The organism is Helicobacter sp. 11S02629-2, assembly GCF_002272875.1.
Lineage (GTDB): Bacteria > Campylobacterota > Campylobacteria > Campylobacterales > Helicobacteraceae > Helicobacter_I.
Map to the genome: position 1 here is coordinate 1 of NZ_MLAN01000006.1, position 57,671 is coordinate 57,671.

The window sequence follows — 57,671 nt, forward strand, 5'->3', positions numbered from 1 at the left end:
TTTTTTTTTTTTTGTATTAAAGGAAGCTTAAAGTGAAAACTTTTATAAAAAATATTTATTAGTTAATACTAAAAATGAAATAAGATTTTACTTTTAGCTATTTTTAGCTCTTTTTCACTTTAAATATTAAAATGATCTTTTACTAAAATAGAAGAAAGAAAGAGAAGGCTTAACTTTTACATAGTGAGAGAAGCTTAGCTTTTAGTATTAGTAAGTTTAGGTTGGTGGTTTGTGGAGTTGGATGGAAATTAGTAAAGATCTAGCTTTTAAAAAGGTGTGCTTAGCGATTAAGTTATATTAAGTAAGGGTAAGCAAGCAACTTCAAGAGGGTGAAAACAAGCGATAGCGCAAGTTTCTTTGAAAAAGACTAACTAAAAACTAGGCTTGCTAAAAGGCTTTTTGAGAAGTGCCTTTCTAGTTTTTAGCTTTTATTCTTAGTAGACTTTAGTACAGGTTAATAAAATAACTAGTATAATGAAAACTAAGATTTTGGGAATCTTTTTCATTAGGCATCACCTCCTTCCTTTTTTGGAACGAGATATACACCTAAGAGGCACCACCCTCTTAGGGCAACCTCTACTTCAATTATAACAAATCAATATTTTTACTTTTATGGATTCTTTTTATGAGTTTTTATACTTGCTTAATCGCGCCTGCTGTGCTTTTAGCGTAAAGATAACTATATTATTTTATATAAAACTGCCACAATTTACTTAAGCAAGACTTGTAATAATGGAGTTTCTATACTTAATAAAATGGTTGATTATTTGATATTTAACTACAAATTTGATAAAGCTGAAAGTAGATTCAACACAAGATTAAAATCTTATGTTGAAAACGAAGTATTAGCGATGTTGTAAAAGCTATAAGCAGTTAGCTCTGCGATGAAGAAGAGGCCTCATTACGTGGATAGCGATAAACTATCCTACCTTTATCAAGACTATAAGGTGTAAGTTCAATCTTTACCTTATCACCTTGCAAGATATTAATCTTATTCATCCTCATCTTACCTGCTATATGACATAAAACTACATGCCCATTAGCAAGCTCTACTCTAAAAGTAGTACTAGGCAAAGCCTCTATAACCCTTCCATCTGTTTCTATAACATCATCTTTAGCCAAACGTAATCCTTTTATAACTTATATTTGCGTTAGTATTTTAGCTTTGCCATCAACTATGGCGACTGTGTGCTCATGGTGAGAAGTATTTAGCCCATCTTCACTTACAACAGACCACTTATCTCCTAAAATCTTAGGCTTACCACTTTTTTGACAAACCATAGGTTCAAGACAAAATATCATCCCTTCTTTGACTTTTGGGCCACTATTTAAAGGACCAGTAGCATAGTTTGGAATCTCAGGTGCATCGTGAGGCTTTCTACCTATACCATGGCCACAGTAGCCTTCAAGTGGCACAAAGCCAGACTGGCGGATATTTTGTTCTAGCATGCTGCTAATCTCTTTAAAACGCATACCAGCTCTTATATTATCTATTACATTATTTAAAGTATTAAAAGAAGAAGCAAGAAGTTTTTCATCACTACTAGAAATCTTACCTACGCCTACAGTAACAGCACCATCTCCAAACCAGCCATCCAAGTTACTACCTGTATCAAAGCCTACTATATCGCCTTCTTTTAGCTTATAGTCAGTTGGTATACCGTGTATTACGACTTCATTTAAAGAGATACAAACTGCATTAGGAAAGCCATAAAGACCTTTGAAGGCTGGCTTTACATTTCTAGACTTCATAAAGTCTTCAACTGCCCTATCTATCTCTAGTAAGCTAACTCCGGGCTTTGCCATAGAGCTAGCAAGCTCTAAAGCTAAGGCTACTTCAAGGGAGGCTAGTCTTAGAGATTCTATTTCTTTTTTGTTTCTTACCGGTATCATAGTTAAATACCAACAGCACTCAAGGTCTGATACTTACTCATATATATCTGAGCTTCAATCTTACGCATAGTGTCTATGGCAACTTGCACAACGATTAGCACTGAAGTTCCACCAAAGAGGAAAGGTACTCCCATAAAGTGGAGTAGTAACCATGGAACAGTTGAAATGATAGCTAGATATAAAGCACCCCAAAATGTCAGATGCCCCGCTACTTTGTTTAGATAGTGGGCTGTGCTTTCACCTGGTCTAAGACCCGGTATGTAGCCATTTTGTCTTTTTAAGTTATCTGCTATATCTTTAGAGTTAAAGACTATAGAAGAGTAAAAGAAAGAGAAAAAGATGATGAATATAAACATTAAGATGTTATATCCATACCCTGCTGGATTTAAAAAGTCAGCTATAGCTAACAAGACCTTATTAGAGCTTGCGTGCAGTATAGTTGAAGGAAAGACCAAAAGTGCTGAGGCAAAGATAGGTGGTATAACCCCACTTAGGTTTAACTTAACTGGTATGTAGTTCATGATACGCTTGTTTTGGTTTTGCATAATCACTTTTCTAGCATAAGAAACTGGGATCCTTCTTTCACCTAGTTCTATATAAATGATGATAAAAACTGTCACAAGGACTACTACTATGATGCCTATTAGAGAAAGGATACTCTTATCATTAACACTTACTGCATTAAACTCTGCACCTATAGCACTTGGGATTCCAGAAACAATACCTGCAAAGATTATAAGAGAGATACCATTACCTATACCTTTTTGAGTTATCTGCTCACCTATCCACACAAGAAGCATAGTCCCAGCTAGCATAGAAAATATAGACACTACGACAAAAAGCGACATATTAATCAAGATAGCATTACCACCATGTCCACCTATACTATTTAGCCCATAGCTTACGCTTCCTGCTTGTATAATGGTTATAAAGATAGTTAGATAACGTATGATTTGCATATATTTTTGCATACCGTCACGTTCTTTTTTCATCTTTCCTATATTGGTAAAAGTTGCAGATAGTAGTTCCATTACAATGGATGCTGTAATGTAGGGCATGATGCCTAAGGAGATAATGCTTAGTCTTTCAACTGCGTGACCACTAAATGTATTAAATAACCCCAAAGCCCCACCAGCGTTAGCATCAAAAAACTGTTTTAGTGCACTAGGGTCAACTCCGGGAATTGGAACATAAGATAATAATCTATAGGCGAAGAGAAATGCCAATGTGATTAATATCTTATTTAAGATCGCTCTATTCATTATAGACTTCCGCTAGTAACGATTCTTTCATCTTTAATTTTAGATACTAGAGACTTAGCTTTTGTTCCTATCAACTTCACTTTTACAACATAAAGTGGAATCTTATAAACTGTTTTTATAGATTCTAAAGTTATCTCGCTTAAGTTTTCTAGTCCTACTTGCTTATCTACATTTATAACGTAAGGTTTAACTACTCTAGAAGTAAAGCCAACTTTAGGAAGTCTTCTTTGAAGTGGTTGTTGTCCACCTTCAAAACCTCTTTTTGCCTTATAACCAGTTCTAGCAGTTTGACCCTTACCACCACGAGTAGCAGTCTTACCCATACCAGAGCCTTGACCACGTCCTACTCTTTTTATATCTTTTGTACTACCTTTGGCAGGTTGTATTTTTTCTAGCATGACTTTTTCTCCCTTAAGCTTTTATTCTTGCTAATGCACCAATAGTAGCACGCACAACGTTGTAAGGGTTGCTAGAACCAAGTGACTTTGTAAGGATATCTCTAATACCTGCTAGTTCAACTACTGGTCTAGCAGATCCACCTGCTATAACACCTGTACCTTCACTTGCTGGTTTTAGCATGATCTTGCTTGCATTGTATTTGTGCTCTATATCGTGGGCTATAGTCGTCCCTTTGATGTTTACATAGATGATATTCTTAAATGCATCATCAACTGCTTTTTTGATAGCATCTGGAACTTCTTTTGCCTTCCCAAGTCCAAAACCTACAAGACCATTCTTGTTTCCAACAACCACTAAAGCATTAAATCTAAATCTACGTCCGCCTTTTACAACTTTAGTAACGCGACCTATATTTACAACTACTTCGCTAAATTCCTCTTTGTTGATTTCCATTTCTTCTCCTTAAAGAACTATGCCATTATCTCTTAGTGTTTGTGCAAAAGTCGCAACTACACCATGATACAAATATCCGTTTCTATCAAACACTACTTCAGCTATACCTTTTTCTTTAAGGATGTTGGCAAACTCTGTTGCTAACTTTGCAACATCTTCTTTATTGTTCCCAACTTTTAACTTACATCCATCTATTGACGCAACAGTTGTGCCTAATGCGTCATTTATAGCCTGTGCATAAAAGTGTTTATTAGATCTAAAGACACTAACTCTAGGTTTTGTCTCACAACCTACACATTTAGCCCTACCGCGCAATTTCCTTTTTAGTCGTAATTGCTTTTTTCTTTCTAAAATCTTAGCTATCATTTTTCGCCTTACTTATAAATTATGGTTATTTTTTAGATGTTTTACCAGCTTTTCTGATAATAGTTTCATCACTGTATTTAACACCCTTACCTTTATATGGCTCTGGTGGTCTGAAATCTCTTATCTCAGCGGCTATTTGCCCAACTTGTTGCTTATCTATACCTTTTATAGTAATAAGGTTTTTTTCAACACTTATTTCTATATTTTCAGGGATTGGATATTTAATAGGGTGGGAAAAACCTAAAAGTAGCTCTAAAGTTTTACCATTAACACTAGCTCTATAACCAACTCCGTTGATTTCTAGTGTCTTAACAAAACCACTACTTAAACCAATAACTATATTGTTAGCTAGTGCTCTATAAGTACCCCAAAATGCACGTGATTGTGGTGCAGAATCTATAGCAGCAAAAACTAGCTCGTTGTTGCTATACTCAATCTTCACACGGTTAAATGTTTCTAAGTTTCTAACTAATTTTGAATTTTTAAAAGCAATGTTGCTCCCATTAATACTCACTTCGATTCCACTTGGAATATTAATTGGCTTCTTACCTACTCTTGACATATATCTCTCCTACCAAATACTGCAAAGCGCTTCACCGCCGACATTTAACTTATAGGCTTCATCATTTGCTATAACACCTTTTGAAGTGCTAACAACTATGATTCCATAACCATTTTTAAATCTTTTTAGCTCATCTTTTGATCTATAGATTCTTCTTCCTGGCTTACTTATCCTCTTTAATTCACTAATGACACTATTACCTCTATCATCGTAAGCTAACTGGACAAATATGCTTTGTTTGTTGTCTTTATCATCTACGCGGTAGTCTTTTATAAAGTTTCTTTGTTTGAAAACTTCTAAGATGCTAACTACTATCTTTCCATAATACAGTTGTGTATTATCAAGTTTTCTCATAGAAGCATTTCTAATGCGTGTTATAGAATCTGCGATTATATCATTTACCATGCTTTCACCTTACCAACTAGCTTTTCTAAGGCCGGGTATCAGGCCTTCATTACCCATCTTACGTAAACAAACGCGACATATTCCAAAGTCTCTATAAACAGAGTGAGGTCTCCCACATATCTGACATCTTGTGTAACCTCTAACTTTAAACTTAGGCTTTCTTTTTGCCTTAGCTATCATAGACTTCTTTGCCATTATCTTCCTTTCGCAAATGGAATACCGAATAATTCCAATAATTTATATGCCGACTTATCATCATTTGCAGTAGTTGCTATAGTTATATTCATACCATGAGTTACCATAATATCATCATAAACTACTTCAGGGAACATCAACTGCTCTTTTAAACCAAAACTGTAATTTCCTCTGCCATCAAAGCCATTTTGAGGAACACCTCTAAAGTCTTTAACACGAGGAAGGGCTACAACGATTAACTTTTCTAAGAAGTTATACATCAACTTCCCTCTCAAAGTTACTTTAACACCCATAGGCATACCTTCTCTCATCTTAAAACCAGCAACAGACTTTTTAGCCTTAGTTATTAAGGCTTTTTGACCTGCTATTAAAGAAATAGTATCTGCTATGTTTTGCATAATCTTTGCTTCTTTAGCATATTCACCTGCACCAACACTTATAACTATTTTTTCAATTTTTGGTACCAACATAGGGTTGGTTATATTAAGCTCAGATTTTAACTTTTCTTTTATCTCAGTTTTATAGAGTTCTCTTAACGCAAACATTATTTCTCCTCTATCTTTTTAACATTTGATATATCAAGAGGCATCTCTTTTGCGATAAATCCACCTTTTTTATTTTCATCATCAGGCTTGATAGCTTTTTTCGCAAGGTTGCAGCCTTTTACTACTACCTTCCTTTCCTTTGGGAAAACAAAAAGCACTTCACCACTTTTGCCCTTATCATCACCAGTGATAACTTTAACATTATCACCTTTTTTTATCTTACATTTAACCACTTATAATACCTCCGGAGCTAACGACACTATTTTCATAAAATTTGCATATCGCACTTCTCTACTAACAGGACCAAATATACGAGTGCCTAAAGGCTCTCTTTTGTTATCCAATATAACAACCGCGTTATCATCAAATCTAACTAAAGATCCATTATCTCTATGGATTTCTTTTTTAGTTCTAACAACAACTGCTTTTAAAACTTGACCTTTTTTTACCTTGCCATTAGGTATAGCACGTTTTACAGACACAACTATAACATCGCCTACGCTTGCATACATTCTGTGACTTCCGCCTAAAACCTTAATGCACATTACCTCTTTTGCGCCACTATTATCAGCAACACTTAGTCTTGTAAAACTCTGTATCATTCACCTACTCCTACAACAACTATATCTTTTAGTTTAAAAGACTTATTTTTAGAAATAGGTCTGCACTCAATAGCAGTTACAACATCGCCCACTCTAGACTTGTTTTCTTCATCGTGAATGGTGTATCTTTTAAATCTTTTAACGATTTTTCTATACTTTGGATGCACAACCCTTCTTTCAACAAGTACCACCGCACTTTTATCGCCAGCGATACTAACTACTCTGCCTTGTATAACCCTCTTGTGGGCTTGATTTTCACTCACTAGCTATCCTTTTTCTCTGTATCAGACACAGTTTCTTTTAATAAATTCAGCGCTGTATAAATTTTAGCTATATCTTTTTTTACTATAGAAATCTCATGTGACTTTGTTAATTGCATAGTCTTAAGTTTGATTCTAAGAGTAAAAAGCTCTCCTTTTTTTTCCTTCAAAAGCTCATTTAATTCATTCAAGCTCTTATTTTTTAGATCAATAAATTTCATTTTCATTCTCGCTAGTAACAATCTTAGTTTTAAAAGGCAATTTGCTTTGTGCTAAAGCAAGGGCTTCTCTTGCAGTAGCTTCATCTATGCCCAACATTTCATATATGATTCTGCCCGGCTGAATGTTCATCACCCACTTATCAACACTACCTTTACCTTTACCCATACGAGTTTCTAAAGGTTTTGCAGTCAAAGGTTTATCTGGAAAAACTCTTATCCAAACTTTTCCAGCCCTTTTTGTGTGTCTAGTCATAGCAACCCTAGCAGATTCTATCTGTCTTGAATCTATTCTTCCATGCTCTAGTGCTTTTATACCAATATTTCCAAACGCAAGGCTAAAACCGCGGTAAGTAAGACCACGGTTTCTACCCTTCATTTGCTTTCTGAATTTGCTTCGTTTTGGCATCAACATAGTTATTGTCTCCCTTTCCTAGCTCTTGCTCTTCCATCTTGTTCTTCAGCTTCTTTTTCTACATGCAAGCCTTTTTGAAGAACCTCACCTTTAAATATCCATACCTTTACACCTATGATCCCATAAGTAGTAGCAGCTTCAGCAAAACCATAATCTATCTTTGCTCTCAAAGTGTGTAATGGAACTCTTCCTTCCATATACCACTCAGTTCTCGCCATCTCAGCTCCTGCTAATCTTCCAGAAACTTTAACTTTGATACCTTTAGCACCATTTTTCATAGCAGCTTGCATAACTTTTTTCATAGCACGTCTAAAAGCCACACGCTTTTCAAGCTGAGTTGCTATATTTTCTGCTGCAAGCTGTGAGTTAGCTTGTGCTCTTTTAACTTCTTTAATGTTAATAGCAACATCTTTATCAACTAACTTTTTTAGAGTTTCTTTTACTTCTTCTATAGCAGCACCTTTCTTACCTATGATAAGGCCGGGTTTTGCTGCTACAACAGTAACTCTAAGTTTTGAAGCTGCTCTTTCTATAATGATCTCACTAATACCAGCATAGTAAAGTTCTTTTTTTAGGAATTTTCTAATAGCGTGGTCTTCTCCTATATTTGTAGGAGTCTTTCTACTGTTTGGAAACCATCTAGAGGCCCAATTTCTATTTATACCTAATCTTAGCCCTATTGGATTGACTTTTTGACCCATCTACTTAACCTCGCCTTTACTTTTTTTGCTAGATTTTTTCTCTTTGACTTCATCCACTTCGACAAAAATATGTGCCATAGGTTTTCTAATAGGAGTAGCCCTCCCTCTAGCGCGTGGCATAAAACGACGTAAAACTGGACCAGCATCAACTCTACAAGAAATGATATGTACGCTACTTGCTTCAAATCCACCGTTTGCAACAGCTGATGCTATAGTTTTATAAATTAATCTTGCGGCTTTATTAGGAGTAAACTCTAAGCTAGCAAGTGCTAACTCTGCGTTCATACCTTGTACTTGTCTAGCTATAAGTCTAGCTTTAGTAGGTGATAATCTAGTGTATTTTAATATTGCAGTACTCATTCTTACCTACCTACTTTCCGATTTTCTTTTGGACACTACCCTTGTGTCCTTTGAAAGTTCTTGTAGGAGCAAACTCGCCAAGTTTATATCCTACATGATTTTCTGTGACATAAACGGGGATAAATGCCCTTCCGTTATGAACGCTAAATGTTAATCCTATCATCTCAGGCAAGATAGTACTTCTTCTTGACCATGTTTTAATAGGTTTATTATCTTTTGTCTCTTTTGCTTTCAACGCCTTCTTCTCTAAGTGGGAATCTACAAAAGGACCTTTTTTAATTGACCTTGCCATTTACTATCCTTACTTTTTCTTTCTTGAAATAATTAGCTTATCGCTAGCTTTTTTACGTCTTGTCTTAAATCCTTTTGCAGGAGTTCCCCAAGGAGAAACTGGGTGACCACTAGAACCAGTCTTACCTTCACCACCACCGTGAGGGTGATCTACTGGGTTCATCGCACTACCTCTAGTTTGCGGTCTTACGCCTAAGTGCCTGTTTCTTCCAGCTTTACCTATAGAGATGTTTGCGAAGTCTTCATTACCAACAACACCAATAGTAGCCATACACTCTTCTAAAATGTATCTCATCTCACCACTTGGCATTCTTAGAATGATATATTTGCCTTCACGACCCATTATCTGTGCACTTGCGCCTGCACTTCTAGCTATGCTTCCACCAGCTTTTGGATGAAGCTCTATATTGTGAACTATAGTTCCTATAGGTATATTTTTAAGTTTCATAGCAAAACCGCTTTTTATATCAAGTCCGCTTTCAGCTGAGATAATAGTATCTCCTAGTTTATTACCACTTGGCATGATGATATAACGCTTATCACCATCTTTATAGCTAACTAGTGCTATGCGGCAGTTTCTGTATGGGTCATACTCTATAGCTACTATCTTTCCTTCGATGTTAAACTTATCTCTTTTGAAGTCTATGATTCTATAAAGTTTTTTTGCTCCACCTTCTTTGTGACGGCTAGTGATTCTTCCATTATTGTTTCTTCCAGCAGTAACTGGTAGTTTTATAAGTAAGCTTCTAACGCTTGGTTTTGCAGTTATATCATTTGAGCTAAGGTTGCTCATAAACCTTCTGCTAGGTGTATATGGTTTATATGTTTTTACAGCCATACTTCTCTCTCCTTACACTGAAAGCGAATCAATGTTCGCGCCTTCTGGAATCTTCACATAGAACTTTTTGAAGTTTGCTCTAGTTCCCATTGCCTGCTTGCCGTCTTTTGATTTAACTCTTTTTGATTTACCATCTTGTCTTAGAGAGTTTATCCTTAAAGGTGTAAAACCAAAATAGTCTTTAAAAATTTCTTTTAACTTATTCTTTGTCACACGAGTAGAAGTCTGAACTACTATCACTCCACTTTCTTGTAAGTTTAATGATTTCTCAGTGTATAAAATAGTTTTTATATCAGTAATATCTGCCATACATTAATCCTTTTTCACTATCTCGTCAAATGCTGCTTGTTCAAATACAACAGATCTAAAATACGCAATGAGATAAGCATTAAGCGAATTAAGCTCTACAGGATAACATTGACTAATGTTTCTGTAAGCTAAAAATGTAGATTCACTCATATCTTTTAACACAAGTAAAGTAGTTCTCTCATTTAGTCCCTTAACTATCTTATAAGCATCTTTTGTCTTACCGCTACTTACGCTAAGGCTAGGTTTTACATATAATTTGCCTTCGTTTGCTTTCTGGTTTAAAGCATACTCAAGTGCTAGTTTTTTTTGTTTTCTATTGATTTTTATATCATAGTTTTTATTATTACTTGGTCCATGGCTCACACCCCCACCTACAAATATAGGAGAAGTTATACTTCCAGCTCTCGCACGACCACCGCCTTTTTGTGCCCATGGCTTTTTACCACCACCGCTTACATTGCCTCTAGTCTTAGCTGATGCATTATTGCTTCTGCAGCTGGCCAAATACGACTTTATATACAAATACAAATTGTGTTCATTTATATCTGTATAATGGGCTGGCAACTCTACTTCACTAACTCTTGCTAGTCCATCATCTAATATAATTGCTTTACTCATCTCTTACCTTTGCCTATAAAATACTTATTTTTCCATATGCGCTGTTGAAGCCCGGAACTGAACCTTTTAACACCAAGATACTGCTATCTTTATCAAAAGAGATAATCTGACTTTTTACGCTTACTAACTCGTCTCCATATTGACCAGCCATTTTTTTACCTTTTTGAACACGACCTGGCCACTCTCTATTACCAATTGACCCTGGACGTCTGTGGAATCTACTTCCGTGTCCGCCCGGACCACCTTGGAAGTTCCATCTTTTCATAACACCACTAAAGCCTCTTCCTTTTGTATTAAAAGAAACTTTTAGTGTTTTTCCATTTTGAAGTGCTTCTAAATCTAGACTAGTAGCCTCGCTGCTAGCAACTTTTAAAGTAGCAAAAGTATTAAACTCTTTGCTTAGGTTATACTTTTTTTGTTGACCTTCTATGGCTTTATTCATATTTTTGCCCTTAGAGTAAGCAACAAGCGCTTTGTTATCTTTTACGCTGCAAACTTTAGCATTTAGAACTTTTAGTAAAGTCACTGCCTCGCTAGGAGTGCTTATCGTTCTACTCATCCCAATTTTTTGTACTATAAATTCCATCGCTTGCAACCTCTACTTTAAAGTCATAACTTCTACGTCTACTTCAGGCGCTAAGTCAAGCTTCATTAGGCTTTCGACTGTATTTGGAGTAGCAGACATAATGTCTATTATACGACTGTGTTTTCTTATCTCAAATTGCTCTCTAGAATCTTTATTAACGTGAGGAGAACGTATAACTGTATAGCGTCTTTTGCGTGTAGGCAAAGGCACTGGTCCTATGATCTCAGAACCTGTACGTTTAACAGCATTAACTATAGAAGATACTGATCTATCCAGCACTCTATGGTCATAGGCTCTAAGCTTAAGTCTAATCTTTTCCATATATGTCCTTATGAATTTATGCAAAATTTTGCGTTTTGTAAAGACGTTATTCTACTTGAAAGCCCTATACATAGTCAAGCAACACAGTAAAATATTTCCTTTTAATAAGGACAATATTTACCATTTTTAAATTTCTAAAGTTCCAAACAAATCTCTTACAAACTAGCCCTTAGTTAACACAGTAGAATGTTGAAAAATAAGTTCTAAAAGATTATAATCACACCCACTTTATGACTTACTATTTTTAAACCACACACAGTTTTTAAAAACTCTAAAAACTATACATACTTCAAAAGGTTATTTATAAATTGGAAAAAGACGAAAGAGTAAAACTAGCAGACGTTGTCTCAGAGATAGATGATCAAAAGGTATTTCTAGAGTTCATAACAAAACTTGGCACGATAAAAGAAGCTTGGCAGATAGAAGAGATTTTCGATAAAGAAAAGCTTAAATTCCTAAACTTTTTAGATTCTAAAAATGCCGAGCTAGAAAGCAAAGAAGAAGAATTAAAGCTTGTAACGCAAGACTTACTAGAGGCTAATACCTTGCTAAAAGATGCACATAGTGAACTAAACTTACTACGTATAGAGCTTGCAGACTTACAAAGCAAAGCTAAGCTTTATAAAACAAAACTTGAAAAAGAAACCCTAGAAGATAATGATGTGGAATCTAACACACAAAGCAAAGACTTCTTAGATATAGAGTATTTTTTCAAAGAGTTTGCTCCCTTAGATATAGTTAACGTACATGTAAAAAATGGCAATATAGCAAGGGCTAGGATAGCCCAAAAAGTCTATGGAGAAGAGCTTTATAGCTACTATAAAAAAGGCATAGTTAAGCTTATAAATCTAAAAGATAAAGTACTAGAGCTAGAGCTAACTAACTCAAAACTTGAAGTTGAGCTTAAAAACTTATACATGGAAGATACATATAAAGAAAATATTTTAAATAAGCTAAGTAAAGACTGTCCTAAAGAGGAGGTCTTTAATGCAAATGAGGCTAGTTTTAAAAATGTCGAGTTTATAGAAGAAAGCAAGATTAGTGAGGATATAAATCTAAGCGATATAGATTCCAACATAGAAGCTTTGCGAGATATAAGCATAGTAGCAGCAGAAGAAAATATAGAGATACTAAAGAAAAAAGAAGCTTTAGAAAAGATTTTCACTGAGCTAAATCAAAAAGCTTAAATATCCTCAGTGCCTTGATAGCCTATCTTTTATCTAGTTTAAACTAAACAAAGAATCTAGCTTTGGTAAAGTTTTAGTTAGTTTCTATACATTTCATTATTAGCTTATATATAATCAATACCACATTAATCATTTTATTTTATTTTATATCTAACTAAAAGATAAACTTTATTTAACAAAGGTCATCGTCATGAATATAAGATCACTTTATCAACGGATGAGATTTATACACATAGTTGGAATCATAGTGTTAGTTCTTAATGCCTACTTTTTTACTGACAACCTAGTAGGTGAGATCGTACAGTATGTCTGTGCTGTCTTTTTGCTTATCCACGACCTAGATGAAAACAAGTGGGGCACTAAGATGTCAAAGACTATAGCTTCAGAGCTTGGAAACTTAAAACTTGATCAAAAGATTAACGCAGATACTAGATGGAGTAATGAAGTAAGTACAGTTTTACATCATATAGAAAGCTTTAAAACTAGTCTTAATGGAACCATAACACTAGTAAAAACTAGTATCAATAATGGCACATCTTTATCTAATAGCTTAAAAAACATAGCCATATCTTCTAATGAGCTAACTAAGAAAGAAGAAAACATCATGCAAAAGATATCTACTAGTACTGAGATCTCACAAAAAAGTCTAGAAAAGTTTGTAGGTGGTATAAATGAAAACAAAGCTAGAAATGAAGGCATGATACAAGACTTTAAAGACCTAGATGATGCCATGTCTAATCTAAGGACGCACACAAAAGAAACATATGACCTTGATGAAGAAGTTATACGCAATCTAAGTAGCCTAAACAAAAAAGCAGATGGCATAAAAGAGATACTAACCATCATCCATCAAATAGTAAAGCAAACTAACCTCTTAGCATTAAATGCTGCTATAGAAGCAGCGAGGGCTGGTGAGCATGGGCGTGGCTTTGCAGTAGTTGCTGATGAGATAGGAAAGCTTGCTCAAACCACACAAAGCAACCTTGGGGCAATTGATGGCAACATACAAGAGATGATAGAAGGGGTCACTTCAAACTATCAAGCTATGGAGGCTAATAGAAAAAGTCTAGGCGAAGTCTTAGAAAAAGCAAACGTCGTAGGGGATAATATAGCAAAACTAGATTCTAAGTTTCATGAAAATCTAAAAACTATCTTTGTAGTCTTAAACGCAGCTAATAATATACAAAGCACTATAGAAGATATAAACAAAGAAGTAGTAGAGATAAAAAATGTCATTAATCACAATGTAAACAACTCTCAAAGCATACAAGATATAAGCCAGATGATTCAGTCTAACTTCTTAGATCTTAAAAGAGATATAAAAAAGTTTGTATAAGTTAGCTTAAGTCTTACTAAAAGATTCCAAATCTTTACAAGTAAGCTTAAGAAAAAGACCTGTGGCAAGCAAAACTTAAAGCAAGACTTAAAGATAGCGGGGTTTAGGATGGATTTAAAAGATTCTATCTCTAGCCCAAATCTTTGCTTTAATGTCTCTTACTTTAAAAATTCTTTGCTTAGGGCTTCTTGACTTAAAACTTCTTGACTTAAGATTTGCCAGCCTTAGAATCTAGTACTTAGTTTAAAGTTTTACTTATCTGCTTGCCTTAAGATTTAAAAGCGTTATCTCTCTTCTTGCAAAAAGCCTCATGGGTGCTCCCCACTGACCAGTCCCAACACTTACATATATAAACTTACCTTTTTCATACTCATGAAGCCCCCTAACATAAGGCTGCTGCAAAGGCACTAAAAAGTTAAAAGGAAAGATCTGCCCGCCATGAGTGTGCCCAGAGACTACTAAGTCTACTTTCTTATCCCCTACTAGCTGTATCACCTTTGGCTGATGGGCAAGCAGTACTGTTGGATATGAAGGGTTAGCAAACTCTAAGGCTTTTGTAAGATTTGGCGCTAGGTTACTACTAGGCTCTATTTTATATCTAGCACTAGACATATCTGAGATACCAGCTATGTTTAGTCCGACTTCATCAAGGCTTACTTCAGAGTTCATAAGTACTTTAAAATTCATAGTCTGAAAGGCTTTTATTATATTATCTATATCATAGTGATACTCATGATTCCCTAAAACGTAATAGATTCCAAGAGGAGCATTTAGTGCTTTTAACTCGCTAGCTGAGTTTCTAGCACTCACATAGTAAGTATCTATGATATCACCTACTAAAAAGACTAGATCTGGCTTTAGGCTATTAACCTCAGCCACTATATTTTTTACTTCTTTTGGTTTTACTAGCTTAGTTATGTGTAAGTCTGCTATGACTGCTACTTTTAGGTTTTGCTTAAGGCCACTAAGCTCTATAGTCTGCGTTCTTATAGCAGGAAGTCTATAGCCTTCATAAAAGCTAGCGATAATGGCAATTATGGCTATGATTATTAGCACAGCTGCTATATAAGGGCTTAATGAGTGATAGTAGTAGTAGCTAAAAGCCCTTATTATAAGCACAACTATTAGACAAACTATGCTTGCTACTAAAAATATCCACATGATGCCTATGCTTGAAGCAAAGACTGTGTTTAGCCAAGAGCTTAGTTTTACATTAGACCCTACAAAGTTGGCTATTAAAAATATAGCATTTAGCGTTACTAGTATCTTAAAGATATGTCTAAGTGGAGAGTAAACTCCAGCGTATCGAAACAAAGCATAGTAGATAAAGATGTGTAAGACCACAGCTACACATACAAAGATTATTTTAAAAAACAAGTTTTACCTTTTCTCATAACTTTTTTTACAAAATCCTAGCTAGTTGATAAGCCTACTTAAAAAACCATGTTGATATCACAGATCCTTTTTACTTCCCCTTTAAAGCCTATCTTTTGCCCTACTTTAAAAACGCTAAGTTTTTCTTTGCTAGGTGGGATTAAGATTTTAGATTCTGCTATGTTTAGCAAAGAGTAAACTGCACATGCCCCAGTGCCACAAGCTAGAGTTATACCTTCTATGCCTCTTTCAAAAGTAGCATAGCTTAGTGCTCCACTAGATTCTATAAAGGCGATATTAACATTAGCATCATACTTATCTCTTAGGGCTTTTAAAAAGCTAAGATTATGCGTTAGTCTTAAAAACTCTTCTTTAGTTTTTGCAAAGTGCACTAAGTGAGGGATGTTCATAAGCACTAAAGAAAACTCTAAGCCTTCTTCTTTATGAGTGCTTAAAAGCTTTGCTTCACCTAGAGTAGAACTAACTTCTAAGATACTTTCTGCCTGCAAGTTTGTGTGCGGAAAGACTTCAACTTCTATAGGCCCAGCCTCAGTTAAAAAGCTATGTTTTAAGCTAGCAAGGCCATTAAGTGCGGCATAAAAGGCCACGCATCTTGAAGCATTACCACACATAGCAGCCCTACTTCCATCATCGTTATAAAACTCCCACTTATAAGATTCCTTAAAGTCTCCTTTTAAAGGTAGCAAAACTACTAAGCCATCAGCTCCAACACCAAAGTGTCTATTACAGATACTTTTTGCTAAGGCACTTCTATCTTGTGATATAAAACTATGAAATATTAAAAAGTCATTCCCACTAGCACTATACTTGCTAAGTTGCAAAACCATCTCCTATTAAAAAAGCCGATTTAAAAACGTTAGATGTTATTATAATACCTTAACTAAAAAGTGAGATTTTATGCGTAACCTTATAAAAATAATCCCCCTACTTACCCTAGTTTTATTTACCAGCCTTGAAGCAGATAACTTTATGAGTAAAAACCTTCCAGCAAGCCCTAATAAAAGCGGGCAAAAAGAAGTCTACTTTGTAGTTTCTAACATCATCCCTTTATCTAATAACTATCTGATAAATACCGGGCAAGGAAAGGTGCTATTTTTATCAAAAAACCTTTTAAACACACTAGAAAACTACCCAAGTGCTAAAACTCAAAAGATGTATGACATGAATGGTAGGCTAACTTCAGTGGAATCTAGCAACCAAGAGATAAAGATCTATAGAAACACGCAAAAACCCTCAAACCTCTACTCTAGGATCTCTCCTAACATCTCTGCGGTTTCAAGGCTAAGTGATGAGCTTTACACTATAACCCCCATGCCAAAAAGCCTAACTAACTGCAATCTTTTGCTAACTAGAACCTTTCAAGGAAAAAGACAAGAAAAACATGCCCTACTTTTAGACCTAGATAGCCTGCCTAACAACATAGGACCTGCAAGGCTAGAAGTAGAGTGCCCAAGATAAAATGGCATAAAAGTGACATATAAAAAAACTAAGTCACTATAAAAAGATAAAATATGCAAGCAAACTACTACAAACTACATAAAGGAGAACCATGTGTGGAATCATAGGCTACATAGGTGATAATGAAAAAAAGACCATAGTGATGGATGGCTTAAAAGACCTTGAGTATAGAGGCTATGACAGTGCTGGGCTTTCAGTGCTTAAAGATAATGAGTTAGTAGTTTATAAAGCAGTTGGAAAACTTAGTAACTTAGAATCTAAAACTAAAGACTTTAACTCTTCTGGCTTTGGCGTAGCTATAGGTCATACAAGATGGGCGACACACGGCAAACCTACAGAGCTAAACGCCCACCCTCACACTGCAAGCTTTAGCAATGTCGTCCATAATGGGATAATAGAAAACTACGCTGAGTTAAAAGAAGACTTAACCAAAAAAGGACATAGTTTTGTAAGTCAAACTGACACTGAAGTTATAGTCCACCTTTTTGAAGAAAACCTAAAAAAGCATAAGCCTTTAGCTGCTTTTCAAAAAACTATAGGCGAGTTAAAAGGGGCTTATGCCATATTACTTATAACTAAGGTAAGTCCAGATTCCATCTTTTATGCAAAAAATGCAAGTCCACTAGTTATAGGAGAAGGCAGGGAAGATGATATCTACTTTGCAAGTTCTGACTCACCTCTTATAGGTAAGGTTGATAAGGTGTCTTACTTGCAAGATGGAGATATAGGTGAGATGAAACTTGGCGGCTTTAGCAGTTTAAGGGATATAAGACCACTAAGTGGCAGTAAAGAAAGCTCAAAAAAAGAAGGCTTTAGATTCTACATGGAAAAAGAGATCTATGAGCAAGAAAGAGTGCTGCTAGAGTGTATGCTTGGGCGAGTTGGTGAAGAAGACATAAGACTAGAAGAGTTAGATGATAAGCTTTTAGAAGGCATAGATTCTATAAGGATATGTGCTTGTGGTACTAGCTATCATGCAGGGCTTGTAGGTCAGTACTTAATAGAACGCAAAGCTAGGATTAAAGCAAGCACTGAGATAGCTAGTGAGTTTAGATACGCCAAACCCATCATCTCTAAAAATGAGCTTTTTGTGGCAATTAGCCAAAGTGGTGAGACTGCTGATACTTTAGAGGCTTTAAAGCTAGCTAAAAGAAGTGGCTTAAAAACCCTAAGCATATGTAATGTTGATAATAGCTCTATAGTTAGGCTAAGTGATGCAAGCTTGCTTACGCGTGCTGGCATAGAAAAAGGTGTAGCTAGCACTAAGGCTTTTGCAACGCAAGTCATGGTACTTTGGATACTAAGCGTTTATCTAGGCTTAAGAAATGGCAACATCGATAAAAAAGGACTAAAAAGCGAGATAAAAGCCATGCTTGGGTGTATAAAAGCAGCCCATATAGAATCTAAAATGCACGAAAGACTAAAACGCTTAAGTAAGCGCTATTTGCACGGACATGGCTTTTTCTTTATAGGGCGAGATGTATTCTACCCACTAGCTTTAGAGGGAGCTTTAAAACTAAAAGAGATAAGCTATCTTCACGCCCAAGGCTACCCAAGTGGCGAGATGAAACATGGTCCTATAGCACTAGCTGATGCAAGGCTTTTTACCCTAGCTTTAATCCCTAAAAACCTACTTTATGAAAAAGTAAAAAGCAACGTAGAAGAGTTAGCTGCTAGAGATTCTACAATCTGTGCTTTAAGTCCACTAGACTTTGAGTTAGCTGATGACTTAGTGCTTATACCAAAGTATGAAAGCTATATGGAAGAGTTTTTCTCCATGATGACTTGCTTGCAACTTCTTGCCTTAGAGATAGCAGTAAGACTCGGTAATGACGTAGACATGCCACGTAACTTAGCAAAAAGCGTAACAGTAGAGTAGGTTAAAAAAGCTAAAAGATGGAAGGCTACATCCTAGCTATCATAAAATCTACTAGAGAAGACTTGATAGTTAGAATCCTAACTAGAGGTAAGATGCAAACCCTTTATAGATTCTATGGAGCAAGGCATAGTATCTTGCACGTTGGGCGAAAGATAGACTATGAAGTTGAAGCTAACTCACTTCATATGCCAAAACTTAGAAATATCATGCATCTAAACCGCAACTTTGAGCTTGATATAGATAAGATGTATATCTGGCAGCGTTACTTAGGACTACTAAATCGCCACTTAGAAGATGTTAGTGAGTGCCCAAACTTTTATTATGACTTATTAGAATCTAGTAGCCACATGCTTGCAAGACAAGAGCCAAAAAGTCTCATACTTCAGATGCACTCTAAGCTTTTAAACTATGAAGGGCGAGACTTTAGTGCTAGTTACTGCACACTTTGTGAAGAGCCCCTTGGCGAGATAGTAGCCTTAACTAAAGGCTTTAATCTAGCCTGTACTAAGTGCTTACCTAAGTCTTTTACCCTGAAAAAAACTAGCTTTTTTAACTACATAAGCTCTCAGTCTTGCTTGCATCTAAGTGATACTGAGATAAATGGTCTTTATAAAACCTTACTTTTTGGAATCTAATAAAAAGTGCATTTTAGCTAAGTGATAGCTAAGCTAGTTTATCGCCTACTTTAAGCCCACAAGACTGCAGATAGCTACTAGCTTGCATCTTACTTTTAGAATCTGGAGTAACCTGCCCTATAAGAAGGCTTCCTTTTTTGCAGCCCACTACTATGCCTTTATCTTTTAGGGCTAGTATCAAACCGGGCTCATTAATGGAAGTTGTCTCATGCAAAGATATATCATGAAGTTTAAGATTAGATTCTAAAAACACGCCCGGCCAAGCTATAAAAGCAAGGTAGCGTTTATAGATATCTAAGGCATCATTAAAGTCTACTAAGCCATCACTTTTAGCTATCTTTTTACAGTAAGTTGCCTTACTTGCATCTTGCTTTATAGGGGTTATAGAATCTATATTATCTATCACTTCATCTAGCATCCTAGCGCCTTCTTTAGCAAAAAGCTCTAAAAGTGATATTAGATTAAGCCCATCTACTAGCTTTCTATCTATAGACCAAGTAGATAAGATATCGCCACTATCAAGCCCAGCATCCATATCTATGATACTTAGTCCAAAAGTCTCATCATCACTTAGTATCATCTGCTGGATAGGAGAAGCCCCCCTATAGCTTGGAAGCAGTGATCCATGTAAGTTAATGCATCTATACATATCTAAGAAGAGTTGTGGAAGTATCTGACCATAAGCCACAACCACTACTAGATTAATCTCTAGCCTACTTAAAGATTCCATTAAAGGCTCTATGATTCCTTCTTTTAGATTTTCTGGCTGAAAAACTGGGACATTAATACTCAAAGCATAGTCTTTAACTGGAGGAGGAGTAAGCTGCTTTTTTCGCCCCTTTGGTCTATCTGGCTGAGTTAACACGCCAACGATGTTGTGCTTTTGGCTTAAAAAGTATAAAACATCTCTTGCAAACTCTGGTGTCCCACAAAATAAAATATTACGCATGCCTTGCCTTTATAGTATTAGTTATAAAAACCTCTGTATGGTTATTATAAACTATCCTAATAGCACGAGTTTTAATTTTTCATCATATTATTAAGCTTAGGGGCACTTATAAGCATGATAACTGCGATGACTGCAGTAACTATGCCTATTTGTAAAAATACATGCCCATATACTTTTAAAGACACAAGGGCATTATTAACATTACTTGGCACAGCCATCATATTAGCAACATAGCCACCTACTATATTAGCCCCAGCAGACGTTAAAAAGTAAGCCCCCATGATAAAGCCCATAAGACGTGCTGGCACAAGCTGGGCTACCATAGCAAGCCCAAGCCCTGAGATCATAAGCTCTCCTACACTTTGGAAAAGATAGCTAACTATAAGCCAGTTTACAGACACTATCCCTAAGTCATTGGCAAACTTTGTGCCTAGTGGCAAGATTAAAAAAGCAAGTGAGCAAAGCACCATGCCTATGGCAAACTTCATAGTTATAGGCAAAGTATCGCCAAGTTTGTTATAAAGGATGGCTAGTATGGGACTGGCTATGATTATCCAAAAAGGATTTAGTGCTTGATACTGTTCAGGTTGAAAAGAGATTCCAAAGATAGAGTGAGAAACATTATGTATAGCAAAAAAGTTTAGCGAAGTTGGCATCTGTGCGTAGAGTACAAAAAAGATTAAAGATTCTATCATCAAGATAAAAGCTAATATCATCTTCCTTCTAGGTGCCCCATGCAAGGAAAAAGTCTCTTTAGCAAAAAGTATGATAACAACTATGGCAATTAACCCTAACACAGCACGCGCTATATGCTGATAGTGTAAAAGCCAAGTTGCAACTCCTATTAAGATAAGGATGCCAAGTATGGTAAGGCTTAGATTTCTTAAGTTTAAAGGCTTAAAATCTAGTCTTGAGCCATAGTCTTTTATCCAGCGTTTACAAAAAGCAAAGTTTATAATGGCTATAAGCATACCAACTACACTTAAAGAAAAAGCAACACTAAAGCCATAGTGCTTTGCTAAAAAGGGAGTTATAAGCATGGAGAAAAAAGAGCCTATGTTTATAGACATGTAATACATCGTAAAAGCACCATCAAGACGCGGGTCATCTTTCTTATAGCAAGTTGATAGTAAAGAAGAAGGGTTGGCTTTAAAAAGGCCATTACCCACAGCTATGGTTGCCATACCTATATAAATCATACCTGCACTATGATTGGAGTAAGCTACTAGCACGTAGCCTATAGCTAAGACTATAGCCCCTAAAAGTATAACTCGCTTAGTGCCAAGCACCCTATCTCCTAGCCACCCTCCAATAGCAACTAGTCCATAGACAAGTGCTGCAAACGAAGAAAACAAAGTTATGGAATCTGACTCTCCTAACCCTATCTCCCTTGCTAAGTAAACTGCTAATATAGCCTGCAAGCCATAATAGCCAAAACGCTCCCATAACTCTATGGAAAATATAAGATAAAAAGCCTTAGGCTGCTTGAAGACATTTAAGTGCGAAGGTGGTTTTTTACTCTTTTGGCTTTTCAATCTTCTCTCCTTTTGCATAACCTATCTTTTAGCATTTCTTACAATAGGCAGTATAGTGATACAGTATAGCAACTTTTGGAGGAAGGAGGATAAAAAATATTGCACTAAAAAGATCTTAAGTTGATAAGAAGAATAGATAGAACACCATATAGGGCTTATAAGACTTTTATGTATGACCCTAAGTCTAGTTTTTGATAGAGTTTTACTTCTTAGTGCTCTGCATGCTTATTTTGACTAAAGTCAAAGATAACTTGATGCTAGTTTGTTAGATTTTGAAAAGATTGCTTATTTTTAATATCTAATTGCCAAATTCAAAGGTTGTGCCTTCTTTTTGTGATGGCTTTCTCCTCACAATTGATGTTTAATAAAAATAGATTCCATAAATTTATAGAATCTATCTTTTAGTCATTACAAAGAAGTGCTTGCATCGATTTAGCAATTTTATATTTTTTAGATTTTCATATCTATAGAATCTAAAACTAAAGAAAACTAGATTCTATAAAACTTAGTCTAAGTTTTCATCCTCTGGCTCATCTGGCAAAGGCAGTATCTCTTCACTCATGCCAATTTGCTCTTTTATCTTATCTTCTATCTCTTTGGCTACGTCTGGATTATCTTTTAAGAAAAGCTTAGCGTTTTCTTTGCCTTGCCCTATCTTCCTATCGCCATAGCTTAGCCAAGCACCACTTTTATCTATGATGTCAAGCTTTACGCCATAGTCTATGATCTCACCTTGTCTGCTTATACCTTGACCAAACATGATGTCAAACTCTGCTTCTCTAAAAGGAGGGGCGACTTTATTTTTTACGATTTTTACTTTTACTCTGTTTCCTATGACTTGCTCTGCTTGCTTAAGGCTAGCTATACGTCTTATATCAATCCTAACACTTGCGTAAAACTTCAAAGCATTACCACCAGTTGTAGTTTCTGGACTTCCATAGCCCATCATGCCTATTTTCATTCTTATTTGGTTGATGAAGATTAGAGTAGTGTTCATCTTAGAAAGTGCTCCTGCTATCTTTCTTAAAGCATGACTCATAAGTCTAGCTTGAAGACCTACATGCTGATCACCCATATCACCATCAATCTCAGCCTTTGGAGTAAGTGCAGCAACACTATCTACTACTATTAGATCAATAGCCCCACTTCTAGTTAAAGTCTCTAGTATCTCTAAGGCTTGCTCGCCATTATCTGGCTGAGTGATGTAGAGGTTTTCTATATCTACTCCTAGATTTTTAGCATAGTAAACATCAAGGGCGTGCTCAGCATCTATAAAAGCACATATCCCTCCTTCTTTTTGACACTGAGCTATTATCTGCAGGCTTAATGTCGTCTTACCACTACTTTCAGGACCATAAACTTCTATAATCCTTCCTTTTGGTATCCCGCCTATACCAAGGGCTAAGTCAACTCCTAAAGACCCAGTAGAGATAGCATCTATCTTTTCTACTTGCTTATCTCCTAGCCTTATAAGCATGCCCTTCCCAAAGGCCTTATCAACTTGTTTGATAGCTAAGTCTAATGCTTTTTGTTTACTAGGATCTATGTCCATTTATACTCCTTTAATATTTATAAGATTTAAAATCTTCTCTGCCAAAGACATACTATCAAGTCCAAGAGACTTTTCAACTAAACTAGTAGCGCCATGTTTTACAAAGATATCATCAACTTCTAAACTTACTATCTTAGCTTTTATAGCCCTGCCTTCTAGTAAAAAACTTCCTTGAAGCTCACTTACCGCACTACCCACACCTCCAAGCTTATAGCTATCACTTAGCACAACTATATATTCATAGCGTTCAAAGGCTTTTAGTAAGCCTTCTTTATCAAGTGGTTTTAGATAGACTAAGTCACTAACATCCACTTCTACTTCTTTTGTCTTTAGCTCTTTTTGTGTTTTTAGTGCCCTTCCCACGCCATTACCATAACCAAGTAATAAGACTTTGGAATCTTTACTCTCTACTAAAACTTGCATCTTTTTAGACTCTAAAGCCTCTTTATAGCCTTTCACATACAAGTCTTTATCTAAGATAAAACTACCTCTTGGGTATCTAAAAGCAAAAGGTGCATTATTGACAGTAGTTGAAAAAGCTAGCACTTCTTTTAAAGATTCTAAGCTTCTTGGTGCAACTAGTATCATATTAGGAAGGCTTCTTAGATAGGATACATCTAGTAAGCCTTGGTGCGTTTCACCATCTTCTCCAACTATACCTGCTCTATCTATGCAAAATCTTACCGGCAAGCTCATGATGCACACATCATGCACTATCTGATCATAAGCTCTTTGTAAAAAAGTAGAATAGATTGCAACATAGGGCTTAAAGCCTTCTTTTGCAAAAGAAGCCATAGAAGTCACTGCGTGCTGTTCAGCTATAGCTACATCAAAAAAGCGACTTGGAAACTCTTCTATAAGGTTGGCAATGCCTGTGCCATTAGGCATAGCAGCACTTACACCTACTATCTTTTCATCTTTTCTAGCAAGCTCCATTAAAGTCGCTCCAAAAACATCAGTTGGAGAAAGGGTCTTTTTAACGCTTAAACTTTTACCTGTGCTTAAGTCAAAAGGCCCAACTCCATGCCACTTTTCATATCTTCCTTCAGCTATCTTGTAGCCTTTGCCTTTTATAGTTTGGGCGTGGATTATAACTGGCTTATTAAGAGTGCTTGCTACTTTTAAAGTAGAGATTATCTCTTTTATATTGTGTCCATCTATTGGACCTATATAGTTTAATCCTAGCTCTTCAAACAGTACACCCGGTGTTATAAGCTTAAAACCATCTTCAAATCTATTAGCAAGATAGGCAGCACTTTGAGGAACCTTTGTAAGTATCTTTTTAACTTTTTCTCTAAAAGACTGATAAAACGGGCTAGCTATACTAGTAGATAAGATTCTAGATATCGCCCCTATGGGCTTAGCTATACTCATCTCATTATCATTTAAGATTATTATCATGGGGTATTTTCTATCACCAAGCTCATTTATAGCTTCATAGATTAGCCCTGCACTCATAGCACCATCACCAACTAGTACTACTGGCTTGTTAGGATTATCTTCTAGTGCCCTAGCCTTTGCAACACCAACTCCTAAAGATATGGATGTAGAACTATGCCCTGCTATAAAGTAGTCTTTAGGGCTCTCAAAAGGGCTAGTAAAGCCACTTATGCCTCCAAATGTACGTAGGGTTTCAAACTCTTTATAGCGCCCAGTTATAAGCTTATGTGCATAAGTTTGATGGCTGACATCATAGATAAAAGGGCTTTTAGCACAGTCAAACACAGCATGCATACCAACTATTAGATCAACTGCGCCAAGAGTAGAGCTTAGGTGCCCTCCATTTTTACTAACCACTTCTAAGATTCTATGTCTTATAGCTTCACTTAGGCTTTCAAGACTTGTGATATCTGCATCTTTTAACTTATCTGATATATCTACATTTTTAAGCATGTCAACTATTAGCCTATTAGTCTTTAAGTCTTTAGACACTACTTCATTAGGACTGATAGCTGGTGTTGTAGAGGTCTGTGGTGGTGTTATATTTTTTTCCTCCATGCTAACTAGCCTTAGGCTTTTAGATTATCCAAGACTGACTGCTTAAGCATCTTATAGCGAGACATGATATTGCCATCAAGATTGCCAAGATTAGAAGATATAACTACTCCTCCTCTTGAGATAGCATTATCTGCTTCAAGCTGAACTTTTTCTAAATTTTTTAAGTGCTCTTTTAAGTAGACATAATCAGTTGGGTTGACTTTGATTTGCACATGGGTTGCATCCATAATGCTACCAAGTAAGTACTTAGCTAGCTCTAAGGCTACTTTTTGAGAACTCTCATCTATCTCTTTTATAATGACTTCTTTTGCCATATCTATAGCTATAGAACTTAGTTCTTTTTCTAACTCTACTATATGAGTTTGAGAAGCTTTTAGTGTATCTTCTAGGGCAACTATTGAGTTCACTATCTTTTCTTTTTCTATATTAATAGTGTGTTCTAACTCTAGTCTCGCTATATTTTTTCCTTCTTCTATACCTCTTTTATAGCTTTCTTGACTAGCTTTTTCATAGTTTTCTTCAGCCTTTTGTGCTTGTATCTCCATACTAGCAAGCCTTGTGCTTAGTTCATCACTTTTTTGTAAAAGCCTATCTATTAGCTCTTTTTCTAAAGAGGAGGTAAAAACTGGTTTTTCTGTCTTTGCTTCTTTGGTGTTTAGATCTTGCTCTTTTGGCTCACTTACTATGATGGCACTAGGTTCATCACTAAAAGAAGGACTAGCTTGTGCTATAGACTTAAACTCATACCTTTCAACTCTGTGGTCTTGCATATCCTCTTTTTGTATGAGATTTTGCTTAGTTGACAACATCTTCTTCTTCTCCTATCTGTATAAGGCCTTGTTCTGAGAGGTTTTGTACTGCTTCTATTATCTTTCTTTGTGCAGCTTCTATATCTCTTACCTTCACTGCTCCTAAGAACTGTATCTCTTCTGCAAACTGTTCACTTGCACGCGAACTCATATTATCCATAAACTTTTGTTTTAGGCTGTCTGGTGAGGTTTTTAAAGCTAGGGCTAACTCTTTTTTGTCTACTACTTTTAGTATCTCAAGTATAGCACTCTTATCAAGTTTAGAAATATCTTCAAAGGTAAACATCATCTCTTTTATGTCATTAGCAAGCTGCTTATCCCTTTGTTCTATCTGGGCTAAAGTGGCTTTAGAAGTCTTTTGTCCCATGCGGTTAAACATCTCAGCAACAGCACGAGGCCCTCCAACTTCAACCTTATAGCTAGTTAGAGACTCAACTTGCTGTTCTAGCACAGCTGACACTCTTTTAACTACTGAAGGAGAGATATCCCCAAGATTAGCCATCCTTATAGATATCTCAGCCTTCATCTCATCTGTAAAGTAGCCTAAAGTCTCAGCCGCCCCACCAGAATCCATGTGTGCCAAGATAAGTGCTATGGTTTGAGGGTGTTCATTAACTATAAAGTCAGCAAGCTGTTGAGGTTTGACCTTATCAAGATAGCCAAAGTTTTTGGTACTTTGCATGGTTTTTGCTAGCTTATCTAGTATCTTTTTTGCCATGTCTGGGCCAAGTGCCTTAGTTAAAAGCTCTCTTGCAAAGTCTATACCGCCTGAGTTTATATACTGGTTAGACTGAAGGATGGTATAAAACTCTTCTAATACAGCCCCACCTACTGCCTTATCAGTACCGCCAAGCTGCATTATCTGCTTACTTATCTCAGTTATGGAATCTAAATCTAGGTTGTGAAATATCTCGCTAGTTATCTCTTCGCCAACTTGTATCAACAAGATGGCTATCTTTTCAGACATGGACAGTTCATCATACTGTGCTTTTTGCTTTGCATTTAAAGTAGTAGCCATTCAACTCTCCTTAAGTTAACTAGAGAAATTAAGCTTATTTTATCTCAATTTCATCTTTTATGAGAGCTTGAAAAAGACTTGCAACCTCTTCTGGTTTTTCTTTCATGGCGTCTTTGATTTTCTCTAACAAGACGTCATATTTCACAGCGTCTTCGTTAAATCCTTCTCCGATGCCAAGTTGCTCTTCTACTTTTTTACGCATCTCATTAGCACGGTTTAATGCATCTTCATCTTCTTCGTAGTCAAAGATGCTTTCAGTCTTATCTTCTTCTTCTTCATGCACCTCAAGCATACGCTCAGCAAATGGTGCGATAACTTTTTTATAGAAGAAAAAGAGGATGATGATAACTATCACATACCTTAATAGAGGCATGAAAGGACCAAGATACTTTTGTATAGCCTGTGTAGTTTTCTCATAGCCACTAAGCACAACTTGTTTTGAAGCAAGTGGGTTAAACTCAAAGTTACCAACCGTAACTTCATCGCCACGAGTTTGGTTATATCCTATGGCTTGTTTTACTAATGCATTAATCTGATTTAGCTCTTGTTCACTAAGTGGATGATAAATGTACTTTATAACGCCATTAGTATCATTTTCTTGATACTTGCCATCTACTACTACAGCAGCACTGAGGCGAGTTAAAGTCCCATACTCGCCTTTTATCTCACTTACTGTTTTGCCAACTTCATAGTTTGTAGTGTCTTGGTTTTTCTCATATTTTTCTTGGCCATTATCATCTAGACCTTGAACTGGCCCTATATTACTAACAGCACCTGGCACTCCACCTACTTGCTTAGGTGCTGGACCTGTTCTTTTTTCTTCTAGGTTTTGCTGACTTCTTATAACGTTGTTTGGGTCAAAAGTCTCTTGAGTGCTGTTTCTTTGGGCAAAGTCAAAGTCTGCATTAACCTTAGCTACTACTTTTTGATTACCCCCTACTATAGGAGATATGATGCTTATGATTTTAGATTCCATATCTCTTTCATAGTTTTGCTTATATTTAAGCTGAGCTAGGGCTTTTTCTTTAGTGGTTGAAAGCTCGTCATCCTCCCCTAGTGGGTCACCGTTTTCATCTACTACTTTTACATTATCAGGAGTTAGTTTGCTAACACTTGCAGCAACTAGGTTTTTGATACCAAAGATCTGCTTTGGACTTAAGACCATATTAGGCCTTAAGGCTAAGACTACTGAAGCTGTAGGGAGTGCAGCACGGCTGACAAAGACAGTATCTTCTGGTAAAGCTATCCTAACGCTAGCCCTAGTTATAGGGCTTAAAGATTCTATAGTTCTTGAAAGCTCACCTTCTGTAGCCCTTAAAAACTTTATCTTTTGTTCGCCTTCTGTGCTACCAAAGTCTTTATTATCAAAGATCTCAAAGCCTACTCTACTATCTTTTGGTAGTCCTTGGCTGGCTAAAGATATCCTTTCTTCATAGACTTTATCTTTTGGTACAAGGATGGTCTTATCATCAGGAAGTTTATAAGGAATCTGCTTTTTTTGGAGATACTGTAAAACTAGTGCGCTATCACTTGGTGTCATGCCTTCAAACAACACAGAGTAGCCATCTACTGTGCCTTTTTTCTCACCAGATCCAATGGAAGAGACTATTAGGTAAGCAAGGAAGGCAACTATAACAATGACTGTTATTAATATGGCGATCTTTTGCTTTTTATTTAGCTTTTTAAGTAAAGTGCTAACTTGTGCAAATATAGCTTTAAAGTCCAACTAAAGACCTCCCCTAAATCCTATCGTGTAAAGCGTCTTTAAAGCAATCCAAAACCTTAGTATTTTGGCTGGCGGTGCCAATAGTAAAGCGTAAAGAGTTCAAATTATAGCTTTTCAAGTTCCTAATTATAATGCCTTTGCGTAATAAACTATCAGCAACTTTTGTAGAATCCACTTCTAAATTAAAAGTTATAAAATTTGCATAACTTTTAATAAAATCAAGTGAGTTTTGTGCTGCGAAGTTTTCATAAACCTTCATCTCTCTTACATTAGATTCTAAAACTTCTTTTAAAAACGCTTTATCTTGCAGGGCAGCTATAGCTGCTTGTAAGCTTAAAGTTGTGATGTTAAAAGGTGCTCTTAACTTGTGCAGTAAGGTGATGATTTTAGGATTAGCTATACCATAGCCTATACGCATGCCACCTAGCCCATAAGCCTTGCTAAAAGTGCCAAGATATAGCACATTTTCATACTTTAATATATCTTTTGGGCTTATCTCATACTTCTTATCAAACGCTGCTGCATACTCCATATAAGCACCATCTATAACTACTAAAGTATCCTTATTTACCCTATCTAAAAAGCTAAATACATCCTCTTTGGTTTGAGTATCCCCTAGTGGATTATTAGGAGTGCAGATAAAGATCACATCAAACTTTTCTTTTACACTTAGATCTAGCATCTCATTTAAGTCATATAAAAAGCTATTAGTTTTTATGACTTTAGCACCTATTTGCTTGGTGTAAATCTCATACATAGCAAAAGTGTACTTTGCCATAAGCACTTTAGAATCTTTATCACACTTTGCGTGCAAGGCGTACTCTATGATTTGATCACTTCCTGAGCCTATGATGATATTTTTAGATTCCAAATTAAAGTGTAGGCTAAGGGCTTCTTTTAACTCATAATAAGAATCATCTGGATACACACTAGCAAACTTAGCCTGCTCTTTTAATACCTCTTGTACTTTACTTGAAGCGCCAAAAGGGTTTTCATTGCTGCCTAGTTTTATGATGTCTTTCTCATCGATCCCAAACTCACGCATAAGTAGTGACGTAGGCTTGCCCGCCTCATAAACTGGCAAGTCCTCTAAGTGTGAATTAAACTGCATCTAACAACCTTAAAATCTCAAGCTTTTTTCTTAATTTTCATTGTAACATAAAACACTTTTATGTAACTCTTAAGCTTAAAAATAAGAATAAAAATTGCAATATTCGTAAACTCTTCAAAGCTTTTGTTATAAAATACGTCTGTCTTCTTTCAGATTAAGAATGACAACTATTTCTTGTAATACACTTTTCATAAAAGCCTTACAATAAGGAGCTAACATGACTTTAATAAACGCGGTGCACGGAAAATACTACAAAATCGACAAGATCAACACAACAAACCAAGAGATGCTAAATCGCTTCACTAGTCTTGGTGTATATGAAGGGACTGTTATAACTCCAGCATTTGAAACTTCATTTAGACAGACTTACTCTGTTTATATAGATGGTATGCAAGTCGCCTTACGCAGGTCAGAGGCTAAGATCATACAAGTAGAAGAGGTTGTAGGAGAGCTAACAACAGACAACGCCTAAACGTAGTCAAATAGATTCTTATAAACTTTAAAATATTGTACTGAAAGATAGAAGTGATAAAGAAAGATAGTGTGAAAGATAGCACGCAAACTAGTGCTATAACCCAAAAACCCCCTAAAGATAAAAATAAAAGCCCTAAGCACTCACTAGGGCAGCTAGTAGATAAAAAGCTAAACAAAAAAGAACGCATAGCCTTAATAAAATCCAGAATCTTAGAGCACTACAAAGACGCAACAACTGCACTAAATCATACCAATGCCTATGAGCTACTAGTAGCAGTCATGCTTTCAGCCCAGTGTACAGATGAGAGAGTAAACCTAGTAACTCCTAAGCTTTTTAAAGCCTACCCAGATACAAAGGCCTTGGCTAGTGCAGATGTAGATTCTATAAGAGAGCTAATTAAAAGCATTAATTTTTTTAACAATAAAGCCAAACACCTAAAAGAGATGGCTTTAAAAGTAGAAAGTGAGTTTGGCGGCAAGATCCCAAGCACTCAAAAAGAGCTTATGAGCCTTAGTGGCGTAGGCCAAAAGACTGCTAATGTAATCTTAGGAGAGCTTTTAGGAACTAATGTCATGGCAGTAGATACCCACGTCTTTAGAGTTGCACACAGACTTAATCTAAGTCAGGCTAAAACACCCCTAGAGACTGAAAAAGACTTAAGCGATATATTTAAAACTAACCTTAACTCTTTGCATCAAGGCATGGTACTTTTTGGCAGACATATATGTAAAGCTAGAACTCCACTTTGTGCACTTTGCTTTTTACAAGATCTTTGCACTAGCCCTCTTAAACGAACTTAAGCGATAGTAGTGTTGAAATCTAAGTTTTATTAAAATAGATTCCATTATCTTGGCAATTGCTAAGATAAAAGCCAAAATCCCTAAATATATTAAAAAGACAATCTTGTGCTAGCTTAATAAATGAATACTTTTACATTACCTGCATACAAAAAAGTTATAAATATTTTGATTTAATAAAATTAAACGCAATGCCGCACAAGTAAGATAAATGCAAATGAAGATAAAACTAGTAAGATAATCGAAATTAAGATAGCTTTTTATGTGAAGTTGATATCAATAAGCTTAGGGTAGTTTGAACCCACACTCACGGTGGAACACCCCTAAACTGGAGACATTCTAGTATAATTTTATTAAATAATACAAGGCTTGGTGTTGAAAGAACTACAAAATGAGATTATAGATTATGCTATAGATTTATTTAAAGACTATCCACATTTAATAACACAAGATTTTATAAAAAAACTTACAAAAAGCACACGTCTACTGCATCACTCTTATCTCAAAGGGGCGATAAAACAGGCTTATTTTTTAGCTCAAAAAAGTAAAATAAACCAAGATCTAATTACAGTGGTTATGAATATTTACAACAAGAAGAGATTATTACATGAAGATAGCTTTTTTTTATTGCATTGCTTTGAAGTAGCCCTTAGAAGCACTCTTGCTATAGGTATATACAATAATCTAGGAGAGCAGTGGTATCTAAATGGCAATTTTCCCAAAACACTAAACAAGCATAAAGACAAAGGATTAAATACTTGGGAATTGTTTGATAATTTTAGTTTTGGTGACTTAATATATATTTTAGATAAACATATAAATATTTTTGAAAATACATTTAAATCAAAAAAATATGACAAAAATGAGTTACTTCCTGCCTACTCACACATCGCACTTATAAATAAAATAGACCAAATAAGAAAAGCTAGGAACTACATATACCATAACCGCCCAACCAAAATAAAGTTTAAAAAAGATTTGGCAATATTATTACTTAGAATGGGCTACAATCTAACTAAGGCACTAGCCTCCAAAAAAACTTTATATACACATGATGAATAGTACCACTTACTAATATCATGCTAAATCAATATCTATAAATCCTAAAAGCCTATGTTATAGATTTTATACACCAAAATCCTTACTTGCAATTAGATAGTTTTTTAAAAAGCCTTATAAATAAACTAGCTTGCCGCCACTGCCGCCTAGATTAAAAGGGGCATTTACAAAGCCTTTGACATAAGGGCTTTTATCAAGATAGTTAGTAACCAAGCCTGCTAATATCTTATTACCCTTGCCATGAACTATCAAGACTTCATTAAAACCAGCTAAGAGGGCATTAGACATAAAGCTATCCATGGCTTCTAGGGCTTCTTCTTGCGTAAGCCCGTGAAGGTCTAGCTTTAACTCACCTTTTACCTCAGCGTCTACTTTATAAGACACACTAGTTTTAGTGCTTTTAGCACCTTTGAAAGTATTTAACTCATCCGCCTTAGCACTCAACTTCAAGCCATTTTCAAACTCTAATATATACTCACTTTTTAGTATTTTTATAACTTTAGCCTTGCTGCCTTTATACTCCACCATCTCATCTAGCTCAAAGCTTTTTGATTTAGAGTTTATAAGCTCTTTTTCTGTCTTACTGGCTTCTTTTTTGGTAACTTTAGTAAGTGCTTTATGTATCAGCGTGCTTTCTTCTGACTTAGAAGGTAGTTTTTTAAGTAGCATCTTTAGCTCTTTTATGCTTTGATTGTACTCTCTTTGAAGTTCAAACTTAAGATTCTGATAAGAGTTTTTAAGCTCTCTAGTTTGCACCTCTAAACTCTGCATCTTTTTAGCATAGTCTTTTTTAAGTGTTTCTAACTCAAGGTTAGTTTGCTTTAGCTTAGTTATCTCATAAGCGTGTGCTTCTATTAAATTATCTAGTCTTAAAGAATCTTCCCCGTGAAAATCTTGTGCCTTTTTAACTAAACTTGCCGGGATGCCATATTTAAGTGCACTTTCAAAAGCGTAACTTTTACCTATACCTTCTATAAACTCATAAGTTGGAAGAGAGTTTTTTATATCAAACATAGCGGCTAAAAGCGCTACTTTTGGATTACTAGCTAGAAGGCTTGCTAGCTCTTTGTGGTGCGTGGTTATGATGATCTTAGAATCTTGATTTAACATATGCTCTAATACTGTTTTATAAAGGCTAGAAGCCTCTTTAGTATCAGTGCCTATTTCTATCTCATCAATGCCAAGCATCATATGATTAAGATTTAAGATACTGCTTAGTTCTTTTATACGCCCTGAAAAAGTAGAGATATCTTGCTTGCTATCTTGCGGGTCTTGGGAGATAAGCTCTATGTGTTTTATGTAAGGGATATTAGACTTAGCTGCATTTATAGCCATGGGGATAAAGTACTTAGCACAAAAGCTAGCACTTAGTATACTTTTAAGCAGCATAGTCTTTCCACCTGCATTAACCCCAGTTATAAGAAGTAGCTGCTTATCAAAAGATAAACTAAAAGACTTGGCATTTTTGATACTTGGATGTTTGTAGTCTTTTATGGCTAACTTAAACTCGCTTAGATTCTGAGACGTTTTAGCCCTCACAAACTCATAGTTATAAGCTCTAGCAAAGTTTATCCTAGCAAGAGCGGCATCTAAAAAGTCAAACTCCCTATCCAGAAAAGACACAAAAGGCATGTGGCGCCTTAAGATAGAACTAAGCTCTTTAGCTATAGCTTCTAAGATAAGATGAAGCTTATCTTCTAAGGCGCTAACTTGCTCTAGTGCACTTTGAGTGCTATTAGGCACGACGTAAAAAAAGCCACTATTTGATCTTGCTATAGTCCTAGCCTTAAGCACGTTACTAAAGCCAGCCCTAAGCAAAAGGGCTTGCCTTCCTTCTACTAAGTGCACTTGCTTGTCTACTAAGTACTCTTGTAATGTGGACTGATTAAGCACAGAGATTAAAGCGTCCTTAAAGCGATGCCTGCTTGCTTCTAGGGCAAGATTTATAGAATCTAAGTCTTTATTAAAGCCCTCTTTTATCTTGCCCTCTTTATCAAAAGCTTTTATAAACTCTAAGATATCACTTGGAAAAACTATGCGTGTAAAGTAGTCTTTTAGCTCGCCTTCAAGCTGGCTTTTACTTCCCCAAGCTAGAAAGTATCTTGCGATCTTTACAAACTCATATAAGTCTTTTAGCCCTAGATAGCCTCCTTTTTTAAGGCTTAAAAAAAGTGGACTTAAGACTTTCACGCTTGGGGCATCTTCAAAAGTTATAGATTCTAAGCTCGCAACTAGGTCTTGAAGCTTAGGCATATTAGCCACATTAAGGCGTTTTATGAGGCTGGATTCTAAGTCTTTTTTATAATCTAGTCTTATAGAATCTACTTCTTTAAAATCCATCTGGCGAGAAAAAAAGCTTAGAAAAGATTCTATAAACAGACTTAAGCCTAGTCTATCTATATATAGATTTTTTGCTGACACTTTTTTATAGTCCTTATTTGTTCTTTGATTTAAATTATAAGGCAATTTTAAGTGTCTAAGAGAAATATTTACTTAGAGTATCTTTGCTTTTAAAGGCTACATTTATGGTCAATCTTGCATTTTTTAAATCTTTAAAAATGCTTTTAAATGGCTTGCTAACACTTAACAAACTTTAAAATCTAACTTCTATAATCAAAATACTTTATAATAAGAATTATTATTATTTTTATAAAAATTAAAGTATAATAATCATCACTTTTAAAAATACAGTTAAGACTTGATTCTACGGTTTAGTTTCAATCAACTTTTTAAATCAGGAATCTCCAAAAAAAGCATAAGTTTAAGAAAGGATTCTAATGTCTGATGCAAACACCACACATATACAAAATAGCTTAAAAACAAAACGCCTTACCCCCTCCTTTACTCCTAAGGCTCAGCCTAACTTATATAAGCTAGCTAAGCGCTCTTTACTAGCTCCAGTTTTGTTTTCATCCCTTCTTTTAGGTGCTGCAGCAAGTGCTGAAGATACTCCTGTTGCAGATGAGGAAACTAGCTCTTCACCTAAAACCCAAGCTATAAAGTTTAAAAACTCTGATACTGTGACTATAAAAGATGCTAGTGGCTCTAGTGATAAAGTCCAAGTAGAGGTTAAAAGTGGCACTTCATCTACTACCAACAATCTAGATCTAGTAAAAGATAGAGATAACAACAAGATAGTTATCACTTTAGAATCTGATACCGCCACGCCTTCATCAGATGCTTATGCTACCTTTTCTAATGCAAGCTCTAGCACGCTAGGAGATGTAAATATAAAAGGAGGCAAGGTTGATGTACAAAATATAATGCTAGGGACAGAATCAAGACAGGGTAAAAGCGGCATAGCAGGTAGCCTAAATCTAGATAAAACCGACCTTAAAGCCACTAGTATAGATGGTGCTGGACTAAGCATAATACTAAAAGATGGTGCCAAGATAAATGCATCAAAGATAAGAAATGTAACTAACCTAACAACACAAGGAGGAAGCACATCTAGCTTAAATACTATAAAAGCAACTGAAAGCATAAGTGGAGGAGATAGCGGAATAAATGGCTTTACAAATGCTAACTTTAGCCCTTACACTAGCATAGATGTAGGTGAAAGTAGTAATGATGTAGCCTTTAGGGCAATCAATGCTACTTTTAACTTTGATACTACAGAAGATAGCTTTAACATAGGCACTATAAAGTCTAATAGTCCACTAGGTAGTAATATAAACCTTCAGCCTTTGCAGCTTGATTCAGGTGATATAGACCTAACTAACCTTAAGATAGAAGCACTAAATAAAACTACTGCAGAAAAACATATGCAAGGATTTATCGATAAGCTAAGCGATAAAAGCAAAGAAGCGCTCTTACTTAAAAAAGATATGCTGCAAACTAATGGAAGGATACTTTTAGGAGAAGGACGTACTCCAGTAGTAGAGAAAGTAACTAGAGATAGCCTAGATGTTGAAGATGGTGGCTTAAAGGGTAAAGAGTACTTTCAAAGCACAGAGTATGACACTAAAGATGTAAAAGGTGAAAGTGCAGGTAAATATAAACTAGGGAAAAAGAAGTTAGATTCTAGCTTCACATTAGTAAGTTTTTATTTTGGTAAAAGTGCAACTCCAAGTGAGGAAGAAAAAAAGACAATAGAAGCAAATAAACTAATATTAGAAGAGAATAAAAAGATAGCAGAAGAAAACGCAAAACTTGCAGAAGAAAATAAAACAATAGACAAAGAAAATGCACCAATAATAGAAGAAAATGCCAAGATAGCAGAAGAAAACAAAAAGATACGAGAAAGAAATAGGACAAAGCAAGAAGGGGAGGAGAAAGAAGCACTTAAGCCAATCACAAAGTTTCCAAAACCTAGAAAACGCCTTAAATCTCTAAAAGACACAGAACAAATCTATGATAAAAAACTAAGCCTGCTTGCTAAGTATAATGAAACAGGGCTAGTTGATATGGTAAGTGATGAGCCTGCAACTGAAGGTGATGCTAGTAGTGATACTAGTAGTGATACTAGCCCTAGTGACACTAATAAAACTAATGAAAAACTAAAAGCGATCCTAAATAATCCAAGTGATAACTTAAAAGATATAGCCTTGCAAGTTGGTAAGTCTCATGGAAAGTTTAAAACTAACTCTACAAGTGCTAAAGTCTTTGATAGATTACTTATTATAGAAGGTAGCACTCAAGCTGAGATAAGCCAACACGCCAAAGCCCTTTTAAATGACTTGCTACCAAATGATCTAAACAACACAATTCAAAACTACGCCTTAGAATCTAACCAAAACACAACCTTTACACTAGATAATATCATCTCTACTTCTAGTCTTGCTAACTTACTAAAAGGCTTTGATATATCTAAGCTTAGGTATGCAGACGCCTCACAAAAAACTATACCAGCAGCACTTGCGCAAAAAGAAGTCGCAAGTGATGTGGAATATGAGTATGTAAGCTACTCTAATGTAGAAGCCTATGCACAAGCTTTATATACTAATATCTATCAAGCTGCTAGAAGTGGAGTAAAAAGCTATAGCTCTAATGGCTTTGGACTTATAGCTGGAGTAAACTATAGACCTGAAGGAGTTTTAGAAAACATCGGCTTTGTTGATACTTTAATTGTTGGTGCATCTTTAAGCTACTTATACTCAAGGACTGACTTTGAAGCTAACTACAACACCATGGCTCCTAGGATCTATGTCTACTCACTAGGAGAAGGCTTTACCTATCAAGCTTCACTAGGTTATGCCTTGCACGCTATAGGTCAAACTAGAAGTCAAAGTAACTGGAACTCAAAGGCAAGCTCAAGCTACTTAGCTAATGAAGCTAATGCCTCCTTACTACTAGGCTATAAACTAAACTTTGATAAACATTCAATCCTACCAGCCCTAAGACTTAACTACTCTCTTTTACTTCAATCTGCTTATAGCGAACAAGGAGAGTTTGGCTTAAAAGTAAGTTCTAAAACGCAAAATGCACTTTTACCAGCACTTGGACTAGGCTATGAGTTTAGTGCAAATGAAAGCTTAAAGCTAGGAGCTGCAGTTTATGTCTCTTATGATGTTTTATCTAGTAATCTTATAAATAATGTCTCTTTCTTAGATGAAGAGCTTAGCTTTAATGTAGTAACTTTAGCTAATACCCCACTAAGTGCTAGTATCAATCTAAATGCTAGATATAACATAGGAGAAAGTAGTAATCTAGGACTTACTTACATAGGTACTTTTAAACAAGACTTAATAGCTACTACTTTAAGCTTTAGATATGGCTATAGATTCTAAGCTTATTCGCACTAGTCTCATAAAGAGGCTTAGTGCTAAGCCAAATGTGTTTAATAAATGCTAGAAAAGCAAACTTTACTCACTTACTCTTAGGAAGTCCTAACTTTAAGCTTGGCTATAAGCTAGGTGCAGGTCTTACTTACACTAACTACTTTATGCATAAAACTGGCAAAGTAAGCCTAAAAAACACTCAAGCTAGGGATAACTCAAACTTAGATAGCCTTCTAAGTCAAGGTGGCAACATCAAAGGCACTTTAAATCCTACCTTAAGTGCTGGCTTAGTTATGCTTATACATGGGGTAAATGCCCTCTCTTTAGAGTACAAACACTACTTTAATAGCTATGTGGGTTTTAGTAGCGATATAAGCTTAAACTATACTTACTACTGGCAAAAGAAACACTAAAGTTTTTAGCCTTAGGTGGATAGATAGCTAAGTGTAAAATAATCGTTTTTACTAGGCAGTTACTACATGTCATATGCTAGGAGATATAAAATATCAAGACACCAAATAGCCTTCCGCAAAAAAAACGATACCTAAAACACCACAGTTTTATTTTTATATATAAAAACCCTATCGTCAAAGACTAGATCAAGTGCACGCGCTAGGGTTGAACGCTCTACATTCTTCCCAGCTCTTTGAAGCATCTGCCAAGTATAAGTATGATCAATATTAATAATATCTTGAGAGATGATAGGCCCACAGTCAAGATCAGAAGTAGCAAAGTGAGCAGTTGCACCAATTATTTTAACTCCTCTTTCAAATGCCTGTTTGTAGGGATTGGCCCCGATGAAGGCTGGAAGAAAGCTATGATGTATGTTTATAATCTTACTTGGAAAGCATTCACAAAAGCTATCACTTAGGATTCTCATATATTTGGCTAAGACTATATAGTCAAAGCTATAGCTACTAAGCAGCCTTAAGATCTCTTCTTCTTGCTTTTTTATGCTTTCTTCTTTTAAAAGATCTTCGCTAACTGGCACATAAAAGTAAGGTATGTCAAACTTCTCTACTAAAGCACGCAGTACTTCGTGATTACTAATAACTGCTTTTATATTTGCGTTTAACTCAGCACTGTGGTTTTTTAATAAAAGATCACCTAAGCAGTGGTTTTCTTTAGTGCAAAAAACTACTATATCTTTTTTTCTAGATTCTAAAAGGTCTATATGTGCACTTGGCAAGGCGTCTTTTAGCTCTTTTTCTAACCCTTTAGTATTAGTCCCGCTAAACTCAGTCCTCATATAGAATCTATTTTCACTTTTATCCACAAACTCACTATTTTGCTCTATGTTAAGGTCGCGTTTATAGAGTATATTTGAAACTTTTGCTACTAGTCCTTCTAAGTCATCAGTACTTACTTTTAGTATCACATCCACACCTTAGAACTAATACTGCTTAAAACTTTTGAACTGACGTTATTAATAAGCATGTCTTTGAAGTTTTCAACCTTTGGCTTTTCTAACCAAACTGGCTTAGTGATAGCATCTTTTGGATCTTTTTGTTTTATAAGCATAAGTAGTTTTTTTACTGCATCACTTTTACTTCCTACTTCATCTATAAGACCTAAGTCTTTAGCCTCACTAGCACTAAAAACTTTCCCTTCAGCAAAGATGTTTGGCGATTCTTTTAAGTGGCGTCTTTCTTTGACGTCGTTTACAAAAAGGGCATACTGCTTATTAACTAGGTTTTGGAGATAGTCTTTTTCTTCATTAGTCCACTGCCTTGTGAAAGTACCTGCACTTTTATACTTACCAGCTTGCAGGGTCTGAGGCTCTACGCCTAGCTTAGCAAGTAAGTTTTGTATATCAAAGCCTTCAAATATCACGCCTATACTGCCTACTAACGCACCCCTATTAGCCACGATATAATCTGAATAGATACTTGCATAGTAACTCCCACTAGCCATAACCCCTGCATCATAAGCGACTATAGGAAGCCTAAGGTCTTTTAATAAGTCTGCTATCTCTATACTCCCACTCATAGTACCACCCGGAGAGTTTACTTCTAAAAGTACGCCTTTTATGCTTGGATTCTCTTTTATACGGTCAATTTGCTTTTGCATATCATCACTATTTATAATCATGGACTTTAGTTCTAGCTTTGCAAGATTAGGCATTGGTGTAGATTTAGTATAAGTCATACTTACTAGTATAACTATAACTATGATTATTAAAACTATCCAAAAAACTATCTTTAATAGCTTTAAGATTCCATCTAAAAACTTCATCTATACTCCTCTATGACTTCATATACACTTTCAATCTGCCTAATAGAACATATATCTATAAGCAAACTGTGGGGGACTATGGTATCTAAAATAATTATCGCATTAATACTATCTGCACCACTTAGTAAGATACGCAGCCTTAGCTCTTCTTCGTAGCTTAGGCTTATATCTTTGATAGTTTGAAAGTTTTTAGCACTTAGTAGATTTAACATCTTAAGGCTTAAAAATATAAAATCATCCCTCTTTGAATAGCCTATACATAAGCTTTCATCTTCTTTGTATAAAGAAAGCTTTTCTGGCATAGTAAATTCTAAAAACTCTGCTATAAAGTTAGGTTTTATATAGACTATAGTGCCACTTTTTACGCTTCTTTTGGAATCTGAGTTAAGTAAGATATAAGAGTTTAAAACCTTTACATCATTGGGTGCTACTAGCTTTACACTAGCGTTTATAAGCCTCCAAACTAGCATCTTTTTAGATCGTAAGATATAGCCCTTGCCCTTAGATTCCAAAAAGTCGCGCTTTTTAAAAGTAAGACTTCTATCTTCTATACTTGCAGGGAGTATCTGCTTATTAAGAGGCGTAAAAAGCTCTAAAGGAAGTCTAGCTTGCTTGCTTCTTTGGATGTTTAGTGCGTGCATGCAGCCACAAAAGTTTTGCGAGTAGAGATTATCTTTTTTAGCTAGGGCGCTTTGTCTTTGCGTGCCTCCATCTTTTCTAACGTCTATCTTTATAAACTCTAAGCCATGCCTACTAGCTACTATATCTCCAAGTGCATAAAGCTCACTTTGTTTTTTCATAGGAGAGCTTAAAAGTGTAGTTGTAAACTTAGCTATGCCCAAACTTTTAGCCTTTAAAGCAGTCTTTTCTAGCCTCATATCAAAACACATAGTACAACGAACACCTTTTTCTGGCTCACTTTCTAAGCCACTAGAGTTCTTAAGCCACGTGTTATCATCATAAACTATATCTTCTATAAGTGGTATATCAAGCATCTTGCAGCTTCTTCTTACATCTTCTAGTCTTAGATCGTGTTCTGCTTTTGGATGGATATTTGGATTATAAAAAAAAGCGCTTAAGTTCTCATCAGGATAGATTTTGCGTAACTCTGATAAGTAAAAATGGCTATCTACACTACAGCAAATATGTACTAGCAACCTTACTCACTTTTAAAGGCATAATATAAAAAGTAACCAAGTCCAATTAAAACAACAAGTAATAAAAATATCATCAATCCAAGATCAAGTGGTCCCATAACAAATCTCCATGCAAAAATCTAACTTTTAAAGAAGTTAATCTTATAAGCTTTTAATTAAGATTGAGATAAAAATAAAAAAGAATTAACCGAGAGTTTAGAAATATAAAAATGTAGGGGATAAAAACTGTAGCTGGCGGAATGGACGGGGCTCGAACCCGCGACCCCCTGCGTGACAGGCAGGTATTCTAACCAACTGAACTACCACTCCGCGAAAAGTAACACATTAAAAAATGGTGGTCGCTACAAGACTCGAACTTGTGACATCTACCTTGTAAGGGTAGCGCTCTACCAACTGAGCTAAGCGACCTTTTAAAAAGCATCTTGTTGACACTAAAAATATTTAAGTGGTGACCCCTAGGGGACTTGAACCCCTGTACTCGCCGTGAAAGGGCGATATCCTAACCACTAGATGAAGGGGCCAGATTAGCAATTTTAAATTCAAATTAATGGTGACCCGTGTTGGATTCGAACCAACGGCCCATTCCTTAAAAGGGAATTGCTCTACCAGCTGAGCTAACGGGTCGTTCTTAAAAACGAAATCAAATTATAGAACTTTTTTTTTAGTAAGTCAAGTTTTTGAAAACATTTTTACTAACTAAATATTAAATATCTTTAAAAGCTTCTTTTTTTGTCCTAGCCTGTACTAGCTTACCATCTCACTTTTACAAAAATCGCAAGTATTTCTAAGTGATAAAAATGAGATTTAGCAAGATAAGCCTTCATGTCTTATATGTCATTATTTTATATCGCTATTAAAGAATGCAGCGTGTATGAGTTATCAATATATGATTACTACGTTAGTGACTATATCACTAACTAGCATATGACAATATAAAGATTGTCGATATCAGTCTTAAAGTCTCCTGACATCAAGATAAATATCACCTATGAGAATAGATTCTAAGCCCTTATAACACAACACTTAGTAAAACAAAAACTAGCTAGCAAAGATTCTATAACTTTTAATCTTCTATCTTTTTACTTATCTCTTCTATGGCTAAGTTAGTCCCCAAGAAAAGCAAGATATCGTTTTTCTGCACTAAAAAGTCATCTTTAAAGTCTAGATTCCACTCTTCATCCCTCTTAATAGCAACTATCTTTATACCATCTTCACTAGCTATGGCTTTTATACTTCTTTTGGCAAAATAAGAGTTTGCTATAGTCTTACAAGACTTCATATTAGCACTTAAGTCTATAGTATCAAGCTTAGCTTTTGTAAGCTCACTTAAAAGCCTAAAAGCAGCTTGCCTTTCGGGGTAGACTACCTCATCAACACCAAGTTTTTCTAGTATCGCCCCATGTGTTGCACTAACGGCTTTGGCAATTATTCTCTTATTTTTAAGCTCTTTTAGTGCCATCACTGTTAGGATGCTTGCTTCTATGTTTTCACCAATACTAACTATGACTACATCAAGCTCGCTCATACCTGCTTCTTTTAGCGCCCTCTTATCTGTAGAATCTAGTACATAAATCTGCTCTACTCTATCTTTTAACTCTTGAAAAGGTGTCTCTTTACTATCACAAAGGATCACATTTTCATTATTATCAACCAGTCCTTTAGCAAGGTGGAATCCAAACTTGCCAAGCCCTATAACTCCATATATTTTATCCATAACTGTCCCTTAAATTGATATTTGCTCTTCTATATATTTAGCCTCTGTAGCCTTTGAAGTCCCTGAAAAGATAAGGGTAAAACTCAAGATTCCAACCTTCCCACCTAACATTAAAAGCATTATGATTATCCTACCTATCTCATTAAAGTTAGCACTTAGGCTAACAGTCCCGCCATTACCCACTGAAACGCCAACTGTAGCAAAAGCACTCCCTACTTCATAGATGATAGCAAGTAAGCTTGCATGAGGCTGGGTTAGTGCTAGTAAAAAAGTCGCTACAAATATATAAGAAGAAGCTATAACAAAAACAGTTATAGACTTAGATATGACATATTGTGGTATGGCACGGTTAAAAAGCTTGGCTTGTTTTTGGTTTGTGATAACTGAGTAAGAGTAGGCTATAAGCACCGCTAAAGTGGTCACTTTTATACCACTAGCAGTTCCTCCCGGAGATCCTCCTATGTTCATAAGAAAGGTTGAGAAAAACATATCAGCACCAGTTAGATGACCTAGATCAAAGGTATTAAACCCAGCAGTTCTATAGTTGACTGAGGCAAAAAAAGCACTTAAGACTTTAGTGTAGTCATTAAGCCCTTTCATACTCATGACATTAGGGTTGTTCCACTCAAGTAAAAGTATCATAAAAGTCCCGCCAAATATCAATATAACAGTAACTAGCAAGATAACTTTTGTGTTCAAACTCATCCTTACGTGGATGTACTTTCTAGTCAAGATAGCTTTTATCTTACTTAAGCAGAAGTTATTAAGCTCTAGCATACATACATAGCCAAGCCCTCCTATGATGATTAAAAGACAAACAACTAAGTTTATAGTTAGATCGCTTCTATAAGCTGCTAAGTTAGTGCTAAATATAGAAAAACCTGCATTATTAAAAGCACTTATGGCATGGAAGATTCCAGCATAGATACCTTCACCTATGCTTATATTTTTATACATACTAAAACGTATACTTAAGATGATAGCTGCTACTATCTCTACACTTAAAACAAAGATGATAGTCCTTATCATCATACGCCCTAAACCATCAAGCGTTGAGTAGTTTATATTTTCTTTTATAAGGTTTTTTTCAGAGTTGCTAAGCTTCTTTCTTACAAAAAGATATAAAAGCCCTAAGGCACTCATATATCCAAAACCACCAATTTGGATTAAAACTAAGATAGTTATCTGCCCGCCAGTTGTAAAATCAAGCGCTGTGTCTTTTACTATGATTCCTGTACAAGTTAGTGCACTTACGCTTGTAAACAAGGCATCTGTAAAGTTTATAGGACCATTGTGCATGCCGGGTAAAGTTAGGATTATAGCCCCAACTAAGATTACACCTATATATGCTACTAATATAATTCTAATGCTTTTAAGTTGCATAGAATCTTCTCCTTTTGTTATGCCCTTGATATTAGAAAGTTATAATCAGACTTATTTTGAATGTGTAATTATAAAGGAAATAAAATGCGAAGATATAAAGTTTTAGGATTTGTAGCTTTTAGCATGCTAGCAGGCTCTCTTCTAACCACTACTCTTAGTGCTAATAGCTTTGTGTTAGGGCTAAGGGGCACTGGTGGTCTAAGTGGTATAGATAGCGAGTACAAGGTAAGTAATAATGGCACAAATAGCAATGCTGATAATGATGACTTTGAAAGTAGTGGGACACTAGGTCACTTTGGCTTTGGAGTAAAAGCTGGATATGAGTTTAACACTTGGGGGCCAAACCAGTACATGAGAGTAAACCTAAGCTATGATAGAGACTATAGTAATGGCGTTTATAGACTAGGGAATCTTAGGATGAACTATATAGCACTTAACATAGACTATAAGTATACTTTCTTGCAAAACTTTGGTGTCTTTGGAGGCTTTCACATGGGCTATCTAAACTTAGAGATACAAAATAGTGGGGCTATTTTAAGAAATAACTCAAGTAGTGATATATCTAATATCTCAAATATAAGAGTAGGTGGTAATAACTACTTTGCTGGTGGTGTTATAACTGGTTTTACTTACTCGCCCTTAAGATGGCTAGAGTTTGAACTCTTTTTCAAAACCATAAATGCAAACTTTGATGACTTCCACGTCACACCTGATAGAACTTCTATTAGCTCTAATGGCACATCTATGAATGTCACAAGGCAAACTATAGACCTAAGCTCTTATCCTTTGATGCAACTAGGACTTGGAGTTAACTTTAAGTTTTAAGTTTTTATAGATTCTATAGTTTTATAGAATCTAGTTTTTACTCTTATCAGTAGGCTAGGAGTGTGACACGCACGGCTATGACGTAGCAGTCAAATATAGATATAAAAATATAAGATAGCCTAGCTTTAATCTTCTACTTTAACCTCTAAAGCTTGCAAAAGGGCTCCAAGCTTAGTGTTAGTTTCAATGTACTCTTTTAAAGGATCACTATCCATAACTATGCCAGCCCCTGCTTGGAGGTAGTAGATACCATCTTTATAAACTGCTGTTCTTAAAGCTATAGCACTATCTAAGTCATCATTACTTTTAAAATAGCCTATAGCACCTGCATAGATCTTTCTAGCATGTGGTTCAATACGCTCTAAAAACTTTACAGCCTCTACTTTTGGCGCACCACTTACAGTACCTGCTGGAAAGCTAGCTTTGAGTGCGTCTTTTGAAGTGATGCCTTCTCTTAAAGTCCCACTTACTTCACTTACTATGTGCATGATTTTAGAGTACTTTTCTATGACCCTAAAAGCATTCATCTTTACTTCTTTGCTTACCCTACCTAAATCATTACGCCCTAAATCTACTAGCATTAAGTGCTCTGCGCTTTCTTTTACATCTGCAAGTAAGTCAAGTTCGTTTTGTTTATCTTCTTCTAAGCTAGCTCCCCTTTTAGCACTCCCTGCTATTGGCCTTAAAGTAAGCACCTTGCCTTCACACTTAAGCATGACTTCTGGGCTTGCTCCTATGATAGTTAGCTCACCTAAGTCAAGATAGTACATATAAGGACTTGGATTAGCCCTCCTTAATCTTTCATACATACTTAAAGGGTTCAGATTACTTTTTATACTTATGCTTCTACTTAGGACACACTGTAAAAAAGTCCCCTTATAGATCTCTTTTTTAATAGCCTCTACTCCACTCATATACCAAGACTTATTACTTTTACTAACTATCTCTGAGTGGACACTAGCTTCAGTCTTTGGAGTATAAGGCTTTTCAAGTAAGGCTTTTAAGTCTTCTAAGCTAAGCTTTGAATACTTAGTCGTTATAAGATAAAACTCATCATATAAGTGATCAAATATCACATACTCTTTACCATAGATAAACTGGCAAGTTGGCGCTTCATAAAGCCCTTTTTTAGTAAAGCTAATCTCTTCTACTTGAGAGAAAAACTCATAGCCTAGATAGCCTAGACCTCCAAAAGGCAAAGGAAGTGCTTCTAGCTCAGCTATCTCTTCTTTAGTCTTAAGGCTGCTATCTTCTTTTAAGACACAAGACATCAAGCCCACATAGTCTAAAAAGTCTAAGCCCTTATACTCTTTTAAAAGGAGATTCTTTTTTTCATCACTTTCATGTTTTTTAGCTTCAAGCTTTAGGGCTTTATGCTTTAAGATGCTAGTTAATAAAGCTAGGTGAGTAGATTCTATACCTTCTAGGTTTTCTAAAGTATCTAGGCAATAAGACTTAGAATCCACTTTTAAAAAAGTACTATCTTTTTCTAAGACAAGCTTAAAAGCTATGTCTTTTACTATGATAGAAAAACGCCCCTTGCCCATGTGCAGTGAAGCACTTTCAAGTAAGATCTTTGCATCAAGCTTTTTAAAAACTAAGATGGGAGTTAGCATGCTGCCATTTTGCTTACAGTACTTCATACTAAAACCTCGTACTTTTCAACTATCATAGTTGGGTTATAGCTAAGCTTTGCCTTTCTTAGTCCTTCTATACCAAGGTCTTCTTCACGGTTAGCATAAAGTATCATAGAAAAGGCATGACTTAAAAGCTGCTGATTGATAGCTTGATAAGCTCCTCTATAAGAGATATCAGCCTTTTCTATATGTATAACACACATCTCATTAGTTGCTATTTCGCCAAAACTAAAAGCCATAATATTACCACTACACCTTATAAGCCCACCTTCAAGCCCTAGCTTATCAAAGTGCTTGAAAACGTCAATTATCCCAACGTGCTCAAAGTAAAGACCTTTATCACTTGGGTCATCATTAAGTTTATGCCACTTAGTTTGAAGCTCTATAAGCTCTTCTAAGTTAGCCTCACTCATAGGCTCATAGGTAAAGCCAGCGTGTTCTTCTAAAAAGCGATTAAAGTGGTTTTTCTTTTTATGAAACTTACGACCTTTTAGCTCTATAAGCTCTTTTGTCACATAGACATAATCGCTCCTATCCCTGTTTAGCTCTACTTTAGCATCAGGAAAAAGCTCTTTTAAAAGCTCTAAGTTTTTAGATTCCACACTGTGAAGCTCTAGCCTCTCTCCACTGCTTTGAAAGTAGGTCTTTAAGTCTAGTAAAGCTTGCTTTTTATCACCCTCTCCTATTGGGAAAAATATAAAAGGATTTTTACCCTCATAAGTAGTTTTTATAATTAAGCAGTCTTTAACTATGGCGTACTCTATCTTTCTTGCATGCCTCCAGATGAAGAGATTCCCAAAAGTTATATCTGAGATTAAAAAAGTTTCTTTTGCTAAATATGATTTTATTAAGTCTTTATTTTCAAGTGATATCTCTTTAAATACTATATTAGATTCCATCGGAGTTAGTGCCTTATGTTCAAGTTAGTGCCTGTATTGTTTACACTTAAGATGTGTATTTTATCAAATACAGCATTAATGTAAGATGGACTTGGCTACCTTAAAACAGCTTTCATTTCCATATGTGGCTTAGTCAATGTATAATTAACCCTATTTTGACTTTTCTATACTAGAGTAGTCTCTCAAAAAATAAAATTTCTCCAAGGATAAAGATGGGCTGGTTAGTCTTAGCATATTTTATTTTATACACCCTGCCTCGCATAGTCCTAGACCTTTTGCAACTTAAGTACGTTAAGCTTAAGTCAAGCTCTAAACCCATCATCTTAGAGGCTGATGACTACAACCTCGCGGCAAGATATGCCATCTCTAAGCAAAAGTACTCAGTAGCAGAAAACATCATAAACTTTATAGTCTTTGCCCTTTGGATATTTTATGGGCTTAATGCCTTAGAGTATCTTTTAAACACCTTTCATCTAAACATGCTTCTTAGTGCTTGGCTACTTGTGATGATATTTTTTATAATTAATGCAATTATTGGCTTGCCTATGTCTATCTTAGAGATAAAAAGAGATAAGCTTTTTGGCTTTAGTAACATCACCTCGCACATATTTTTAAAAGACACAGTAAGAAGTGCTGTGCTTTTTTTAGTCATAGGTGGCATCATAGTTATCTTGCTACTTTTACTTATGAAGTACTTTGAGCTTTGGTGGCTTTTAGGCTTTGTGGTTCTTTTTATAATAGCCCTGGTTGCAAACCTCATCTATCCAACCCTAATAGCCCCTATGTTTAATAAGTTCACACCCTTAGAAGATGAAGGCTTAAAAGACAAGATTCAAAACCTGATGGATAAAGTAGGCTTTAAAAGTAGTGGAATCTATGTCATAGATGCTTCTAAAAGAGATGGCAGGCTTAATGCCTACTTTGGAGGTTTAGGAAAAAGCAAAAGGGTGGTTTTATTTGACACGCTTTTAAGTAAGATAAGCACAGAAGGGATAATAGCCATACTTGGACATGAGTTAGGGCACTTCAAACACAAAGACATACTTAAAAACATAGCCCTTATGGCATGCATGCTTTTTATACTTTTTGCCATCGCTGGGAATCTTATCTATCCACTTCAAAAACACCTAGGCTTAGTTATGGATGATGGAATCTTTTTAAGCTTGCTAGTGCTTTTAATCCCAGTTTTAACCTTCCTTTTTATGCCTATAGTCTCTTACTTTTCAAGAAAGGCTGAGTATAGTGCAGATGAGTTTGGTGCTTCTTTTTCTAGTAAGCGCTCCCTTTATCAAGCCCTTATTAGACTAGTTAATGAAAACAAAAGCTTTCCTTACTCCCATCCAGCTTTTATCTTTTTTTACTACTCCCACCCTCCACTAGTTGAAAGACTAAAAGCCTTAGAAGAAGACTAGGAAAGACTAGTTGGAAGATATCTCCATATCTTATGCCCTTGATTTGGGCATAAGCTTACTAAAGCATGAAGCCTTAAGCTTTGAAGGGCTTTACAACTTAGATATACAAGATAAAGCCTTTATATCAAACTTCAAAATAACTAATCCTAGAAGTGAAGCAGAAAGGCTACTTGCTTTTACTATGGGTATAGATAGAATCTTACTTCATGCAAAAAGTGAACAAATCTTAGATAAGACACACCTAGCAAGCTTTTTAAGTCTTATCACAAAAAGGGCACAAGGCTATCCACTAGAGTATATTTTTAAAAGTGCTAGCTTTTATGGGAGGGAGTTTTATGTAGATGAGAGGGTATTAATCCCTCGCAGCGATACAGAATCTTTATGTGAGCAAGCACTGACTTTGCCTTTTTCAAACTTTGTAGAAGTAGGAACTGGAAGTGGGATAATAGCTATAACTTTAAGTTTAGAATCTAAAAAATGCGGCCTTGGTCTTGATATAAGCAAAGATGCCCTTGATGTAGCAAGACTTAATGCCACTAACTTAAATGCCACTAACTTAATCTTTAAAGAATCTAATCTTTTAAGTGGGCTAGATTCTAAGCTTAATTATAAAAATGCCCTTCTTATATCTAATCCCCCTTATATCGCAAACTCCTATCCTTTAGATGTTGAAGTATTACACGAGCCTCATATAGCCCTTTTTGGTGGAGAAAAAGGAAGTGAGATAATAGAAGGGCTTATAAAGCAAGCTTCTTTTTTAAACTTTGGCTATCTTGCCTTTGAGATAGGCTATGACCAAGAAGATATAGCTAGCAAGATTTTAAAAACATATAACTATAGTAAGTTTTCTTTTTTTAGCTACGCTGGACTAACGCGTGGATTTGTAGCATATAGGACTTGGAAGTAAAGCATTCGCTTATCCCCTTGCCTATTTAAATGGCGTGTATTACTTACTGCTTACTTTTTTATTTTTGTAATATGAAATAGGCAAAATATGCCTTGAGTTAAAGGGAGTTTTTAAATAATGAAGAATAGGTTATAGAATCTAAAATATAGATTCCACTAACTATTAAACAACTTTTGTAATGATAGTGCTAAACCCTACCACTTAGTGCTATTACAAGCACTGCCATCACCTGCATCACAAGCTTTTTGATAAAACTGCTTAGAAAGATTTAAGTCTGATTTAACACCTTTGCCACTTTGATACATATAGCCTAGACTTGAGCAAGCTTTAGCATTATTGGCATCACAAGCACTTTTGTAAAGCTCTAAGGCTTTTTGATAGTCTTTTGCTTGATAGGCACTATTAGCCTCATCTAAGCTACTAGCCACAGCAAAGGCACAAAGTGCTAAAGTAAGCATTAATAACTTTTTCATATAGATTCCTTTTTGTAAAATACCATTCTAATATCTTTTCGCAGGCTTAATGCGTTTTAGCCTTAACTCTCTGTAAAAGCGTCCTAGTCCTAGGGCTTCTTTCTTTCCTATGACATAGTAAAGATTTTTTAGATATGCCCTCATAAACTTAGAATCTAATCCAAGTCTTTTGGCATAGACATCCATGATATAGCAAGGGATAAAGACCTTAGGGCTTCTAGCAAAGGCTTTTGCCATATCTTTATAAAAGCCCTCATTTGCATTGCAACAAAGTCTGCCATAGACAAAAGGTAGATGCTTTTTATCCTTCCACTCCTTGCCCATATCTATAAAGTCTTTATCTTTAGAGGCATGATAAAGCTTTAAAGCCCTATCGCCAATTATCACTTCACCTTCTAAACCTAGCACTTTACGCAGGGCATTAGACGTGGCTGACTGATAGTCATTTTTAGATTCCTTATTTAAACAAAGCACACTCCAAACCTCGCCATTAGTAATGATTCCAAGCCCTAAAGGCTTAACTTTAAAATGAGAAGGCCTTGCCATCACTGAAGAGATAAATCCAGCATCAATTCGCCCAAATAAAAACTCATGATTAAGCTTTGAAGGGTAGTTAGTATGAAGCATCAAAATCTTTTTAAAACTAGAACTTGCTCTGTACTTTTTAGAAAAGACATCAAAAGGGGCTAGGTTTAAGTACTCTATCTTTCCAAAACGCATGTTATATCCTTTTAATCTTTGTGATCCTAAGCCCAAGAAGTGTTAGCACAACACTACAAATGCAAATAAAGATTATGCCCGGCACAAAGGAGTGAGATAAGTCTTTTAAGATTCCAACTATAAAAGGCCCAGTAGCTGCTATAAGATAGCCTCCAAACTGCGCAAAGCCTGAAAGAAAAAGACTAGTTGGGACATCTTTAGCGTTTAAGGCTATAAAAAGAAGTCCTAAGCTAAAGCCCCCACCAATAGGTATAGAAACTATAAAAGTCATAATGACATCTAGCGTGAAACTACTACTTGGTATAAAAAGCATGATACCAGCTACTAGATAGCAAAGGGCTACTAGCATAACTATAATCTTTCTAGCTGGAGGTCTAACCCTAGCAGTTAAGCGAGGGACTAAAAAGGCTGAAAAGATCGCAAAAAACTGCATCAAAGAGTTGATATTTGCAGAAGTGCTTAAACTCACTCCCTTGCTTTGAAGTATGAGAGGATACCAAGCTGCAAAAGTATAAAATAAAAGACTTTGCAAGCCCATAAAAAGCACTATGACCCAGACTTCAAAGTTTGCATAAAGATTAACCGTACTTTTTTTCTTTTTTAAGACAAACTTTGCCCTCCATCTTCCATGTTTTAGCATAGGTATCCAAGCAAGAAGCACTATTAAAGATAAGATAGCCCATATGGCAAGGGCAGCTTTAAAATCAAGCACATGACTTATAGGAAGACTTATACTAGCACCTAAAAAAGCTGATATACAAAGGGCTGCACCATAAAGCCCTGTCATAAAGCCAAGTCTTTTTGCAAAGAACTTTTTTATCAAAACTGGAACTAAGACGTTTTGTACAGCTATGCCAAGACCTACTAAAAAAGTACCTATAAAAAGATAGATTCCAAAGTTACCAAATCCTGCAAAGATATCAAGCCCATAAGACCTTATGATAAGTCCTACAAAGCAGCAAATGATGGCTAAAAAGATCATTTTTATATAGTTAAACTTTAGTGCTACTAGTGAGCCAAAGCCAAAAAGGGCTAAGACTATCCCAGCTAAAAGACCAGCTAAGGTGCTTGAGTGAAGCACATCTGTGATATCGCCCATCAAAGGGCCAACTCCAGTAACTGGTGCCCTTAGATTAAGGCTTATTAAAACGATAAGTATTAGTAGTATGCTGGTTGGTTTTATCTTAGCCTTCACCATAAGACCTTTAAGAAGATATAGTTACAAATAGCTATAAGTAACTTACAATAAAGTTTAGAAACTTGTTACTTTAATTAAAGTATTTTTTAAAATCTTGCCTACATTTCTGCCTTATAGATTCCACTTTTACCGCCACGCTTTTCTAAAAGTTTAATATTACTTATCTTCATGCCTTTATCTAATGCTTTTAACATGTCATAAATTGTAAGTAAGCTTATACTTACGGCATGAAGTGCTTCCATCTCAACGCCTGTTTTGCCTTCCATAGAAACGCTAGCTTGGGCTTCTAAGATTCCATTCTCTAGAGGTTTTATCACTATCTCGACATTATTTAGATTAAGGTTATGACACATAGGTATGGCGTGGCTTGTATTTTTAGCAGCCATCACTCCAGCTACTACTGCACACTGCTCTACTGGGCCTTTTTTAGAAGTATTGTTTATATAAGCATCAAAGGCATCTTTGTTCATACTTATAGTTCCTGAAGCTATAGCTATCCTTTTAGTTATGCTTTTTTCGCCTACATCTACCATATGGGAGTTGTTGTTTTCATTTACGTGAGTTATCATTGCTACTTCTTTAGTTTTTAGTTTGTGAAAGTTCTATAAAGTGCTTTAAAGTTTGGAGGGCTTTTTTAGTCTTAATATACTCTAGTGCTAAGATATAGCCTTCTTTTATACTTTGTGCTTTATCACAAATATACAAACTTGCTCCAACATTAAGTGCTACTAGCTTAGTTCTTTCTTTAGTCTTAGAATCGTCTTTAGATTCCAAGATATCTTTTATAATTTGTGCGTTTTCTTTGCTATCTCCACCTTTTAGGCTTTCATAGCTTATATAGTCTATGCCTAACTCAGTTTTTGGATTAAAGATATAAGTGCTTACTTTATCATCTTTTAGCTCGCTAACTTTAGTATCTTCACTTATACTAAACTCATCATAACCACTTTCACCACTTACAACAAGTGCTCTTTTTACACCAAGTGCTTTTAAGGTGTTAGCCAAAGTTTCAGTTAAGGTACTATCAGAAGTCCCAAGTAGTATGTGAGTTGGACTGGCAGGATTACAAAGTGGACCTAGGAGGTTAAAGATAGTTCTAAAGCCAAGTGTATTTCTTACAGTCTTTACGTGGCGGAGTGCTTTGTGAAAGTTAGGTGCAAATAAAAATGTGAGATTTAACTTTGAAAAACACTCTTTACTAACCTCTAAACTCATATCAATATCAATGCCTAGCCTACTTAGCACATCTGCACTTCCACTTTTGCTAGTTACTGCGACATTACCATGTTTTATAACCGGCACACCCATACTTGCTAAAACTAAGCTAGATGCACTTGATACATTAAAAGTCTTATAGGTACTTCCGCCCGTTCCTACTATGTCAAAGACCATATCACTTTTTTTAGGCACTTCAAACTTTAAAGCCTTTTCTTTTAAAGCTAAAGCAAAGCCAGTAAGCTCGGTGCTAGTAGGCTTTTTTATAGCATAGCTTGTAGCTATACTAGAGACTTCTATGTCATCTAAGCTACCATTAGTTATCTCTTCCATAAGAGTAAAGCTAGTCTTAGAATCTAAGTCTTGTAATCTAACTAGTTTCCCTAGCAAAACCTTGATATCTAGGTGCTTAGACTTATGATTAAAGAAGTTTAAAAGCATCTTTTCACCAAGTGCTGTGCCAATAGATTCTGGATGGAACTGCAGTCCTAAAAGTGGATAGTCTTTATGAGAGATGGCCATAACTTCGCCATCTTCACTCCTTGCAGTTATGGTAAAACACTCTGGCACATCTTTTTCTTTAGCCACTAGTGAGTGATATCTTGCAACCTCTACTCCTTGAGACAAAGAGGCAAAAAGACCCTTTCCATCATGACTTAGCTTACTTAGCTTGCCATGCAAGATAAAGTCTGCATTAACTATAGGAGCACCAAAGGCATGTAAAAGACACTCATGTCCAAGGCAGATTCCAAGTATTGGATACTTGCCTTTTAGGCTATGTATAACTTCAGTGCAAAAAGGCACTTCACTGGGTGAGTTAGGACCCGGCCCTAAGACTATATGGCTAGGATTAAGCTTAAGTATGTCTTCTATACTAAGCTTATCACTTCTTCTTACTACTACTTCAAAGCCAAGTCTTTTTATAGCCTGATAGATGTTAAAAGTAAAAGAGTCATAGTTATCAACTAGTAAAACCATTACTTCTCGCTTAATATGCCAAACTTAGAATCTTTTAACTCCACATAAAGCTCTTTTCTGCCATTACTCGTAAAGCTTAGCTTACCATCATGATAGGCTTTATAGTTTTGATTGAAAGTTATAAGGAAGATATTTTTACCTAAGTCATTTGGATAAGGGGAGATATCTATAGCACTTATGCGAATGTGCTTAACTTGCTTTTTGTTAAAAATCCTCTTTTTATACTCAGCAAAGGCGTGATACTTCATCTTATCAAACCTTACAAAGTCTTTAGAGTAAAAAGCTATATAGTCTTTATAGTCGCCTTTTTCCCAGACATCTTTCCACTTGTAAAGATCTGCAAGCAAGGTAGCTATATCTTCTTTTGAGGCTGGCTTAAATACATCTTCATAAGTTATAAGCTTAGAGTGTTTTAGGTCTATTGACTTATCCATCTTGCTTAGCATCTTATTATCTATAGCTATGCAGCCTCTTGTCTTTTCGTTTTTCCTATGACCATCTAGTGGAAGTCCATGTATCCAGATTCCATATCCTGTCTTATTAAGTGCTTTATCATAGGAGTTTGGATAGCTAGTAGTAAGGGCTAGTGGGCCATAGTACTGATTAAGCCCAGTTAGCTTTTCTAAGATGTCATAAACGCCTATAGGAGTTGCTAGGTCTCCTTCTTTTATCTTATTACCCTTGCCTTTTCCAACTAGTGCACTTATAGAATCTAGCTGAGAAAGTCCCTTGTCTCTAACTGCATATAAAGTAAGATTAGGTAAAGACTTATTAGCCACAAAAAGGTATTTCACACTTTCATAGTAGCCAAAGTTTACATCATAGCCTTGCAAGTAGTTAAGCCAAAACTCTTTGCTAGTTAGATAGCCATCTAGTATGCTTTGAACCTTATCTATACCTTGCTCTTTATAGGTTGTAAGTAGATTAGTCATAGCCTTTGCCATAGCTTCATCGCCACTATTTTCTGTGCTTTTAGGAATCTTAACTACTACTTCTTTAGGTGCTTTGTCCATATCATCTACACTAGACATGTTTGTATCTGACATGTTGGTAGAAGAGGCATTAGTGCTAGTTGTATCTTTTGTATTTAGGCTTGTTTTTAAGTCTGTGCTAGAAGGCATGTTAGGCTGTGGAAGGCTTGCAGTAGAACTAGGCTTTATGGCTAGGCTTTTAGTCTCTTTATCTGACATCACTGTAGCTTTGGCTATGCCATCTTGTGCTTTTTTATCTTGTGTGCTACTAGCGTTGGTGTCAACTTTGACACTAGTTTTATTATCTAAGTTTATATCTGCTTGGTTTGCATCTATTTGTTTAGTAGCTAAAGTATCTGTGCTAGCAGTAGCTTTTTTTGTATCTTCTTTAATAGAAACTGGTGTTGTCGCAGTTATAGTTGGTGTAGTCTCATCTATCTTAGTAAGATTTGAAGCATCTTTACTTGTAGTCTTAGTGCTTATGTCACTTGCATTTTTAGTGGTGCTGCTGGCTGCTAAATCTTGTGCACTAAGTGCACTACCTACAGACAAACCAAGTAACGAACTAAGACTTAGGGCTATACAACCAACTTTTAACAACTTTAACACTATTATCTCCTTGTAATAAAACTATATAAACTATAAATCAAAGCTATAACCAAAGGTTTTAAGATTCTTCTCGTTTTTATCCCAACCCTTTTGGACTATGACATCTAGCTTTAAGTAAACTTTCTTGCCCGCTATTAACTCACACTTTTTCCTAGCAGCCATAGATATATCTTTGATAGCACTAGCACCCTTGCCAACAACCATCTGCTTTTGAGTTTCTTTATTAACTACTATTTGAGCAAGTATGGAATCAAGGTCGCCTTTTTCTGTGACTTTTAACACTTTCACATCGCTTTCATAAGGTATCTCATCACTCATCCTATCAAACACGCACTCCCTAATAGCCTCTTTATATAAGTCCTTCATAGTGGCATCACTTAGGTCTTCAGGATCGTAAAGAAAGGGTCCTTCTGGAAGGTTAGTGCTTAATATATCAAGTAAAGATTCTATGTTCTTGCTAGCTTTTTGTGGCTTGCTTGCAGAAAGGGGAATTATAGCTAGAGTGTTTGAACTAAGATTGCTATATCTTTGTAGATCGTTTAATAAGTCTTTTTGGTCTAAAAAATCCATCTTATTTAAAACTAAGATATGGGGCTTATCACTTAGCTTTAAAAAATCTTTATAGTGCTTTAACTCATCATCTTTTTTACTAGCCACACTTATAAAGATGCATATATCACTGCTTGATATAGCCTTTAAAGCCTCTTGCATCATGTATTCATTTAAAAGTCTTTCTTTGTGATGAAGGCCGGGGGTATCTACAAAGATGATTTGAGAATCTATTTTTACATCATCTTTAATAAACTCATGTTGTAAAAACATATTCAAGCGCTTCCTTGTAGCATTTGCCTTTTTTGAAACTAAGGCTAAAGGAGTGTTAGCAAGTGCGTTTAAAAGTGTGGACTTACCGGCATTTGGTCTGCCTATAAGTCCGACATAGCCACATGTGGTGATAGTTTTCATAAGTGTGCTGGCCTATTTACTAAAGTCAAATTAGTAGTCTTCCTTTCTTAATTTTTTGATGGCTTTATTAAGTGCATTAGTTGTTGGGTACATAAATATACTATCTTTAGTGATAGAAATCTTAGGATCATCAACCG

Annotated in this window: 62 protein-coding genes and 4 tRNA genes (1 of these 66 running past the window's edge); 13 read left to right on the forward strand and 53 right to left on the reverse strand. The window is 35.7% G+C overall.

The genetic code is table 11. The features are described from left to right. Positions 1 to 873 precede the first annotated feature (873 nt). From infA to rpsJ, 23 genes are read right to left on the reverse strand one after another with little or no spacing between them, the layout of a single operon-like run. Positions 874 to 1,122, reverse strand: coding sequence for a translation initiation factor IF-1 (gene infA / locus BKH40_RS04735; RefSeq protein ID WP_095277410.1), 249 nt, complete (start codon positions 1,120 to 1,122; stop codon positions 874 to 876). An 18-nt stretch (positions 1,123 to 1,140) separates the two neighbouring features. Next, positions 1,141 to 1,893, reverse strand: a complete 753-nt coding sequence (gene map, locus BKH40_RS04740; RefSeq protein ID WP_095277412.1) for a type I methionyl aminopeptidase — start codon at positions 1,891 to 1,893, stop codon at positions 1,141 to 1,143. Between the two features lie 2 nt (positions 1,894 to 1,895). After that, positions 1,896 to 3,155 (reverse strand): preprotein translocase subunit SecY, encoded by a 1,260-nt coding sequence (gene secY / locus BKH40_RS04745; RefSeq protein ID WP_095277414.1) that lies wholly within the window; start codon positions 3,153 to 3,155, stop codon positions 1,896 to 1,898. Then, positions 3,155 to 3,553, reverse strand: a complete 399-nt coding sequence (gene rplO, locus BKH40_RS04750; protein ID WP_095277416.1) for a 50S ribosomal protein L15 — start codon at positions 3,551 to 3,553, stop codon at positions 3,155 to 3,157. Before rplO ends, secY begins: the two co-directional genes overlap by 1 nt. A gap of 13 nt (positions 3,554 to 3,566) precedes the next feature. Continuing rightward, positions 3,567 to 4,007, reverse strand: coding sequence for a 30S ribosomal protein S5 (rpsE, locus tag BKH40_RS04755; RefSeq protein ID WP_095277418.1), 441 nt, complete (start codon positions 4,005 to 4,007; stop codon positions 3,567 to 3,569). A 9-nt stretch (positions 4,008 to 4,016) separates the two neighbouring features. Beyond that, positions 4,017 to 4,373 (reverse strand): 50S ribosomal protein L18, encoded by a 357-nt coding sequence (gene rplR, locus BKH40_RS04760; RefSeq protein WP_095277420.1) that lies wholly within the window; start codon positions 4,371 to 4,373, stop codon positions 4,017 to 4,019. Positions 4,374 to 4,398: 25 nt separating this feature from the next. Then, complete coding sequence (gene rplF / locus BKH40_RS04765; RefSeq protein WP_095277421.1) at positions 4,399 to 4,935, reverse strand: 50S ribosomal protein L6; 537 nt, start codon at positions 4,933 to 4,935, stop codon at positions 4,399 to 4,401. Positions 4,936 to 4,944: 9 nt separating this feature from the next. After that, on the reverse strand, positions 4,945 to 5,340 hold the full coding sequence (gene rpsH, locus BKH40_RS04770; RefSeq protein WP_095277423.1) for a 30S ribosomal protein S8: 396 nt from the start codon (positions 5,338 to 5,340) through the stop codon (positions 4,945 to 4,947). 9 nt (positions 5,341 to 5,349) lie between these two features. Further along, complete coding sequence (locus tag BKH40_RS04775) at positions 5,350 to 5,535, reverse strand: type Z 30S ribosomal protein S14 (protein WP_095228335.1); 186 nt, start codon at positions 5,533 to 5,535, stop codon at positions 5,350 to 5,352. Beyond that, positions 5,535 to 6,080 carry a 50S ribosomal protein L5 gene (gene rplE, locus BKH40_RS04780; RefSeq protein WP_095277425.1) on the reverse strand — a complete coding sequence of 182 codons (546 nt, stop codon included), beginning with the start codon at positions 6,078 to 6,080 and terminating at the stop codon, positions 5,535 to 5,537. The genes BKH40_RS04775 and rplE overlap by 1 nt, the downstream gene beginning before the upstream one ends. Continuing rightward, positions 6,080 to 6,313 carry a 50S ribosomal protein L24 gene (rplX, locus tag BKH40_RS04785; RefSeq protein WP_095277426.1) on the reverse strand — a complete coding sequence of 78 codons (234 nt, stop codon included), beginning with the start codon at positions 6,311 to 6,313 and terminating at the stop codon, positions 6,080 to 6,082. The genes rplE and rplX overlap by 1 nt, the downstream gene beginning before the upstream one ends. Beyond that, positions 6,314 to 6,682 (reverse strand): 50S ribosomal protein L14, encoded by a 369-nt coding sequence (gene rplN, locus BKH40_RS04790; RefSeq protein WP_095277428.1) that lies wholly within the window; start codon positions 6,680 to 6,682, stop codon positions 6,314 to 6,316. It lies immediately after the preceding gene. Further along, positions 6,679 to 6,945, reverse strand: coding sequence for a 30S ribosomal protein S17 (rpsQ, locus tag BKH40_RS04795; protein WP_095277429.1), 267 nt, complete (start codon positions 6,943 to 6,945; stop codon positions 6,679 to 6,681). The genes rplN and rpsQ overlap by 4 nt, the downstream gene beginning before the upstream one ends. Next, the gene (gene rpmC / locus BKH40_RS04800; protein WP_095228345.1) at positions 6,945 to 7,163 is read right to left on the reverse strand and encodes a 50S ribosomal protein L29; all 219 of its coding nucleotides are present in this window, start codon (positions 7,161 to 7,163) and stop codon (positions 6,945 to 6,947) included. Before rpmC ends, rpsQ begins: the two co-directional genes overlap by 1 nt. Then, positions 7,150 to 7,575, reverse strand: a complete 426-nt coding sequence (gene rplP / locus BKH40_RS04805) for a 50S ribosomal protein L16 (protein WP_095228347.1) — start codon at positions 7,573 to 7,575, stop codon at positions 7,150 to 7,152. The genes rpmC and rplP overlap by 14 nt, the downstream gene beginning before the upstream one ends. Before the next feature lie 2 nt (positions 7,576 to 7,577). After that, positions 7,578 to 8,276, reverse strand: a complete 699-nt coding sequence (rpsC, locus tag BKH40_RS04810; protein ID WP_095277431.1) for a 30S ribosomal protein S3 — start codon at positions 8,274 to 8,276, stop codon at positions 7,578 to 7,580. Beyond that, positions 8,277 to 8,636 (reverse strand): 50S ribosomal protein L22, encoded by a 360-nt coding sequence (gene rplV, locus BKH40_RS04815; protein ID WP_095277433.1) that lies wholly within the window; start codon positions 8,634 to 8,636, stop codon positions 8,277 to 8,279. A gap of 10 nt (positions 8,637 to 8,646) precedes the next feature. After that, positions 8,647 to 8,928 (reverse strand): 30S ribosomal protein S19, encoded by a 282-nt coding sequence (gene rpsS, locus BKH40_RS04820; RefSeq protein WP_095277434.1) that lies wholly within the window; start codon positions 8,926 to 8,928, stop codon positions 8,647 to 8,649. Positions 8,929 to 8,937: 9 nt separating this feature from the next. Further along, positions 8,938 to 9,765, reverse strand: coding sequence for a 50S ribosomal protein L2 (gene rplB, locus BKH40_RS04825; RefSeq protein ID WP_095277436.1), 828 nt, complete (start codon positions 9,763 to 9,765; stop codon positions 8,938 to 8,940). A 12-nt stretch (positions 9,766 to 9,777) separates the two neighbouring features. Continuing rightward, a complete protein-coding gene (locus BKH40_RS04830; protein ID WP_095228358.1) occupies positions 9,778 to 10,074 on the reverse strand; it encodes a 50S ribosomal protein L23 in 297 nt (98 codons plus the stop codon). 3 nt (positions 10,075 to 10,077) lie between these two features. Beyond that, positions 10,078 to 10,692 carry a 50S ribosomal protein L4 gene (rplD, locus tag BKH40_RS04835; RefSeq protein ID WP_095277438.1) on the reverse strand — a complete coding sequence of 205 codons (615 nt, stop codon included), beginning with the start codon at positions 10,690 to 10,692 and terminating at the stop codon, positions 10,078 to 10,080. A 13-nt stretch (positions 10,693 to 10,705) separates the two neighbouring features. After that, positions 10,706 to 11,278, reverse strand: coding sequence for a 50S ribosomal protein L3 (gene rplC, locus BKH40_RS04840; protein WP_095277439.1), 573 nt, complete (start codon positions 11,276 to 11,278; stop codon positions 10,706 to 10,708). A 12-nt stretch (positions 11,279 to 11,290) separates the two neighbouring features. After that, a complete protein-coding gene (gene rpsJ / locus BKH40_RS04845; RefSeq protein ID WP_095228365.1) occupies positions 11,291 to 11,599 on the reverse strand; it encodes a 30S ribosomal protein S10 in 309 nt (102 codons plus the stop codon). Between the two features lie 308 nt (positions 11,600 to 11,907). On the opposite strand from rpsJ, the gene mua reads away from it, so the two are divergent. Together mua and BKH40_RS04855 are read left to right on the forward strand one after the other, a co-directional pair. Further along, a complete protein-coding gene (gene mua, locus BKH40_RS04850; protein WP_095277441.1) occupies positions 11,908 to 12,786 on the forward strand; it encodes a nickel-binding protein Mua in 879 nt (292 codons plus the stop codon). Between the two features lie 190 nt (positions 12,787 to 12,976). Continuing rightward, entirely contained in the window at positions 12,977 to 14,122 is a 1,146-nt protein-coding gene (locus tag BKH40_RS04855) for a methyl-accepting chemotaxis protein (RefSeq protein ID WP_095277442.1), read from the forward strand. A 255-nt stretch (positions 14,123 to 14,377) separates the two neighbouring features. On the opposite strand, the gene BKH40_RS04860 is transcribed toward BKH40_RS04855, so the two are convergent. Next, positions 14,378 to 15,499 carry a metallophosphoesterase gene (locus BKH40_RS04860; RefSeq protein WP_095277444.1) on the reverse strand — a complete coding sequence of 374 codons (1,122 nt, stop codon included), beginning with the start codon at positions 15,497 to 15,499 and terminating at the stop codon, positions 14,378 to 14,380. A 56-nt stretch (positions 15,500 to 15,555) separates the two neighbouring features. Next, a complete protein-coding gene (dapF, locus tag BKH40_RS04865) occupies positions 15,556 to 16,344 on the reverse strand; it encodes a diaminopimelate epimerase (protein ID WP_257842518.1) in 789 nt (262 codons plus the stop codon). A 70-nt stretch (positions 16,345 to 16,414) separates the two neighbouring features. On the opposite strand from dapF, the gene BKH40_RS04870 reads away from it, so the two are divergent. The 3 genes from BKH40_RS04870 (at position 16,415) to recO (ending at position 19,489) form a co-directional block, all read left to right on the forward strand. Continuing rightward, positions 16,415 to 16,975 (forward strand): hypothetical protein, encoded by a 561-nt coding sequence (locus tag BKH40_RS04870; RefSeq protein WP_095277448.1) that lies wholly within the window; start codon positions 16,415 to 16,417, stop codon positions 16,973 to 16,975. Between the two features lie 91 nt (positions 16,976 to 17,066). Further along, a complete protein-coding gene (gene glmS, locus BKH40_RS04875; protein WP_095277449.1) occupies positions 17,067 to 18,854 on the forward strand; it encodes a glutamine--fructose-6-phosphate transaminase (isomerizing) in 1,788 nt (595 codons plus the stop codon). 17 nt (positions 18,855 to 18,871) lie between these two features. Continuing rightward, positions 18,872 to 19,489: a recombination protein RecO gene (gene recO / locus BKH40_RS04880; RefSeq protein ID WP_095277451.1), complete on the forward strand. Its 618-nt coding sequence runs from the start codon at positions 18,872 to 18,874 to the stop codon at positions 19,487 to 19,489. 28 nt (positions 19,490 to 19,517) lie between these two features. Here the strand turns inward: recO and fmt are convergent, their stop codons facing one another. The 8 genes from fmt to hisC form a co-directional block, all read right to left on the reverse strand. Next, positions 19,518 to 20,438 (reverse strand): methionyl-tRNA formyltransferase, encoded by a 921-nt coding sequence (gene fmt, locus BKH40_RS04885; protein ID WP_095277452.1) that lies wholly within the window; start codon positions 20,436 to 20,438, stop codon positions 19,518 to 19,520. 71 nt (positions 20,439 to 20,509) lie between these two features. Continuing rightward, positions 20,510 to 21,973, reverse strand: a complete 1,464-nt coding sequence (gene dtpA, locus BKH40_RS04890) for a dipeptide/tripeptide permease DtpA (protein WP_219350155.1) — start codon at positions 21,971 to 21,973, stop codon at positions 20,510 to 20,512. A gap of 505 nt (positions 21,974 to 22,478) precedes the next feature. Further along, complete coding sequence (recA, locus tag BKH40_RS04895) at positions 22,479 to 23,525, reverse strand: recombinase RecA (protein WP_095277455.1); 1,047 nt, start codon at positions 23,523 to 23,525, stop codon at positions 22,479 to 22,481. Next, positions 23,526 to 25,418, reverse strand: coding sequence for a 1-deoxy-D-xylulose-5-phosphate synthase (gene dxs, locus BKH40_RS04900; protein ID WP_095277610.1), 1,893 nt, complete (start codon positions 25,416 to 25,418; stop codon positions 23,526 to 23,528). 116 nt (positions 25,419 to 25,534) lie between these two features. Then, positions 25,535 to 26,332, reverse strand: a complete 798-nt coding sequence (gene fliH / locus BKH40_RS04905) for a flagellar assembly protein FliH (RefSeq protein ID WP_095277457.1) — start codon at positions 26,330 to 26,332, stop codon at positions 25,535 to 25,537. Continuing rightward, positions 26,319 to 27,350, reverse strand: a complete 1,032-nt coding sequence (fliG, locus tag BKH40_RS04910) for a flagellar motor switch protein FliG (RefSeq protein ID WP_095277459.1) — start codon at positions 27,348 to 27,350, stop codon at positions 26,319 to 26,321. The genes fliH and fliG overlap by 14 nt, the downstream gene beginning before the upstream one ends. A 34-nt stretch (positions 27,351 to 27,384) precedes the next feature. Then, the gene (fliF, locus tag BKH40_RS04915) at positions 27,385 to 29,076 is read right to left on the reverse strand and encodes a flagellar basal-body MS-ring/collar protein FliF (RefSeq protein ID WP_095277460.1); all 1,692 of its coding nucleotides are present in this window, start codon (positions 29,074 to 29,076) and stop codon (positions 27,385 to 27,387) included. 13 nt (positions 29,077 to 29,089) lie between these two features. Beyond that, entirely contained in the window at positions 29,090 to 30,187 is a 1,098-nt protein-coding gene (gene hisC / locus BKH40_RS04920; protein ID WP_095277462.1) for a histidinol-phosphate transaminase, read from the reverse strand. Between the two features lie 217 nt (positions 30,188 to 30,404). Here hisC and BKH40_RS04925 point away from each other — a divergent pair, with 217 nt between their 5' ends. The 3 genes from BKH40_RS04925 (at position 30,405) to BKH40_RS04935 (ending at position 32,521) form a co-directional block, all read left to right on the forward strand. Then, on the forward strand, positions 30,405 to 30,659 hold the full coding sequence (locus BKH40_RS04925) for a FeoA family protein (RefSeq protein ID WP_095277464.1): 255 nt from the start codon (positions 30,405 to 30,407) through the stop codon (positions 30,657 to 30,659). A gap of 188 nt (positions 30,660 to 30,847) precedes the next feature. Further along, positions 30,848 to 31,462, forward strand: coding sequence for an endonuclease III (gene nth / locus BKH40_RS04930; RefSeq protein ID WP_095277612.1), 615 nt, complete (start codon positions 30,848 to 30,850; stop codon positions 31,460 to 31,462). Between the two features lie 372 nt (positions 31,463 to 31,834). Continuing rightward, positions 31,835 to 32,521 (forward strand): hypothetical protein, encoded by a 687-nt coding sequence (locus BKH40_RS04935; RefSeq protein ID WP_095277466.1) that lies wholly within the window; start codon positions 31,835 to 31,837, stop codon positions 32,519 to 32,521. Positions 32,522 to 32,632: 111 nt separating this feature from the next. On the opposite strand, the gene BKH40_RS04940 is transcribed toward BKH40_RS04935, so the two are convergent. Then, a complete protein-coding gene (locus BKH40_RS04940; protein ID WP_095277468.1) occupies positions 32,633 to 34,939 on the reverse strand; it encodes a Smr/MutS family protein in 2,307 nt (768 codons plus the stop codon). Between the two features lie 356 nt (positions 34,940 to 35,295). On the opposite strand from BKH40_RS04940, the gene BKH40_RS04945 reads away from it, so the two are divergent. Further along, the gene (locus BKH40_RS04945) at positions 35,296 to 38,247 is read left to right on the forward strand and encodes an autotransporter outer membrane beta-barrel domain-containing protein (RefSeq protein WP_095277470.1); all 2,952 of its coding nucleotides are present in this window, start codon (positions 35,296 to 35,298) and stop codon (positions 38,245 to 38,247) included. A gap of 32 nt (positions 38,248 to 38,279) precedes the next feature. Continuing rightward, the gene (locus BKH40_RS04950) at positions 38,280 to 38,651 is read left to right on the forward strand and encodes a hypothetical protein (protein WP_095277472.1); all 372 of its coding nucleotides are present in this window, start codon (positions 38,280 to 38,282) and stop codon (positions 38,649 to 38,651) included. A 131-nt stretch (positions 38,652 to 38,782) separates the two neighbouring features. Here BKH40_RS04950 and purU read toward each other — a convergent pair whose 3' ends face one another. The 9 genes from purU to BKH40_RS04995 all read right to left on the reverse strand — a co-directional run bounded on the left by purU (position 38,783) and on the right by BKH40_RS04995 (position 44,727). Continuing rightward, positions 38,783 to 39,622: a formyltetrahydrofolate deformylase gene (gene purU, locus BKH40_RS04955; RefSeq protein ID WP_095277474.1), complete on the reverse strand. Its 840-nt coding sequence runs from the start codon at positions 39,620 to 39,622 to the stop codon at positions 38,783 to 38,785. Further along, the gene (gene sppA, locus BKH40_RS04960; protein WP_095277475.1) at positions 39,613 to 40,473 is read right to left on the reverse strand and encodes a signal peptide peptidase SppA; all 861 of its coding nucleotides are present in this window, start codon (positions 40,471 to 40,473) and stop codon (positions 39,613 to 39,615) included. The genes purU and sppA overlap by 10 nt, the downstream gene beginning before the upstream one ends. After that, entirely contained in the window at positions 40,470 to 41,630 is a 1,161-nt protein-coding gene (locus tag BKH40_RS04965) for an epoxyqueuosine reductase QueH (RefSeq protein WP_095277477.1), read from the reverse strand. The genes sppA and BKH40_RS04965 overlap by 4 nt, the downstream gene beginning before the upstream one ends. 232 nt (positions 41,631 to 41,862) lie before the next feature. Beyond that, a tRNA-Asp gene (locus BKH40_RS04970) sits at positions 41,863 to 41,939 on the reverse strand. 23 nt (positions 41,940 to 41,962) lie between these two features. Beyond that, positions 41,963 to 42,038: transfer RNA gene (locus BKH40_RS04975), tRNA-Val, on the reverse strand. 38 nt (positions 42,039 to 42,076) lie between these two features. Continuing rightward, a tRNA-Glu gene (locus BKH40_RS04980) sits at positions 42,077 to 42,151 on the reverse strand. A gap of 27 nt (positions 42,152 to 42,178) precedes the next feature. Beyond that, positions 42,179 to 42,254: transfer RNA gene (locus tag BKH40_RS04985), tRNA-Lys, on the reverse strand. A 439-nt stretch (positions 42,255 to 42,693) separates the two neighbouring features. Next, positions 42,694 to 43,344, reverse strand: a complete 651-nt coding sequence (locus BKH40_RS04990) for a TrkA family potassium uptake protein (RefSeq protein ID WP_095277479.1) — start codon at positions 43,342 to 43,344, stop codon at positions 42,694 to 42,696. Between the two features lie 9 nt (positions 43,345 to 43,353). Further along, a complete protein-coding gene (locus BKH40_RS04995) occupies positions 43,354 to 44,727 on the reverse strand; it encodes a potassium transporter TrkG (RefSeq protein ID WP_095277480.1) in 1,374 nt (457 codons plus the stop codon). Between the two features lie 84 nt (positions 44,728 to 44,811). Here BKH40_RS04995 and BKH40_RS05000 point away from each other — a divergent pair, with 84 nt between their 5' ends. After that, complete coding sequence (locus tag BKH40_RS05000; RefSeq protein WP_095277482.1) at positions 44,812 to 45,552, forward strand: outer membrane beta-barrel protein; 741 nt, start codon at positions 44,812 to 44,814, stop codon at positions 45,550 to 45,552. A gap of 125 nt (positions 45,553 to 45,677) precedes the next feature. Here BKH40_RS05000 and BKH40_RS05005 read toward each other — a convergent pair whose 3' ends face one another. After that, complete coding sequence (locus BKH40_RS05005) at positions 45,678 to 47,195, reverse strand: anthranilate synthase component I family protein (protein WP_095277484.1); 1,518 nt, start codon at positions 47,193 to 47,195, stop codon at positions 45,678 to 45,680. Further along, a complete protein-coding gene (locus BKH40_RS05010) occupies positions 47,192 to 48,088 on the reverse strand; it encodes a phosphatidylglycerol lysyltransferase domain-containing protein (protein ID WP_095277485.1) in 897 nt (298 codons plus the stop codon). Before BKH40_RS05010 ends, BKH40_RS05005 begins: the two co-directional genes overlap by 4 nt. Before the next feature lie 212 nt (positions 48,089 to 48,300). Between BKH40_RS05010 and BKH40_RS05015 the strand changes: the two genes are divergently transcribed. Continuing rightward, positions 48,301 to 49,500 (forward strand): M48 family metallopeptidase, encoded by a 1,200-nt coding sequence (locus BKH40_RS05015; protein ID WP_095277487.1) that lies wholly within the window; start codon positions 48,301 to 48,303, stop codon positions 49,498 to 49,500. A gap of 10 nt (positions 49,501 to 49,510) precedes the next feature. Beyond that, on the forward strand, positions 49,511 to 50,407 hold the full coding sequence (locus tag BKH40_RS05020) for a HemK/PrmC family methyltransferase (protein ID WP_095277488.1): 897 nt from the start codon (positions 49,511 to 49,513) through the stop codon (positions 50,405 to 50,407). Between the two features lie 194 nt (positions 50,408 to 50,601). On the opposite strand, the gene BKH40_RS05025 is transcribed toward BKH40_RS05020, so the two are convergent. The 8 genes from BKH40_RS05025 to ccoG form a co-directional block, all read right to left on the reverse strand. Next, on the reverse strand, positions 50,602 to 50,880 hold the full coding sequence (locus tag BKH40_RS05025) for an SEL1-like repeat protein (protein ID WP_095277490.1): 279 nt from the start codon (positions 50,878 to 50,880) through the stop codon (positions 50,602 to 50,604). 27 nt (positions 50,881 to 50,907) lie between these two features. Beyond that, on the reverse strand, positions 50,908 to 51,600 hold the full coding sequence (locus BKH40_RS05030) for an MqnA/MqnD/SBP family protein (protein WP_095277492.1): 693 nt from the start codon (positions 51,598 to 51,600) through the stop codon (positions 50,908 to 50,910). A 1-nt stretch (position 51,601) separates the two neighbouring features. Further along, positions 51,602 to 52,795 carry an MFS transporter gene (locus tag BKH40_RS05035; protein ID WP_180675131.1) on the reverse strand — a complete coding sequence of 398 codons (1,194 nt, stop codon included), beginning with the start codon at positions 52,793 to 52,795 and terminating at the stop codon, positions 51,602 to 51,604. Positions 52,796 to 52,896: 101 nt separating this feature from the next. Next, positions 52,897 to 53,367 carry a cyclic pyranopterin monophosphate synthase MoaC gene (gene moaC / locus BKH40_RS05040; RefSeq protein ID WP_095277496.1) on the reverse strand — a complete coding sequence of 157 codons (471 nt, stop codon included), beginning with the start codon at positions 53,365 to 53,367 and terminating at the stop codon, positions 52,897 to 52,899. Between the two features lie 10 nt (positions 53,368 to 53,377). Then, the gene (locus BKH40_RS05045) at positions 53,378 to 54,991 is read right to left on the reverse strand and encodes a bifunctional anthranilate synthase component II/anthranilate phosphoribosyltransferase (RefSeq protein WP_095277498.1); all 1,614 of its coding nucleotides are present in this window, start codon (positions 54,989 to 54,991) and stop codon (positions 53,378 to 53,380) included. Then, on the reverse strand, positions 54,991 to 56,571 hold the full coding sequence (locus BKH40_RS08965) for a L,D-transpeptidase family protein (protein ID WP_257842519.1): 1,581 nt from the start codon (positions 56,569 to 56,571) through the stop codon (positions 54,991 to 54,993). Before BKH40_RS08965 ends, BKH40_RS05045 begins: the two co-directional genes overlap by 1 nt. Before the next feature lie 30 nt (positions 56,572 to 56,601). Beyond that, on the reverse strand, positions 56,602 to 57,534 hold the full coding sequence (gene era / locus BKH40_RS05055; RefSeq protein WP_095277500.1) for a GTPase Era: 933 nt from the start codon (positions 57,532 to 57,534) through the stop codon (positions 56,602 to 56,604). 30 nt (positions 57,535 to 57,564) lie between these two features. Further along, positions 57,565 to 57,671, reverse strand: partial view of a cytochrome c oxidase accessory protein CcoG gene (gene ccoG / locus BKH40_RS05060; RefSeq protein WP_095277502.1) — the 3' end only. It continues 1,363 nt past the right edge of the window; the window shows 107 of its 1,470 coding nt (coding positions 1,364–1,470); its start codon lies beyond the right edge, outside the window; its stop codon occupies positions 57,565 to 57,567.

Excerpts from the sequence above, each read along its gene's own strand:
- rpsJ (WP_095228365.1), bottom strand. The coding sequence starts at position 11,599 with ATGGAAAAGATTAGACTTAAGCTTAGAGCCTATGACCATAGAGTGCTG.
- map (WP_095277412.1), bottom strand. The coding sequence starts at position 1,893 with ATGATACCGGTAAGAAACAAAAAAGAAATAGAATCTCTAAGACTAGCC.
- BKH40_RS05010 (WP_095277485.1), bottom strand. The coding sequence starts at position 48,088 with ATGGAATCTAATATAGTATTTAAAGAGATATCACTTGAAAATAAAGAC.
- dapF (WP_257842518.1), bottom strand. The coding sequence starts at position 16,344 with ATGGTTTTGCAACTTAGCAAGTATAGTGCTAGTGGGAATGACTTTTTA.
- rplC (WP_095277439.1), bottom strand. The coding sequence starts at position 11,278 with ATGGAATTTATAGTACAAAAAATTGGGATGAGTAGAACGATAAGCACT.
- secY (WP_095277414.1), bottom strand. The coding sequence starts at position 3,155 with ATGAATAGAGCGATCTTAAATAAGATATTAATCACATTGGCATTTCTC.
- fliG (WP_095277459.1), bottom strand. The coding sequence starts at position 27,350 with ATGGCTACTACTTTAAATGCAAAGCAAAAAGCACAGTATGATGAACTG.
- rpsE (WP_095277418.1), bottom strand. The coding sequence starts at position 4,007 with ATGGAAATCAACAAAGAGGAATTTAGCGAAGTAGTTGTAAATATAGGT.
- recO (WP_095277451.1), top strand. The coding sequence starts at position 18,872 with ATGGAAGGCTACATCCTAGCTATCATAAAATCTACTAGAGAAGACTTG.
- BKH40_RS04995 (WP_095277480.1), bottom strand. The coding sequence starts at position 44,727 with ATGCAACTTAAAAGCATTAGAATTATATTAGTAGCATATATAGGTGTA.
- moaC (WP_095277496.1), bottom strand. The coding sequence starts at position 53,367 with ATGATAACTCACGTAAATGAAAACAACAACTCCCATATGGTAGATGTA.
- fliH (WP_095277457.1), bottom strand. The coding sequence starts at position 26,332 with ATGTTGTCAACTAAGCAAAATCTCATACAAAAAGAGGATATGCAAGAC.
- rplV (WP_095277433.1), bottom strand. The coding sequence starts at position 8,636 with ATGAGTACTGCAATATTAAAATACACTAGATTATCACCTACTAAAGCT.
- BKH40_RS04855 (WP_095277442.1), top strand. The coding sequence starts at position 12,977 with ATGAATATAAGATCACTTTATCAACGGATGAGATTTATACACATAGTT.
- recA (WP_095277455.1), bottom strand. The coding sequence starts at position 23,525 with ATGGACATAGATCCTAGTAAACAAAAAGCATTAGACTTAGCTATCAAA.
- rpsS (WP_095277434.1), bottom strand. The coding sequence starts at position 8,928 with ATGGCAAGGTCAATTAAAAAAGGTCCTTTTGTAGATTCCCACTTAGAG.
- rplR (WP_095277420.1), bottom strand. The coding sequence starts at position 4,373 with ATGATAGCTAAGATTTTAGAAAGAAAAAAGCAATTACGACTAAAAAGG.
- BKH40_RS05005 (WP_095277484.1), bottom strand. The coding sequence starts at position 47,195 with ATGAAGTACTGTAAGCAAAATGGCAGCATGCTAACTCCCATCTTAGTT.
- BKH40_RS05000 (WP_095277482.1), top strand. The coding sequence starts at position 44,812 with ATGCGAAGATATAAAGTTTTAGGATTTGTAGCTTTTAGCATGCTAGCA.
- rplE (WP_095277425.1), bottom strand. The coding sequence starts at position 6,080 with ATGTTTGCGTTAAGAGAACTCTATAAAACTGAGATAAAAGAAAAGTTA.
- rplF (WP_095277421.1), bottom strand. The coding sequence starts at position 4,935 with ATGTCAAGAGTAGGTAAGAAGCCAATTAATATTCCAAGTGGAATCGAA.
- hisC (WP_095277462.1), bottom strand. The coding sequence starts at position 30,187 with ATGCAGTTTAATTCACACTTAGAGGACTTGCCAGTTTATGAGGCGGGC.
- rpsC (WP_095277431.1), bottom strand. The coding sequence starts at position 8,276 with ATGGGTCAAAAAGTCAATCCAATAGGGCTAAGATTAGGTATAAATAGA.
- era (WP_095277500.1), bottom strand. The coding sequence starts at position 57,534 with ATGAAAACTATCACCACATGTGGCTATGTCGGACTTATAGGCAGACCA.
- BKH40_RS05015 (WP_095277487.1), top strand. The coding sequence starts at position 48,301 with ATGGGCTGGTTAGTCTTAGCATATTTTATTTTATACACCCTGCCTCGC.
- sppA (WP_095277475.1), bottom strand. The coding sequence starts at position 40,473 with ATGAAGTTTTTAGATGGAATCTTAAAGCTATTAAAGATAGTTTTTTGG.
- BKH40_RS05030 (WP_095277492.1), bottom strand. The coding sequence starts at position 51,600 with ATGCGTTTTGGAAAGATAGAGTACTTAAACCTAGCCCCTTTTGATGTC.
- rpmC (WP_095228345.1), bottom strand. The coding sequence starts at position 7,163 with ATGAAATTTATTGATCTAAAAAATAAGAGCTTGAATGAATTAAATGAG.
- rplN (WP_095277428.1), bottom strand. The coding sequence starts at position 6,682 with ATGATACAGAGTTTTACAAGACTAAGTGTTGCTGATAATAGTGGCGCA.
- rplD (WP_095277438.1), bottom strand. The coding sequence starts at position 10,692 with ATGAGTAAAGCAATTATATTAGATGATGGACTAGCAAGAGTTAGTGAA.
- BKH40_RS04870 (WP_095277448.1), top strand. The coding sequence starts at position 16,415 with ATGCGTAACCTTATAAAAATAATCCCCCTACTTACCCTAGTTTTATTT.
- BKH40_RS04830 (WP_095228358.1), bottom strand. The coding sequence starts at position 10,074 with ATGGCAGATATTACTGATATAAAAACTATTTTATACACTGAGAAATCA.
- dxs (WP_095277610.1), bottom strand. The coding sequence starts at position 25,418 with ATGCTTAAAAATGTAGATATATCAGATAAGTTAAAAGATGCAGATATC.
- BKH40_RS05045 (WP_095277498.1), bottom strand. The coding sequence starts at position 54,991 with ATGGTTTTACTAGTTGATAACTATGACTCTTTTACTTTTAACATCTAT.
- fmt (WP_095277452.1), bottom strand. The coding sequence starts at position 20,438 with ATGCGTAATATTTTATTTTGTGGGACACCAGAGTTTGCAAGAGATGTT.
- rpsH (WP_095277423.1), bottom strand. The coding sequence starts at position 5,340 with ATGGTAAATGATATAATCGCAGATTCTATAACACGCATTAGAAATGCT.
- rplO (WP_095277416.1), bottom strand. The coding sequence starts at position 3,553 with ATGCTAGAAAAAATACAACCTGCCAAAGGTAGTACAAAAGATATAAAA.
- rplB (WP_095277436.1), bottom strand. The coding sequence starts at position 9,765 with ATGGCTGTAAAAACATATAAACCATATACACCTAGCAGAAGGTTTATG.
- rplP (WP_095228347.1), bottom strand. The coding sequence starts at position 7,575 with ATGTTGATGCCAAAACGAAGCAAATTCAGAAAGCAAATGAAGGGTAGA.
- BKH40_RS04990 (WP_095277479.1), bottom strand. The coding sequence starts at position 43,344 with ATGGATAAAATATATGGAGTTATAGGGCTTGGCAAGTTTGGATTCCAC.
- glmS (WP_095277449.1), top strand. The coding sequence starts at position 17,067 with ATGTGTGGAATCATAGGCTACATAGGTGATAATGAAAAAAAGACCATA.
- BKH40_RS05025 (WP_095277490.1), bottom strand. The coding sequence starts at position 50,880 with ATGAAAAAGTTATTAATGCTTACTTTAGCACTTTGTGCCTTTGCTGTG.
- BKH40_RS04925 (WP_095277464.1), top strand. The coding sequence starts at position 30,405 with ATGACTTTAATAAACGCGGTGCACGGAAAATACTACAAAATCGACAAG.
- BKH40_RS04775 (WP_095228335.1), bottom strand. The coding sequence starts at position 5,535 with ATGGCAAAGAAGTCTATGATAGCTAAGGCAAAAAGAAAGCCTAAGTTT.
- BKH40_RS04945 (WP_095277470.1), top strand. The coding sequence starts at position 35,296 with ATGTCTGATGCAAACACCACACATATACAAAATAGCTTAAAAACAAAA.